The organism is Desulfobotulus alkaliphilus (assembly GCF_007830435.1).
Lineage (GTDB): Bacteria > Desulfobacterota > Desulfobacteria > Desulfobacterales > ASO4-4 > Desulfobotulus > Desulfobotulus alkaliphilus.
In genome coordinates, this window is record NZ_VLLC01000010.1 from 1 (window position 1) to 57,671 (window position 57,671).

Consider the following 57,671-nt stretch of genomic DNA (forward strand, 5'->3'; position numbering starts at 1 on the left):
CCATCTTGAAGAACAACCCCCACATCGCCAGTGCCAGGGAAAAGTACATCAAGTTCACCCAGGATGATCATATGCGTGAAGCCTATGAGTCCCACCTCAAATGGAAGAGGGATCATAAGACGGATCTGCTTTATGCCAGAAGTGAGGGACGCCATGAAGAGAAGTTTGAAACCATCATGCGTCTTTCCAAGCTCAATCTAAATCCCCATGATATTGCCGTAGGTGTTGGGCTTACCCCTGAAAAAGTCAGAGAAGTCCTTGCTGCAGGGGATAAGGGGGTGGATGTTCTTATTGGCAAAACTACCATCAAACAATAGTCCTGTCCGGGTCTGAGCAAAAAACGGGGCACAAAAAGGCCCACCCTTTTTTTCTTTATTGATTCTTAAAAGGAAAACCTTATGCACCAGAAACCTTATTTTATAAGGGCAGAATGGGATGATGAAGCAAGGGTCTGGGTTGCCAGCAGCGATGATATCCCCGGCCTTGCCACAGAAGAAGAAAATCTTGAGTCCCTCATCCATAAACTCAAAACAATAATCCCTGAGCTCCTTGAAGCCAACGGAATGATCCCGGAGACTGAAATTCCCTTTGAAATTTTTTCAAGACGCTTCGAACTCGCAGGCTCCCAGGCCGACGGATGAAAAACTATAGCAAATAGCTAAAAAAACATCTTGCCCAGGCGGGCTGTTTCTTTGAGCGACAAGGAAAAGGTGATCATGAAATCTGGTACAGCCCCCAAACCAACATCCGTTTTGTTGTGGATCATGATATCCGGTCAAGACACACAGCCAACGCAGTACTCAAACAGGCTGGCCTGAACAAAAAATTCTAAACACACAATAAGCACACTGAAAAATCAAATTCCTGGCCCGCTTATTGCTTTGTGTTTTTACAGACGTAAACGATTCTAAAGGGAGAGCAGCCATGTTCGATAAAAAATCCATCCTCATCACAGGCGGCACAGGATCCTTTGGCAGGCAGTTCACCAAAACCCTTCTCTCCCGCTACAACCCATCCCGCATTGCCATCTATTCCAGAGACGAACTCAAACAGTATGAAATGGCACAGGAGTACAATGCCCCCTGCATGCGCTATTTCATAGGAGATGTACGGGACAAGGAACGCCTCACCATGGCCATGCGGGGCGTGGAAATAGTAATTCACGCAGCAGCCCTCAAACAGGTGCCTGCTGCAGAATACAACCCCATGGAATGCATAAAAACCAACATCAACGGTGCCCAGAATGTCATCGATGCCGCCTTTGCCAACAATGTCAGCCAGGTTATGGCCCTGTCAACGGACAAAGCAGCTTCACCCATCAATCTGTACGGTGCCACCAAACTGGCTTCGGACAAGCTCTTTGTGGCCGCCAATAATATGGCGGGTGGTCATAAAACCGCCTTTTCCGTGGTTCGATACGGCAATGTGGTGGGCTCCAGAGGCTCTGTGGTACCCTATTTCAAAAAACTCATTGAAGAAAAAAGCGACCACCTGCCCATTACAGACCCCCGCATGACCCGCTTCTGGATTACCCTGCAGCAGGGAGTGGATTTTGTATGCAAAAACTTCGAACGCATGAAGGGCGGAGAAATTTTTGTGCCCAAAATCCCCTCCATACGTATCACAGACCTTGCAGAAGCCATGGCTCCGGATCTGGAGCAGCGCATTATAGGCATCCGGCCCGGAGAAAAACTTCATGAAACCATGTGTCCTGCGGACGACTCCCATCTTACCTTAGAATTTCATGATCATTATGTAATACGGCCCACCATTGTTTTTTCAAGCAGGTGCAATGCCTTTACCAAAAATATCTTAGGAGAAACTGGCACGCCCGTTGCAGACGGTTTTTCATATAACTCGGCCACCAATATTAAGTTTTTTTCCTTAAAAGAAATTAAAGATTGTAATGCACTGGCCGAAGTATAAAACAGCAGCAACTGAATATGTAGTACTGAATACAAATCATAAAATTAACTAAAAGTTTTTGTAACTGTTCAGAATGCATATTTGTATCTTTCTTTTTTTTAAAAAAATAGTGTCTGTCTAAAAACGATATGCAGAATCTTTTTAGTGCAAGGCAAGGCAGGACAGTCTGAATTTTGGTTTATAGGAGAGCTTCGGTGCCAAACAACATAAAAACTGATGAAACAAAAAAGGGCCGAGTGCTCTGGATTACCGGGCTTTCCGGTGCCGGTAAAACGACCCTTAGCCGCCTCCTTTTTCTGCGCTTACGCCAGTTGGAACTTGCCCCCATATTACTTGATGGCGATGAACTCCGTGCAGTATTCGGACAGCAGGCCTATAACATGCAAAGCCGTCTTGAACTTGGCTATTCATATATAAATCTCTGCAAGACACTGAGCAGCCAGGGGCATATTGTTATTATTGCAGTGATTGGCCTGATCAAAGATCTACATTTGTATAGAAAGCAACAACTGCCTGATTGTTTTGATATTTTCCTGGATGTTCCGATCAGTGAACTTCAGCTGCGTGATCCCAAGGGCTTGTATCTCAAATACAGACAAGGCTTAGTAAAAGATGTTTACGGTTTAGACTTAAAAGCCGATCCACCACCATCTCCACATCTTCATCTACGCTTTGATCCTTGTAAAAATGCAGAAGACTGGGCAGCTCAGGTAGAGGATGCCTTATCTACCTATCTTGTTAATGGCCAAGCCTGAATATAAAGGAATGTATTATGCCTGATTCAGAATCACAACGGGATAAAAAAAAAGTCTATCTTGGCATGAGCGCCGATCTGGTGCATCCTGGTCATCTAAATATTATTCGTACCGCAGCAGGTCTTGGTGAAGTTACGGTTGGTCTTCTCACAGATGAAGCCATTGCCAGCTATAAACGCATTCCATATATGTCCTTTGATCAGCGCAGGGAAGTGATTGAAAATATTAAGGGGGTGGATCGGGTTGTAGCCCAGACCACGCTGGATTATGTGCCGAACCTTGAAGCCCTGAAGCCAGACTATGTGGTACATGGTGATGACTGGCGTGATGGGATACAGAAAACAACCCGTCAGAGGGTGATAGACTGCCTTGCACAATGGGGTGGTGAGCTGGTGGAAGTTCCTTATACGCAGGGTATTTCATCCACACAGATCAACAGGGCTTTGCGTGATATTGGTACAACGCCGGATATACGTCTAAATTCCCTGAAAAGAATGTTAAAGGTCAAGCCCCTTCTGCGTTTTCTTGATATTCATAACGCCCTTTGTGGCCTTATCATAGAAAACACCGCCATGGTAAACGAAAAAGGCAGGTGTGAATTTGACGGCATGTGGGGCAGTAGCCTTACGGATTCCACGGCAAAGGGCAAGCCAGACATAGAAGCCGTTGATGTTTCTTCCCGCATCCATACCCTTAACGAGGTTCTGGAAGTCACAACAAAACCCATTATCTATGATGCGGACACAGGCGGACAGCCGGAGCATTTTGCATTTACCGTTAAAACCCTTGAAAGACTCGGGGTATCAGCTGCCATTATTGAAGATAAAACCGGTTTGAAGAAAAATTCGCTGTTTGGAACGGATGTGCCTCAAACCCAGGACAGTGTGGAAAACTTCTGCCATAAAATACAGGTAGGCAAAAAAAGTCAGGCCACGGACGGGTTTATGATTATAGCCAGAATAGAAAGTCTGATTCTGGGGAAAGGCGTAGAAGATGCACTGATGCGGGCCAGAGCCTACCTGCAGGCTGGTGCGGACGGCATTATGATTCACAGCAGAAACAAAACACCCGATGAGGTATTTGCCTTCTGCAGGGAATACAATAGATTTGAAAACCGTAAACCCCTTGTGGCCGTACCTTCAAGCTATAATCATGTCACTGAAGCCGAGCTGCAGGAACATGGTGTAAATATTGTCATATATGCCAATCATCTTCTTCGCAGTGCCTATCCTGCCATGGTAAAAACAGCGGAATGTATTCTACGGTATGGCCGTTCTTCAGAATGTGACGCACAGCTCATGCCCATAAAAGAAATTCTGGAGCTGATTCCGGGTACCCGTTAGCAGTATTGATCCATGATTCTTTTAAACAATATGAAAGATACCCGCTATGCTTTCTCCTGAAACATTTTTTGATACCTTACGCAGAAAGGGTATTGATTTATTTGCAGGTGTGCCGGATTCTCTTTTGTCTGGTATCTGCGCCTGCATAGAAGATCGCTGCCCCAAAAGCTCTCATGTGATTACTGCCAATGAAGGCAATGCCATAGCCCTTGCGGCGGGTTTTCATCTGAGTACGGGGAAGACTGCTGCTGTATATATGCAGAATTCAGGGCTTGGTAACTGCATCAATCCCCTCACTTCCCTTACAGATCCTGAAGTTTACCGTATCCCTGTACTGCTCATTATCGGCTGGAGAGGAGAACCTTCGGTAAAGGATGAGCCGCAGCATGTCAAGCAAGGCCGCATAACGGAAAAGCAGCTTAATCTTCTTGAAATCCCATACTGGATACTGGATGGAAACACAGATATGAAAAAAGTTGTCCAGCAGGCCGTGGACAGCCTGAATAAAAACGCTTCACCAGCAGCCATTCTTGTCCGTAAAAATACCTTTTCTCCATATAAAAGCTCTCAAAAAACAACGATGCCATCCACATTGAAGCGGGAAGATGCACTGGCCTGCATACTTCGCCTTGCAAAAGATGATCTCATCATATCCACTACAGGAAAAACATCCCGTGAAGTGTATGCCTTAAGAGAATCATTCAATCAGAAACAGCGAGATTTTCTCACCGTGGGTTCCATGGGGCATACATCATCCATTGCCCTGGGCGTTGCCCTTGGAAGACCTGAAAAACGGGTGATATGCCTTGATGGTGATGGTTCTCTGCTTATGCATATGGGTGCCATCCCTGTGATTGGAAGCATGAAGCCTGAAAATTTTATCCATGTTTTACTCAATAACGGTGCCCATGAATCCGTTGGCGGTCAGCCTACCGTGGCAAACAGGGTGGACTTTGCATCGCTTAGCCTTGCATGCGGATACAAAAAATATGAAAAAGTATGCGACATTGAAGGTATTCAGAGGGCATGGCAAAAGCTGGGCAGGGAGAAAGGGCCTTTAATGCTGGAAGTTGTTATAAAAACAGGATCAAGGGCTGATCTGGGAAGGCCTTCTACAACACCGGCGGAAAACAAGCAGGCATTTATGCAGGCTGCTATGGAGGGTGCTGTTCATGGATGACCCCTGTGCTGACATGGCCCGTGCCTCATACTGGAATCATTACAATCCAGTCAGAATCATAGCTGGTGCAGGCGCAATAAATCATATCGGGCTATGTATGGAGCAGTTCTTTCCTGCCCCTGATCCATCAGAAACAGGAAAACAAAAGCATACCGGCACAATCCTGCTACTGACAAGTAAAGGATTTACCCGCAGGGGAGCAGTAGATAGGCTTTGTGGTATTATTGTCTCTGCAAGGCCCTGGGTGCATATGGAGATCCATGATTCTGTTCAGCCAAATCCGGATATGCGGGATATGGAAAGCCTGACCCACAAATACAAAGGTCACACCATCAGCGGCATTATTGCAATGGGTGGCGGAAGTGTACTGGATACGGGTAAGGTTCTTTCTGTACTGCTACCCCATATTGTTGCAAACTCTGAGTATGCAGGGCTTGAAGATATTCTCTGTCAGGGGAAAAAGCCTCACTTTTTTAAAAAAATACCCTTGATCGCCATCCCCACCACAGCGGGAACCGGTGCTGAAGTGACGCCCTTTGCAACGATCTGGGATGCGCTAAGGCATAAAAAATATTCCCTCAGCGATAATCTTGTTTTTCCCTGTCATGCCTTATCTGATCCTGAACTCACCCTATCGCTCCCCGAAGAAGAAACAGTGAATACAGGGCTGGATGCCCTTTCCCATGCACTGGAATCCCTGTGGAATATAAACCGTACTCCCCTAAGCGAAGCTCTTGCATGGCAGGCGCTATATCTTGGGGTAAAGGCCCTGCCAGCTGTTCTTGAACAGCCAGAATCCATTGATAAAAGAGCACAAATGACGCATGCAGCCCTTCTTTCTGGTCTTGCAATCAGTCAGACCAAAACAGCACTGGCCCACAGTATTTCTTATCCCCTTACCAGCCGTTTTAATATCCCCCATGGTCTTGCATGCAGCTTTACACTGGCCGAAATGATACGGCTGTCTGTAAAGGAGAAAGTTTTTCCTGTACATTACTCTGCTCTGCTTAAGGAACTTATTTTTCTGCTGGAAAGCCTTGGTTTGAAGAATCGGATAGGCAAGTATGCTTCCTTTAAGGATATTTTGAATGAAAATGAGGCCATGCATACACCTGAACGAGCTGACAACTGCATTATCAAGCCGGATCTTATTCGATTGCTCAAACAGTCACTAAACATTTAAAGCTGGTACAAGCAAATTACAACAAGAAGAGGCCATAATGAGTGTTAAAAAAATAGCAATTTTTACTGTTGGATATTATGGAAGAGCAACCTACAGAGCCCTCATAAAGAAAAACGATATAATAGTAACGGGCTTTTACGATAATAATCCTAATTTATGGGGTACAACAAAGTTTGACTTACCCATATGGAATCCTAAAAAAATTTCAGAACATGATTTTGATACAATTGCAGTCCCAGGCCGAGTGCAAAAAGAGATTACCGAACAACTCCTTAGCATGGGCATAAAACATGAAAAAATATGGCATGTTGCCAAAAACGAGATAAGACCTGACAAAACAGCCCTTGACAGTAGAACGCAGCTACTTAAAGAATTATTCATCCCGCTTATCAATTTCTTGAATAAATCAAATATCCCATACTGGGCAATGTACTCATGCTTACTCGCTATTATCAGGGGCGATGAACCTGCCTCATTTGCCGATTTTGATATTTTTTATGATTCAAAATTTACAAAATTAATCAATGATTTTTTTGTCATACACTATATAAAAAAAGACCCAGAAAATTCTGTTATATATAAATATGATAACAATAACTCAAATATAGAAATAATTAATTTGATAAAAGGTAATCAAAAAAATAAAATACATGAACCAGCAATTATTTCTCTAATGCCAGTTGACCAATCTGAAAAACATCTTTATTCAAAGTATAATTTGGACAAAAAAATCCCACTGTTTTTTTTTACAACTAAAAACTATAAAAAATATTTTGGCCTTGACATTTCAATCCCTCATCAATCAGAAATACTTCTCGAATTTCTCTATGGAAAAGACTGGAAAACACCTCATAACTACTGGGATGGAAAACACAATATGACATTCTAAAACTTTTAAGACATAAAAAATATTTAACAATATCTAAAGAAGAAACATAACTGATATCTATTAAAACATGCTGGTCGGCACTGGTTCAGCTGAATGGGATTCTTTGAAAGAATTAATAAAAAGGACGGAATGTTTCATTGAACATACTTTTTTATCAACCCATTCAATTATGGAGACTACCCCATCATGGAACGTTTCATGATCGCTTGTCCATCTTGCCAGCCCCGAAAAAAAAAAAAAACACCGCCTATAAAACCACCAACGCCGACGGACGAACTATCTATTAGTGCACCAGCTGTGGTCGGTACTTTTCCCAGACTTGCAACACCTTCTCAATTGGAAAGCCCGCTTCAGCTGAAACCTTTTTGCAAAACACTCTTTTTCCCTTACTATTCCGCAACACTCTGCGGTCTTGACAACATTACCTTGCATTTCAAGCAAGTCATGAAAAACATTTCTGCCCCAAGAGGAAACCATGAATATCGCCATCATCCCAGCAAGGGGCGGTAGTAAACGTATTCCAGGAAAAAATATACGCTCTTTTGCCGGAAAGCCAATGATTGCCTATAGTATTGAGGCTGCCATACTTTCAGGCCTTTTCGATCGAATAATCGTTTCAACTGATTCTCCCGAAATTGCATCAACAGCACGAAAATATGGCGCTGAAGTACCCTTTCTCCGCCCTGAGAAACTCTCAGATGATCACACACCCACAACACCCGTTCTGCTTCACTGTCTTCAACATCTTGAAAAGAAAAACACACTACCTGAATATGCCTGTTGTATTTATGCCACAGCTCCTCTGATTCAGCCCTGTTTCATCAAAAAAGGCTATAAAACCATTAAAACTCGAAAAGTTTCTTCTGTGTTTTCCGTCACAAGCTTTACCTTTCCTATTTTCAGAGCCTTGCACATTACAGAAACAGGACACCTTGCCATGTTCTGGCCTGAACATGAGCTGACCCGATCCAACGATCTTCCCGAAGCCTTTCATGATGCAGGACAATTTTACTGGTTCGACTGCAGAAAATTCATGAAGCACCCGAAAATATATACCGACGATGCCCTGCCTGTAATTCTACCCCGCCACCTGGTTCAGGATATTGATACAGAAGAAGACTGGCAAAGGGCGGAGTACCTTTACAAAGCACTGCAACTCGAAATAAATCATACTCCAAGCAAAAGACAAACAACCCAATAAAACCCTTAGCAAACAGGAAAACTATGACAACAAAAAAATATCAAACCGAACAGGAAAATTTTTGGGCAGGATCATTTGGTAACGAATATATGGAAAGAAACAGAGATCCCCTGCTTGTTTCTTCAAATATCCACCTGTTTTCAGAAATCATTGCCTGCACAAAGGATGTACACAGCATTTTTGAAGTCGGCGCTAATATCGGTCTCAATATTGACGCACTGAACCAGCTTTGCCCCGAAAAAACCACTTCCTCTCTGGAACTCAACACTGAAGCCTTCAGCACCTTAAAAAACAAATGCACGGGCGAAGCATACCAGGGTTCAGTTCTGGATTTAAATCCTTCTGAACTACCAACCTTTGACTTTACCTTCACCAAGGGTGTTCTCATACACATCCATCCGGACAAACTACCTCTGGTTTATGAAAAACTATACCAGCTATCCTCAAAATATCTCTGCATCATTGAATACTACAATCCCACACCCGTTGAAGTAGAATATCGGGGGTTCAGAAACAAACTTTTCAAAAGGGATTTTGCAGGAGAAATACTCACGGCTTATCAGGATCTGAAACTTGTCAATTATGGGTTCAAATATCATAAAGACAATAACTTTCCCATAGGGGATGTTACATGGTTTTTGCTGAAAAAATAAAAAAACCTTGCGTCATTTTCCGTACAGATGCATCTCAAATAATTGGAACAGGTCATGTCATGAGATGTCTGACTTTAGCTTCTGAATTTAAAAAAAAAGGTATTCAATGCCATTTTGTCTGCAAAAATCATCCTGGCAATCTTACTTCAAAAATTCAGGAGCAGGGCTTTACTGTTCATCTGATACCCCTAAGCAAGAAAGTTCATCACACAAACAGCCAATACCAAGATTCCTATAACCCATGGCTGGGTAGTTCATCAAAGGAAGATGCCGCAGAAACACTTAAAATTCTAAAACTATTGAAACCTCTTTGGGTTGTTCTGGATCACTACTCAATCGGCAGTCAATGGGAACGACAAATACGTCCTTTCACCTCCAAAATTATGGTGCTGGATGACTTAGCTAATCGCACTCATGATTGTGACATACTCTTAGATCCAAATCGTAATCCTGATTCTGATGACTATAAACCACTCACGCCGTCCCACTGCACACTATTGCTTGGAAGTGCCTATGTGCTTTTGCGGGAAGAATTCATAAATATGCAGGCTCAAAGCCTGGAGCGTCGAAATTGCCCTGCTCTCAATAATATTCTTATTACCATGGGGGGAACAGATCCCAACAATAATACAGGCCGCATCCTGAAATACCTCCAAGAATCCCCCAGTATCAAGGATTTAAATATTTCTGTGGTACTTGGAAGCCAGGCCCCCCACCTGAAAACTATCCAACAACAGATTAAATTGCTTTCCTGCACTACCCAGCTTTACATAGATACCAAAAATATGGCAACAATTATGGCTGAAAATGATTTAGCCATTTCTGCATGTAGCAGCACATCCTGGGAATGTTGCTACATGGGGCTCCCTGCAATTCTTTTAGTTACGGCAGAGAACCAAAAATTTTTAGCTGACTCCTTAAAAAAAAACAGTTCCTTGTGGATTTTTAATAATTCAGATTATGGTATTTCTAAAATTCCTGAAATAATAACAGAACTGAAAAAAAACAACGATGCTTTTAAAAAGATAAATCCTCAAAATCAATCACTTATTGATGGCAGAGGAAAAGAAAGAATCATTGATCAAATAAAAGGACTTAATCAAAAACTAAAAAAATAAACTGGGTTACTATGAGATTATCTAAATTTAACTTTCATATTTACACCCCTCCCGATTTCTTACTTGATAATAGATTGATGGGGACAACAACAGCAAGGAATAGATGGAGCATAAATGATAAATGAAAGAATTTTTATTAGTGACGCAGCCGGAGTAATTGAAAGTAAAATGGTACCACGATTAATTGAGCTGGGAGCACAGGTTTTTGTTGGAGACCTTAAGCCAAAACCAAAATTCTTTCCTGCTGAAGGAATGATACGATTGGCAGAATCTTCCGAATTAAAAGGAGTGGTAAATTTGGGTGCCGGTAAAGTAAGACGGGTATCTGATATTATTGAGGTCATAAAATCAAATATTCCAAATACGAATATAGAAACAGAGGATTCTGTCACTGATATCGAATATGAAAAAAGAAAACTATCCGGAAAAAAACAATATAGTTGTCAAAATGTATTGATAACAAGTGCAGGACGAAAAATACCCCTTATAAATTCTGTGGTTGATGGTGTTAAGCGGTTAAATTCAAAAAATCGGGTATATGTAACTGATATTAATTCAAAAGTACATTCTCAGTATGTCAGTGATGGTTTTATACAACTTCCTGCAACCGACCCAATTAATATTGACGCAATTATAAAGATTTGTTGTGAGTTTAATATCAATATGATTATTCCAACCCGTGATGGAGAACTCTTGTTCTGGGCTAAAAATCAAGACAAGTTCAAGCAGGATGGAATTGATATCGTTATATCTGGGGCAGAAGCCGTCTCTACATGTATTGATAAATTAGCTTTTGCCATATTTGGCATTGACATGAAACTTCCTATAATACCTGCATGGGAATCACCACAAGGAAATGGGCCTTTTGTAGTAAAAGAAAGATTTGGCGCAGGCAGTCGCTCCATAGGTTTAAATCTTTCGCAGGAACAAGCTATTCAACATGGTAAAAATCTCGATCATCCTATATTTCAGCCTTACATTACTGGTCAAGAAATCAGTGTGGATGCATGGATCGACCGCAATCATAAAGTAAAGGGACTTATACTGCGCTTGCGTAATGAAATTATAAATGGTGAATCTGTAGTAACAACTACCTTCCGGAATCAAGACTTAGAAAAACAATGCATAAAAATATTGGAAGCATTGCCACTTAAAGGACCTGTCGTTATTCAGATTCTCATTGATAAATCTGGTTATCCACATATTATCGAATTAAACACTCGTTTTGGCGGCGCCTCTACCGCATCAATTGCGGCAGGTTTGGATATCTGGTATTGGACATTGCTGGAAGCAAATGGTGAGAATTTAAAAAATTATCCATTCCATAGATGTGTTCAGGATATTCGCCAGATAAGAGTACCAAAGGATTTAGTGATCTATGGTTCTGATTTTTGATCTTGATGATACCTTATATGAAGAGCGTACTTTTGTACTGAGCGGGCTTAAGGCTGTTTCTCGATTTGGTCATGATCGATTTGGCTGGAATCCAGAGACTTCCTTCAACTTTATGATAAACATTTTTAATAATTATGGTCGAGGCACTATTTTTGACCGCTGGCTTTCATATCATGGTACTTGGAGTAAATCCTTAGTCAATGAGTGTATAAAGTGCTACCGTTACCATACTCCGAATATTGAATTGAATTCTACCGCAAAAAAAATATTACCATTACTTAAAGAAACACCACTCTATCTGGTAACGGATGGGCATAAAGTAGTGCAAGCGAACAAAGTTGACGCCCTTGGTTTAGAAGCATTTTTTAAGCGTATTATGATTACACACAGGTTTGGACTAAAGCATGCCAAACCATCCATTTACTGCTTCGAAAAAATAAAAGCTTCTGAAAATTGTTCATGGTCCGACATGGTTTACATTGGAGACAATCCGGCAAAAGATTTCATCAATCTCAATCCATTGGGCGTTCATACAATTCGTGTACTGACAGGTGAATACAGTAAAGTAATTGGTAAATCAGGCTATGAAGCACAATATCAAATTCAGGCCCTTGACGAATTATTGGTTGCTTTAGACCATTTAAAAGACCAATGAATTCAAAGCTTGCCTAACCGCTACTGGCAACCGGAAAAAGGAGACCGGAAGAATGTCCGAACCCTATATATATATTAATAATCGCCGAATATCACCCCTTACCCCTCCCTATATCATTGCCGAACTTTCCGCCAACCACAATGGCAGCTTGGAAAGGGCCCTCGCCATTCTGGAAACGGCCAAAAAATCCGGCGCGGATGCCGTCAAGCTCCAGACCTATACGGCAGACACCCTCACCCTCAACTGCGATACCGAAGACTTTCAGATCAAAGGTGGCCTCTGGGACGGAAAAAGCCTGTATGAACTTTACCAGTGGGCCCACATGCCCTGGGACTGGCACGCTCCACTCTTTCAACGGGCAAGGGAACTTAACATAACAATCTTCAGTACGCCTTTTGATAAAACCGCTGTGGATCTTCTGGAAGATTTAAACGCTCCGGCCTATAAAATAGCCTCCTTTGAAGCCGTTGATCTCCCCCTGATCCGCTATGCCGCTTCCACAAAAAAGCCCATGATCATTTCCACGGGCATGGCGGACATAGAGGAAATCGCAGAAGCTGTTCAGGCCGCAGAAGACGGAGGCTGCACGGAGCTTGCACTCCTGCACTGTGTCAGCGGCTACCCGGCGCCTCCCGAAGATTACAACCTGAAAACCATCCCAGACATGATGACCCGCTTCGGCAAAGTCACAGGGCTTTCCGACCATACCTTAGACAACGCGACAGCCATTGCCAGCGTGGCCTTGGGTGCCGCCATCATCGAAAAGCATTTTACCCTCGACAGAAAGGGCGGAGGCCCGGATGACAGCTTTTCCTTAGAGCCTCCCCAGCTTGAAGCCCTCTGCCGGGATGCCAAGACCGTCTGGCAGGCCTTAGGCAAGGTGGATTACGGCAGAAAATCCAGTGAACAAGCCAATGCCCTCTTTCGTCGATCCCTCTATTATATAAAAGATATGAAGGCCGGAGAAATCCTTGATGAAGAAAGTGTGCGGAGCATACGCCCTGGATATGGCCTGGCACCTAAATATCTGAACAATGTTCTTGGAAAAAGGCTTACATCTGATACTCGAAAAGGTAGCCCGGTTAATTGGAAGGACATACTTTAAAAACTTCTCTATAATGAGTTATGCAGATAACAATATATACTATAAAAAATACATGGAGCCCCCTATGTCCCTTGACCACAGCTATTATGATCAGAACATAAATCTTCTGAAAGAAAATCACCCCGAGGCCTGGCGTGTGGTCATGGATTATGCAGAACCCCTTCCCGGAGAAATCCATACCGCAAAAGATGGCAATCCCCTTCTCGTCATCTCAGGTCCAGATGGAAAAGAAATCTGTTTCCATGATAAAAACGATACCCTTGCAGAACTTCAGAGCTATTACAATTTAGTTCCCATAAGCAGCACGGGGGTTGCCGCATTCATCGGCATGGGCCTTGGCTACACCCCCCCTGCCATGCTTGAAGACCATAAAAACCTCCGCCATCTGCTGATGTTAGAGCCCCATACGGGCATATTCTTACAAGCCCTCCATACAAGGGATCTGAGCGTACTACTCACAGATCCAAGGGTATTGCTGGGCATAGGCCCTGATGTCAATGTAAAAGAACTGATGTTTCCCATCAACAGGGCTTTGCAACTGGAAAGCTTCCATGTTCTAAAGCACAACCCCTGCTTTCATTTTGCACCAGACCTTTACAGGCGTATCCACGATGAAGTTTTTTCCTTTGGTAACAGCTTTAACATGGAAGGCAACACCCTTTCCGCATACGGAAAAAAATTCATAGAAAACCGGTTCAAGCATCTAAGAACCATCCATCACCATCAGCTTCTGGAAAATCTGAAGGACAGATTTAAAGACAAACCTGCCATCATTGTGGCAGGCGGCCCATCTCTGGATAAAAATATTCATCTGCTGACAAAGGCAAAGGATAAGGCCCTTATCATTGCCGCAGACACCGTACTTCCGGCCCTTAAGGCCCATGGACTTACACCTGATTTTGTCTCTGCCATAGACATGCAGGATATTGCCATTGAAAAAATCATCAGCCTTGCTGATCAGCCTCTGGACACGGCCCTTGTATGTACTTCATGGCTTAATGCAAGAATACCGAAAGTTTTTCCCGCAAGGCAGGTTTACTGGACCTTTACCGCAAAAAACATGGAAGCATGGCTAAACAGCCTTGCAGGTGGTAAAATCATGACCACAGGTGCGGGTACCGTTGCCCAGCTCAACTTCATCACAGCCATTATGCTAGGCTGCTCACCCATCATCTTTGTGGGTCAGGATCTGGCCTTTTCCAAAGATCAAAGACATGCCAGCCATACAAACTTGACCAGGGAGATCTCCCCATATGAAAGTAAAAATAAAAATATGATCTGGGTAGATGCCTATGGCGGCAATGGCCAGGTAGCAACCACCAGGTCTTTCCTCGGTTTTAAAACCCACTTTGAAGATGCCATAGCCGCAGAAAAAGATCGCTTGTTTATCAATGCCACAGAAGGCGGGGTACGCATAAAGGGAACGGAAGAACTCCCCCTTGAAACCGTTATCGAGCGCCATTGCAAAGACAATTTAAATATCAAAGAAACACTCCTCGATAATGAATGCAGCAATAAAATGCCTTCTTCCCTGCGTCTTATGGATTCCTTATCCAGAATACAAAAAGACATAAAAAACAGTTCTAAAAAAATCCAGCAACTGGAAAAACACATCCAGAGCATCAAAAAACAAAGCCTGAACTTACAGAAAAAAGGCATTTCACCTCCCAACAGTCAGGCCCTGCCCCATGCCATGCGCCGGGAAATGCAGGAGCTTGATGCCATCAGCCTGAAGCTGGACAATGAAAAAATATGGCCCCTCCTTGATGAAATAACCATGGAAGGGCTGAGGCAGAGTGAAAGACTGAACCATGAAATTCAACAGCTGGAAAACAGGCCGGAACAATTTTTAAACTGGCTTTTAAAATCTCTGGAAAGGCTTAAAATTATCAATGATTTTAGAAAAGAGGTTCTGAATTTCTTTTCTGACACGGTAAACCAAACCCATGCTTTTATGCAGAAAGAAGAAATTCTGCTAAAAAAATCACAAAAAAATAATGCTATAATAGCGGCCTCAGCCCTCCTGCAGCTTTACAGCGAGCATGAAGAGATTAATCTTCTTGAAAAAGTATTTGAACAATTAAAACCTCAAATCGATGAGTCGCTGGTATATTTATATCATGGAATTATAGCAGCCCATCGCTGCCTGTTCGATAGGATGGAAACTAACTTTACAAAGGCCATAAATCTGGAGCCTTCCTTTGAGGAAGTTACCCGGCAAATTCGAATAAGAATTGCCCGGTTCCACAATAACTACTATTCTTTTATACCTTTAGAATCACCTGTTTTCAGAGTTAAAACAAAACTTAAAGCATTTCGTTATAATTCAGGCCTGCCAGAAATCTCAGAAAAAATACTTTTTTTTTCAAGGCGGTTAATTGAGGAATCAGAAAAATTTATAAAGGAACCAACCCTTTCCTTTCCAAAAGAAACCCTCCAGCTCTGGCACAAAGAACAAATGGAAAACCCAAACCTGCTCCAGCTTGTGACCCCAGAAAAAGCCTCCGTCATTCACAGCTTCTATGCCAGATACCTCATCACTAAAGAAAATTTAAGCGAAGCAGCCAACGCCCTTCAAGCAGCCACAAAGCTTACCCCGGATAATCCGGAGCTGCATCTTCTGCTGGCGGATATCTTTTTTGCCACAAAAAACTTCCCCGAAGCCATCACAGCACTGGACAAGGCCGTGGCACTGGATCGAAGCCTTGGTGTGGAATGGGAGCATATCGGAGACAGCCTCATGGCATCCGGTCAGGCAGAAGATGCGGCAGCAGTTTATGAGAAAAGCTTTCTGGCCCTGCCGGAAAATCTTCATCTTCTGAAAAAAATAGGAGATGCCTACCTTGCCATCAACCAGCCCGAAGCAGCAAGGGAAGCCTACCGCCTCCTCAATGAAAAACTCAGTGCCGCCGGTATGCAGAATGAATCATAAAAAAATATCCCCCTGCCCCTAAAAAAAACTAAAGAAAACCCGCCTCCCTCCGAAAAGGTAAACAGGAAGCTTAATACGGGCGCATGGAAGCGCCCCTTTACCACACAGGGAGGTACCCCATGAGAATCAATACAAACGTGTCGGCACTCAATGCCCACAAAAATCTCACACAGGCAGATAACAGAATCGGCAGTTCTCTGGAGCGCCTGTCATCGGGCCTGCGCATCAACCGTGCAGCGGATGACGGCTCCGGCATGACCATTGCCGACTCACTGAGATCCCAGGGACTGGGCCTTGGTCAGGCCATCAGAAACGCAAATGACGGTATCAACATCGTTCAGACGGCGGATGCTGCCCTGGAAGAATCCATTAACATCATCAATACCATCAAGCAGAAATCCATTCAGGCGGCCCAGGACGGCCAGACCACGGAAACCAGAGCAGTTATTCAGGCAGACATTGATAAACTGCTTGAAAACCTTGATACCATTGCCAACACCACATCCTTCAACAACCAGAAGCTCCTTTCCGGTGCCTTCACCAACAAGCAGTTCCAGGTGGGAGCCTACACAGGAGAGACGGTCAACATCTCCATCTCTGCCTCACAGTCCAGCAGAATCGGCCATGTGACCACAAGTAACCTTACCCTGAAAGACAACCAGCCCGGTGTTGTGGATCTGGCCATTTACTCCAACACCCTGGATCAGACCTTTGATGTGGAAGCAGTGAATGTTCAGTATAACAACTCCCGCGAAAGCGGTATGGGCGCAGTGGCAGACGCCATCAACCGCCTCAGCGACACCTTAGGCATTTCAGCAACAGCCTTTGTCCGCTCAACCACAGACCTTGCCGTATCCGCTGGCACCACAGACAGTGACTTTGCCATCAACGGCGTAAACATTGGCCAGGTCAATGTACAGAACAACGATTCAGATGGCGCTCTGGTAAAATCCATCAACCAGAAAACCGCCCAGCACGGTGTTTTTGCATCCGTAGATACAAGAGGACACCTGACCCTTACATCAACGGATGGCCGGGCCATTCAGGTAAATACCGGCGGCCAGGCCACAGACGACATTCTCCGCAACACCCAGATGAGCACGGTGGGTCATGTTCAGCTCACCCAGATGAGTGCCTCGGAAATTGTTGTCAACAATGCAGGCGGCGGTGATGTGGTCAGCCTCACAAATAACCTGGATGTGCAGCGTTCCGACGCCTACACCATGGAAGCAGAAGCAACCAGGGGTTCCCGGCTGGCAGCCACCTCCACCTTAGGCGCAGGCTGGAAAACCAATCAGGACATTGTAACAAGCTCAGCTTTCACAGGCGACATCACCACCACCCAGACCAGCAGTCTTGAAGCTGGATCCGTACTGGCCGGTGGCTCCACCGCCGTATTCCAGGGAACAGTGCACGGGGATGTCACCCTTGCCGAAAACTCAAAGCTGACCACAGCTCCCAGCACCCTGGCCCTGTACTCAGACATTAAATCAGGCAGTACCCTTGCCGCAGGTACCACCTTTACCAATGGCGTGAGCAGTGGTGGTGGCGTAAAACTGGCCGGTGAATCCGTCATTGAAGCCACAGGCCAAACCTTTGACGACAACACCATTAAATCCGCCTCCACCCTTGCCGCAGGCACTGTACTGGCGGCCAATACAACCCTTTCCGGTGTCAGTGTCACCATTGAACAGACAGCAAAAACCGTTGGTGACAGCGATATTAAATCAGGCTCCAGCCTCACCGCAGGTTCCATCATTGGATCCAATTCAGATCTTACGGGTAACTCTGGCACCATAACCATAGAAGCCACCGGAAATACCATGGGTACCAGCACCATCGGTTCTGGCTCCACCCTGCAAACGGGTACGGTTCTGGGTAATGGTACCCTCATTGAAAATGTTCAATACACCAGCGGTACATCTTCAGTTTCTGGCGTTAAAATCATGGCTACAGGTCCAGTGACTCAGGAAAGCAACATTGCTTCCGGCTCTACACTGAAAGCCGGAACCCTTCTTACGGCTGGTACATTCCTGAGTTCAGGCACAACAATTACGGGTATGGACGGTACAAGTTATGGGGGAAGTGGCGTCACCCTTACTGAAGATGTTGTGCTGCAAGCTGATGCAATTGTAAGAAGCGGTGTAACCAGAGCCAATGTTGGCAGCACCCTTGCAAACAATACTGTCTTGGGAGATCAAAGTCAGGTTTATGCAGATCTTACCCTCGCTGCCGAAACTAAAACAGTATCCGGTACTCTTACCCTGGCAAACAATTCCAGTCTTGCCGGAGGGTCCATTCTGAAAGAATCTCAGGTGGCAACAGACCTGACCCTGAGAAATGGTACTACCCTAAACTCAGATGTAACCCTTAAAACAGGCTCCATGCTTGCGGATGGCAGCAATCTCAAAGAAGAGTCTGAGGTGGCTACTGACATCACCCTTAAAGCCAACGCTGATCTAACAGGAGACCTTTTGGCTGGCAAAGGGTCCAGTTTTGCCGCTGGCACAAGGCTTGAAGTAGATTCCATTATCCACGCTGATGTTACACTGCAAAAGGCTTCAACCCTTACAGAGGATATGAACAATATCCTTGCAGAAGTTACCCTTGGAACAGGCTCCATCCTTGCTGAAGACAGCACAATCAAGGGAGGCTCCATTTTCCACGGATCTGTGGAAGTTAAAGAGGATGTTTACCTTGCCAGAAAGACCGAGCTTGGTGCAGGCTCCACCATTATACAGGAAGGCTCCTTCATCAAGGCAGGCTCCACCATCGGCGGAAACGCCACGCTGGATCAGGCTCTCAATGTAACGGGAGACGGATTCACCCTTGGTGTGGGCACCAAACTGACCCAGGGCAGCCAGCTTGCCAATGGCTCCACCTTTGGCGGCAGCATCACCCTGGCAAATAATGAAACAGTAAAAGGCCAGATGCAGGTAGCCCAGGGTTCCACCCTGGCAGAGGGCACCAAAATTACCGCTGGCACCTACCTCAGCAATGACATCAGAACCGCTGACGGTATCATGGCCGCAGGCACCGTGCTGAAGGAAGACATTACCACCGTCGGCACCAACCGCATCACCAGAGACATGACCCTGCAGGACGGTTCCGTTATCAATGAAGGCAGCATACTGGCAGCCAATGTCACCCAGGATTCAGCCACTGCCCAGCTTGATGACCGCCAGCAGCTAAGGCTTTCCGAGCTGAGCGTTCTGACCCAGGAAGATGCCCAGAATGCCATTGCCATTGCGGACTCTGCCCTGAAGGATCTGGACAAAATCCGTACAGACCTTGGTTCCGTACAGAACCAGCTGACTTCCACCGTGGCCAACATCTCCACCACGCGGGTGAATGTTATGGCAGCAGAATCCACCATCCGTGATGTGGACTTTGCGGAAGAATCTTCCAACTTCACCAAGATGCAGGTTCTGATGCAGGCAGGCACCTTCGCCATGGCCCAGGCCAACGCCAGTGCCCAGAATGTAATGAGCCTGCTCCAGTAAGCCTTAAGCCTGATTAACCCTTAACCTTAAACCCCCTCTCCTGCCGGAGGGGGTTTTTTTTGCATTATTGAACCTGAGATATGGATGGGGGGAAAAACGCCTGCTTCTGTAAAATCATTATATGCCCGTTGGCTTCGAGAGCCTGTCCCCGTGAAAAGCAAAGCACTTCCTGATAACCGCCCCTGAAATCTGGCATTGATATTGCATGATTTTTCTACAGAAAATCAAAAAACAGGGAAAAATCCTGTCACAAAGCAATTTTTCCATAAGCCAGAAGGAGGCATACCATGAGTATACAGATTTCCAGCACATCCATCCACCAGCAACCCGGCATAAACAAAGCCGTTTTTCAGCCGGAAAAAAATGCCCCTGCCAGATCTGTAGCGGAAAACCCCGCTCCGAAAACAGACACAACAACCTTATCTGCCAGAGCACAGGCCTCCTCCCTGCCACCGCAGCCTGTCAAAAGCTCCGACTTAGCGGAGCATAAAATCACTTCCATGGCAGAAAGCCTTGCATCAGCCCACCAGCCCATCAGTTATGAAAGGGTTATGCAATTGCTTGAATAAAAAACATCAACAGACCTTATATGAAAGCCCCGAAAGCGGCCTTTGCCCTTTCGGGGCTTTTTATTTGACAAAACAAAACAGTAAAACCATTCATCGCCCCCTGCCACCCCCGGAAATTTTTTCCATATCCTTCTCCCCTTTTTTCCTGAATCGCCCGGCAGCGCCCTCCTTATCAGGCACAAAAACGAATCAAGCCACTGAAAATAAAAACAAAAAAAACATGGCATCCAATTTGCTTTTCTTTTAGCCAGAAAACAGAGTGGTCCAAAGGGCAATGGGGAAAGCTCTTTGGTAGATTGCATCAACCCACATCCGCCAAAGGGGGAACATCATGGGTCTTAGAATCAATACCAACATAGCAGCCATGAACTCGCACAAGAATCTAACCAAAAACGACAGCAGCCTTTCCACATCTCTGGAACGCCTTTCCTCAGGCCTGCGCATCAACAGAGCCGCAGATGACGGCTCAGGCATGACCATCTCCGACTCCCTGAAATCCCAGGGAATGGGCCTCGGCCAGGCCATCCGGAATGCCAGTGACGGTATCAACATCGTTCAGACGGCCGATGCCGCCCTTGAAGAATCCATCAATATAATTAATACCATCAAACAAAAAGCCATTCAGGCAGCCCAGGACGGCCAGACCACGGAAACCCGGGCAGTTATTCAGGCAGACATAGACAGACTTCTGGAAAATCTGGATAACATTGCCAACACCACTTCCTTTAACAATCAAAAACTGCTCTCCGGTGCCTTCACCAACAAGCAGTTCCAGGTGGGGGCCTACTCCGGTGAAACCGTTAATATTTCCATAGGCACATCCCAGTCTTCTAAAATCGGACACACCACAAGCAGTCGTCTCACCCTGAAAGACGAGCAGCCCGGCGTGGTGGATCTCTCCATTTATTCAAACACTCTGGATAAAAACTTCGACATTGAAGCCATAGAAGTCAAATACAACAATTCCCGGGAAAACGGCATGGGTGCCGTTGCCGAGGCCATAAACAGGCTTGGAGAAACGCTGGGGGTAACAGCCAAGGCCTTTGTAAGATCCACAACGGACATCAGTGTGGCAGCGGGCACAACCAACAGTGACTTCAGTATTAACGGTGTCAGCATCGGGCAGGTGGATGTGCAGACCAATGACGGCGACGGTTCTTTGATGAAAGCCATCAACCAGAAAACAGCCCAGCATGGTGTTTTTGCCTCCGTGGATCCCAGTGGACGGCTGACTCTTACTTCCACCGACGGCAGAGCCATTGATGTGCATACAGGCGGCGAAGAAACAGAGCGGGTACTGGCCTATACGGATATGTCCACCACAGGCTATGTGCAGCTTACCCAGATGAGTTCTGCTGAAATCTCCCTCAATAACGTGGGCGGCGGCAATGTGGTGGATCTCAATACCAATCTGGACATACAAAGATCCGATGCATTTACGGTAAAATCCGATGTCACCAGGGGCTCAAAGCTGGCTGAAACCACCATCCTTGGTGCCGGATGGACCACACATCAGGATATTGTAACAGGTGAAATCTTTACAGGTGATATAACCACAAAAGAGCAAAGTTCCCTTGAAGCAGGCAGTGTGCTTGCCAGCGGCAGCACCGCCGTATTCATGGGCACAGTACACGGAGATGTCGTTCTGGGGGATGATTCGGGGCTGACCACAGCACCCGGCACCCTGGCCCTCTACTCTAGCATTACCAGCGGAAGTATCCTTGCTGCAGGAACCACCTTCGGTGCAGATATGGGAGCCAGCGGTGTTACCCTGAGAGGTGAATCCGTTATAGAGGGAACAACTGCCTCAACAAAAAATAACAGGATAAATAGCGGCTCCACCCTTGCCGCAGGTACGGTACTGGCCGCAGGTACGGTACTTTCAGGAACAGATGTCACCATTAACCAGACCTCCCTGACCGTGGGAGACAGCACAATAATAAGTGGGTCCAGCCTTGCGGAAGGAACCGTTATTGCCGCAAATTCAGATCTTAAACCCAACAGCGGCCTGATCATCATAGAAACCACGGGAAGCACCATGGGAGAAAGCACCATTGGGTCCGGCTCTACCCTCATGGCAGGTACCGTTCTTGGCAATGGAACACTCATTGAAAATATTTACAGGATGAGTGGAACAGCCCCAACCAGCGACGGTATACGCATCATGCAGACGGATCAGGTGACAGGCTTTACCGTGGAAAGCACCATAGGCTCCGGATCCGTTCTGACAACGGGCTCCATTCTCACAGCAGGTACTTTTATTCCTTCAGGCTCAACAATTATAGGCATGGACGGAAATACCTATGGTGGCAGCGGTGTTACCCTCACAAGCAACATCACAGTCCAGAGCGGCAATGTCGCCGCTGGCCTGAAGGCCAATGTGGGCAGTTCCCTTGCAAACAACACGGTTCTGACCTCAGGAAGTCAGGTCTATACGGATCTCACACTGGCAGTAAAGGCAGGAACAGACAATGGCAACCTTACCCTTGCCAACAACTCAAGCCTTGGCGGCGGCAGCATACTCAAAGGCTCTCAGGTGGCAGCAGACATGACCCTTAGGCTTGGCACCACACTGCAATCCAATGTCACCCTTAAAACCGGGTCCATGCTGGCCGAAGGAACCAGCCTGAAAAGCAATTCAGACGTCGGAGCAGACATAACACTGCGGGCCAGTGCCGAGGTCAAAGGTGCCAATCTGACAGCAAAAACCGGTTCCAGCTTTGGGGCAGGCAGCCGCATGGCTACGGACTCCGTGATTGGCACCGAAGTGACACTGAGAAGTGCTTCCACCCTCTCAGGAAGCATCTCTAACATTCTTGACGAAGTAGTGCTTGGGACAGGCACCATGCTGGGCAGTGGCAGTGAAATCAAAAATGGCTCCATCTACCATGGTGCCCTTGAAACAGGCAATGACGTCTACCTGACCAAAAGAACGGATCTTGGCAGTGGAACCATTATTAAGCAGGATGGCTCCTACATAAAAGCAGGCTCTACCATAGGAGGGGACGCAACCCTTGATAAGGATCTCAATGTCACAGGGAATAAGTTTACTCTGGGTGTGGGCAGCAAACTTGCCACAAGGAGTACCCTTGCCAACGGCTCCACCATCGGTGGTAATATTACCCTCGCCCAGAACGAAACGGTCCGTTCCCAGATGCAGGTGGCCGCAGGCTCCACCCTTGCCGAGGGAACCCGCATTGCCGCAGGGACCTATCTTACCACCAACATACAGACAGCAGACGGAATCTACAAAGCCGACACCATACTTCTGGAAGACATTGTCACCACAGGAACCAACAGAGTCGGCAAAGACATGACACTGCAAAAAGGTTCCATACTGGCAGACGGTACCATTCTGGCAGCCAATGTAACCGAAGATGCGGCTACGGCTGAGCTTGGCAATACAGATACCCGCAGGCTTTCCAACTTAAGCGTACTGACCCAGGATGATGCCCAGTTTGCCATTGCCATTGCAGATTCCGCCCTGAAGGATCTGGGGAAAATCAGGACGGATCTGGGTTCTGTGCAGAACCAGCTGACATCTACCATTTCCAATATTTCCACCACAAGGGTAAATGTTCTGGCTGCAGAATCCACCATAAGGGATGTGGACTTTGCAGATGAATCCGCCAACTTTACCAAAATGCAGGTACTGATGCAGGCAGGCACCTTTGCCATGGCCCAGGCCAATGCCACATCCCAGAATGTCATGAGCCTCTTGCAGTAAGATAAAAAAAATCCCTGACACCCTCTCCCTGCGGGAGAGGGTCGGGGAAAAAGGATTCGTCCGGGTTCATTTCAGTTGAGGTAACATCCTTGACAGAGTCAAACCTTGCAGGACCCCGAGGGCGTTCCCCCGCCCAGGCCTCGGGCGGTCTCTCCCACCCCAGGGAAGACCGCCCATTTTTTTTACGGGCCGAATGGAAGTTTTTTTAAAAATACCTTAAGGTTTAAACATCAAATGGCCGATACCAGATTCATGAAGGGAAGCTGCCTGGTAAAATCCTTTCTCATACCAGGAAATTCCGGGGAGGTGTAAAATGTCACTGGGAACCATAAGCAGCATAGGGATGGGATCTAACCTGAATCTTGGCAACATGCTGGACGATCTGAAAGAAATAGACAAAAAGCCCATTAAGAGGCAGGAGGAGAACCGAACAAAACTGCAGGCACAGGCCAGAACCATTGACAGCCTGAATGCACAGCTTATGGGGGTTCGTTCTGCGGCTTTTTCCCTTTCTCTTGGCTCAAGTTACCTGGGGCGAAGTGTCAGTTCAGGCACGCCGGATGTTGTCACAGCCAGAGCGCAGACAAGCTCAGGTATTGCAACGGGCAACCATAATATCGAAGTAAACCGCCTTGCACGCAGAAGTGCCTGGCAGAGCCAGGGTTTTGAAAGTGCTTCTTCAACGGCCTATCCGGCGCTGTCAACAGGCTTCAGCTCTCCTTCAGACACCGCCCTTCAGGAATCCGTCTCCTTCACCATAGGGTTTGGAGAAGATACGCCCATAAATATCAGCCTGAATGCTGGTGCATCCTTAAAAGATGTTGCAGATGCCATCAACAGTGCGGAAGACAATAAGAATGCCAATGGGAAGCCACTTATAAGGGCCTCCATTGCCCAGGAAGAACACGGTACCTACATACGCCTTCATGCAGCAGAACCCGATGAAACCCAAAATCAGCAGATCCTGCTAACTGAAGGCACCCCTGACGCCATTAAATCCTTTGTACAGCCGGATCTCACATTCCGTTATAAGGTTGGCCTTGAAAATGACCCCGTTTATGTGTCCCTTCAGCCCGGCAGCACCTACCAGCAGATGGTGGATACAATCAACAGCAAGGGGGAAGCCTATGGGATGCAGGCTGCCATTATCTATGAAGGCAATACAGAAAACCCATACCGTATGACCCTGACATCAACGGATACCGGTGAAGCAAACCGCATTCAGATTGAAGGACTCATGAATGCAAACGGCGAGCATCTTCTGGAAGAAATGCAGGGAAAAGATGGCGAGTCACTGAATGCCAGCCTTACGGTTAATGGTATATCCTACCAGAGAAACAGAAATGAAGACATCAGTGATGTAATACCGGGCTTAAGCCTTGACCTTACAGGCGAAGGAAGGAGTGCTGTTTCCATCCGCCCTGACCATGAAGACCTGAAAGATGATATTCTTAATTTCATCAATGGTATCATTGAATTTTCAGACACTGTACGCAGACACACCACAAGGGAGCCGGAGGAGGAGGACCAGGGACTCCTGAACGATGTGGGAAGCGTCCGAAACATCAATCAGCAGCTTATCAGTATGCTCTCACAGACCTCCGATGACTCTGGCGATACAATAAGTTCCCTTTTTGACATGGGCCTTTCCATTGATCGGACCGGAAAAATTTCCTTTGATGAAGCAAAGCTTGATAAGGTTCTGTCCGAAGACCCCGATGGGGTAAAAAAATTTTTTCTGGGTAATACTGAAGATGAAGATGCAAAAGGCTTTGCCGCAAAAACATCCGAACGACTGACCCAGATGACATCAGATACAGGTGTCTTTACGCTGGAAAAAAACAGCATGGAAGACCGGATAAAAAGACTGGACACATCCATTGAAAACAGCAAAGCCCGCCTTGACCGTAAATATGAAATCATGGCTTTACAGTTCATTGAGCTTGACAGGGCCATTAACGCCCTGAACAATCAGGCTGACTTTATGACAAGCATGTTTGATTCCTTTAACAATGCCGCATCAAACAAGAAAAAGTAAAAATCCCAAAAAGCCTTTAACCCTGACCACTGGAGGAAAACATATGAGCGCAGCCACAGCATACAAAACCTATCAGAGCAATCATTTTGAAGGCATGGATCCAAGGCGGCTCATTCTCATGCTCTATGATGGTGCTCTGCGATTTCTTAAAGGTGCACGGGAAGGTGCTCTGGAAAACAACCCTCAGAAACGGGGAGAAAACCTGGGCCGGGCCATTGCCATTATCAGTGAACTTCAGGCATCCTTGAATCCTGACATGAATGATGAGGCCACAGAATTCCTGAGGGGATTATATGGCAGCATTCTGGCAGAACTGCCCACGGCATCCATCTCCAACAATATAAAACCCATCGAACAGACGGAACGCTACATCACCCAGCTCCGCAAAATCTGGGCAGAAGAAGTCATGGCCCTCCCGGCCACAGGTACCGATGCTGTCAGGACCACCCTGAACCAGCAGACAGAAGCAAAACCCGTGGCATCTCCGCAGGAGCAGGCCGCAAAACCACCCACAACCCCCCAGCAGGCCCCAGCGGGATATCCGCCGCAGCAGAGACCCGCTGCCCCGCCTGTACCCGGATACGGTGGAAAAGGGCAGGCTGTAAGAAATTACGGTCGTGGTTTCACCGCCTAAGGAGGTTTTTTATGGATTTTTTACCGGAAACTCTGATAAACAGTTTTGATACATATATCAGGATGCAGCAGAATCATCTTCTGAGTCTTGAAAAAGCTGAGCCTGACATGGAAAGTATGAACTTTGAAAGGTCCAGAAATTATGCGGAACTGGAGCAGGAGCTGCGCTACCTTTTGCGTCAGATACAGACACCTGCTTTCAACGATGAAACCAGAGAGGAAATGGTAACTGCCTGCAACCACAGAATCCGTGCAATTATGGATACGGATGCCATCATTACCGAAAAAATCAGGCAGCACAAAGAAACCCTTTCCAAAAAAATGCAGGAAATGAAAAAGGGAAAAACCGCCATAAGCGGATATGGTGCAGGACTTAAGGGAAAAACACTGGTGAGGCTTTCAGGATAAGACCGTAGAATAAGGGAGGGAATCATGGATATCACATCAAATCACGGGATCAAACAAACCGGAGATACCAGCAGAGTCAAAAATATTTCTGAAATCCAGGGCCTCCAGGAAAACAAACCCCGAACCCTTCAGGAAAACAAAATGCCGTCCGGTGAAGAAGCTCTTAAGCTCCGGGCTGAAAAAAGCCTTGAAAAAGCTCGGCAGGCCAAGGAAAAAGCAAAAGATACACCGATGGAAGAACTGGAAAAGGCAACCGATGATCTCAACAAATACATGGATGAGCTCAAAACAAGCTTAGGCTTTACCATTCATGATGAAACCAATGAACTGCTGGTGAACATCATCAATCGGGATACCAAGGAAATCATCAAACAGATTCCACCGGAGGAGCTTGTGGCCATACGGGAAAAAATGGCAGAGCTGGCGGGTATTCTTCTGGATGAAAGGGTCTGAAAAACATTCAGACCCTGCCCTTTCATACCACAGGATGCTCATAGGAATAATGGGTATCGTACATAACTATCTGTACGGCCTGCCTTTTTTCTGCGTTAACCAGAAGGGGACTCACCAGATTGGCCACAAGGCGAAGGGCAGCCTCCTTTTCAGGATTATCCCCTTCTTCGGAATACATGCGCACCACCACATAAAGCAGGAGATCATCCTCTGGCTCCTCTGTCCACCCCATCTCTTCCCGGACGGGTGCCAGATCCACGGAATAGTCGGGTTTGAAAAGGCAAGGGTCCATGAGCATAAGGGCAATGGCCGGTACATCCACACACTGAAGCCAGCAGAAGGGTCTTGTATCCTCCTTATCCAGAATCACAAAACGTTCTTCACCGGGAAATCCTGCCAGACCATAGGGCAGGTGAAGAATCTTGTCCTCTTCCACCTCTATCACACCAAATTTTGCTGTTTCAATCTGCATCGCTTCCTCCGGATTCAAGGTGATTGTTTTCAGCTTTTTTCATACGCTCTTTCCAGAGCCTTAAGGCTGCATCCATGGGCCTTATCCTTACATCTTCCATGGCGGCAAGGTTACACTGCCTTACCCGTTCAAAAACTTCTTCCCTGTGAATGGCAATATTTTTTGGTGCCCTTATACCCAGCTTGACCCCACCCTTTCCCAGATCCAGTACCTGAATTGTTATATCATCTCCTATGCGGATCTGTTCCCCGGCTTTTCTTGTCAGAATCAGCATGATCATTCTCCCGGAAGGTGTGGAACTGTTCAACCTACATGTAATCCATCAGACTCATTTTCATTACCTTTGATGTGGAATTCATGGCTGCCTGATAGGCAAGCTCCCGAGACTGCAGTTTCATAATGGCCTCTATCATATCCGCATCTTCCAGGTGAGATCTGCGCTCTTCGAGGCTGAACTTCATATCCATCTGAATCTTTTCCTGAATTTCAAGGCGGTTAAATTTTATCCCCGTATCCGCATGCAAAGAGTTCAGCTGCTTGAAAGAGGTTTCCAGACGCTGCATACCCTGCTGCATACCCTGAACATCATTGGCTGCAAGGTCTGCCATGAGATCATTAAGGGTTCTGAAAAGGCTCCATTCCACATCCCGGTTGCTTTCCATGGGGCCAGAGGAAACATCTTTTTCAGGGAAACCAAGAACACCGGCAATACTTTGCCCGCTCCCCCCCCTTTCAGGGGCTCCGTGATTACCTGTTTCAAAAAGAAGATCCAGGGAGTACAGACGCTCATCCTTTTCTTTTATTGAAAACTTTCCCGTATCTTCATCATAATTTACAGAATAGCGGATACCAAAGCCCCTGTCACGGGATTCCTTCTCAAGGGCTGTTTCCACAGCAAGGGCAAGATCATCCATGCTTTCATAGACACCCGGAGGAATCAGGGCTGTCAGCTCACAGAACTCCGTATGATCACCCTTTTTCATAACTTCCCTGAAATCAAGGCGGTTATTTGTATCATTAACATCTATCCGCACAATGGGCCTGTCACCAGCAGCAAAAATGGTGATATCATCTTCATAGGGAAGAAAACCTAAAGTGGAAGCCATGGAGCTTCCTGCATTGGGGCCCGTATGCCACAACAGCCTGGTTTCACTTACCCCCTCTTTGCCACCTCGTATGGAAAACCCCCTGTCTGGATCATAATCTACAACATATCTTATACCGCTATGGGAAGCCGTGCGCATTTCCGTCTGTATATGGGCTGCCAGCTCATGGGGATTTGCATAATCCCTTTCAGGTAAGCGGATGGTGTGTACGGCACCGGGCCTGCCGTTTTCATCCACTTCCTGAAAATCCAGTGTGTTATTGTTTTCTGTAATGGCAAAAAGAGTTGCCTGACCATTGGCTGTATAAGGAAAATCAGCTGTCTCAATAAGAACATCCCTGTCATCCGTATAACCGAGAACTTTTGCCATACTCCTGTGCCTGCCACTTCCACTTTCCCATAAAAAATTTACGCTGTCCGTTGCACCGCCATCGTCAATGGAAAATTTCCGGGTCACGGCATCATAGGTCGCTGTATAAACAACACCATTGGCGGATGCCGCTGTGAGGGCACCTGAAACTGCCGTTTCTAAATCCGTAATACTTCGGTAGTCTCCGGGTGGAATTTCTGCAGTAAGCTGACCGGATTCTGTGCCGCCGACGGTTTCTTCAAAATTAATGATATTATTTCCAAGGCCTATATCAAAAAGAACGGGAAGCTCTCTGCTCATGGGATAGGTCAAAACATGCTCAGGCTCCGTAAAACCGAGGATTGCTCCTGCACTGTTTTCTCCTGCATCAGGACCTGTCAGCCAGAGCATCTCCAGCTTTGTCAGGGTACCGCCATCCTCCCGGATAAAAAAACGGCTTTTTTCTTCATCATAGGTGACGGCATAGCTGATACCCGCTCCGGGATTTGCCGCCTCTGAAGCTGTTTCCATCGTGTTTTTAATCACTCCGGCCAGCTCATTCATGTCGCTGTAATCCGCCACAGGAATATCCACCGAAAAAACCTGACGCACATTGCCCCTTGTTTCTGCAAATTCAATGCGCTGGTTTGTCGCATCAATAACAAGGGGAGCCGTAATAAAATTAACTGGTTCAGTGCTCACAGGCTTTTCCAGAACTGTATCCGTGCCATAGAAACCCATCTCCCTGCCAATGGAGGTATTGCCCGTAAAACTCACCATGGAAAAAGTTATGCTGTCACCCTTCTTGATCCCATCCATATCAACCTTAATCTCTATATCGGAAAAACCATTATCCGAAAGATCCAGGCGAACAACCCCGTTTTCAGGAGTAATTTTCCCGGGCAGTCTGTAACCGGGATCATTATCTACGATGAAACTGCCCTCTCCGTCCCAGAACAGACCAAAGGGCTTATCCTTTTCCGTAGCCTTTGTAATGGACGCGGGATGGTGAACAAAAATTTCCAGCTTTTCAGGTGGAATACTCCCCTTAACCGTCGCATTCTCAATCCGTGGCTCTCCACCGCTTGACCATAAAATTTCAGTGCGTATATACTCTTTTCCAGGGCCACCCCTTTCACGGATAAAAAAGCTTTTTTCCACGGGATTATAATCCACGGCATAACTCAGACCATAGCCCTCTTTTTCAGAAAGGGCATTCATGCGCTTTTCCACCTCAAACGCCAGCTCTTTTTCAGTATATACCCCTGTGGGAATTTCCACCTCCATGGTTTTAAGAAAAGCAACGCCCTGCCCGTTATCCTCCTGAAAAACAAGGGTGTTATTTGTTTTATTCACCTCCACATGGTTCATATAAAAAATCTTTGAACCATCCCTGCCCACCTCCATGCTCTTACCGTCTCCGGTACGTATACGGAAAGCCTCATGATCCCCCTCATAACTCACACGGGGCGGATTTTCTGAATCATGATAGATGAATGGGGGTTTATCCGTTCGGGAACCTCCAAAAATATAGTTTCCGTTCACCTGTGTATTGCCCAGATCCACAATCTGACGAAGCATGCCATCTATGCGTTCAACCGCATCTTTGCGCTCCTGAGGTCCTGCAGAGGCCGTAATCAGCTTACTGATCTCAAGATTCACCTCTGTCACCAGATCCTTCATGCTGTCCAGTGCCGCATCCGTGGCATTCAGCCATGTTTTTCCTGCGCTGATATTTTTTTCAAGCTGCTGCAGGCTGCTAACGGAAGATTTGAGGTGCATCACCTGACTTAAGCCTACCGGGTCGTCGTCAATATGATTGATTCTTTTCCCGGTACTCATCACCTCATTGGCTTTATAGAGATCTTTGTTCAAACGCCCCAGACGATAGGTTGAGGTATCAAACATGATTTTATTGGGTACGCGCATGGGATCACCTCATATTGACAAGGGTACTGAGCATTTCGTCGGAAACGGTAATCAGTTTGGCCGCTGCCGTATAGGCCTGCTGATATTTAATAAGATTCACCATTTCCTCATCCAGAGACACGGCAGAAAGGGTATCCCGCTGTTGCCCAAGATTGGAGAGCATCACCCCGTGAAAATTCAGGGCACGGGTTTCAGACTGATACCTCAAACCCATGGAGCTGACCATCATATGGTAATACCCCTCCAGGGAAGCATCAGCTCCGGCTGAAACAGCCTTACCATTCCTTGAAAACTGCCATTCTTCAAAACGTATACTCTTGTTCTGAAGATCGGCAAGAGCCAGAGCAGTACTGTTATCCCCTCCCCGAATTTCTCCGGTTTGAAAATCTATCATGCCTGCTGCAATATTCTGAAGTTCAGCAAGGCTTTCATTCATACGTATACTTTTGGCGTCCGTACCCGTAAAAAAAGTATTTACGCCAAGGGCTGCGGCAAGACCGCTGTTGTGGGCTTCTTCACCGGAAAAAGCAAAACCGTAATGTTCAGGATTGCGTTTTACAATATCAAACTCCACAAAACCCGAACCCGTAACTGGCTCATCAAAGGCAAGCTGTATGTCCGCAAGGCCGTTACCATTCATATCTATGCCAAAACCTGAATCAAAATTTTTTCCTGCGGCTTTTGGATCATCAGGGTCCGGCACAATCACAGCAAGCCCCCTTGGATCTTCAAGGCGCCATGTACCGTCTGCTTCACGATAAATACGAAAATCTTCTATCTTTTCTTCAAGGGCCGTGGCATCCAGCACACGCATACGGGTATTCACATCACAAAATCCATTAACCCCAGAGCAGCCCATATCACTGATTTCAAAGGTTGCTGGCCTGCTGGTAAAAGAAAGGCTGCCATCCTGCCCGACCCTTGCACTTATGCCCTCACTCTGCCTGTTGAACTGGGCTGCAAAACTGTCGGTGGTCCAGCGCCAGTCCGCAGCCTGCATCAGACTGCCTTTACCACCGGCATCTGTCTGGATAACAAAAATATCATCTTTAAAAAGGGTGCCGGACTCAAAACCAAGGCGCATGCCATCCACTTCAACATAGATGGGCGGCCGGGTTCGTTCATCCACCTTCACCTCCACTTCACCATGGCCATAACGGCTTTCCCAGATAAGGGTAACGGTCTCCTCACCCAGGGCTCCGCCCGGTGGCTTAACGCTGAAAATATAGCTGTCGTTTATACTGCCTGCCCTTCCGCTGATACTGATCTCCAGAGGAGCAGGGCTGCCTGTCTCGCTGGTATTCATGGAAAAGGTATTCCCGGCCACAAGGGTGCCGGGAGAAAGATGAAAAGAAAGATCCGTACCATCCAGTGCATGGGGTCCGGATTCTTCTATGGCAATAAGCCCTGAAAGACCGGTGTAGTCCCCATTGACATCATACTCCCGCCAGGCAATGGCAGCCCCTGCACCAAAAACATCCGATTCCACAACTGGAGACGCATTGCTGAGTATCCGGGAAGCAGGCCCTTCAAGGCCGAATCCGCTTCCCGTAACCACACGAAGGCTGGCATTGCCTGTGGTGGTATCATCAAATTCTTCTATCCTTATGGCTTCGCCATCATTGCGGACAATGGAAACGGAGCTGCCCGTATGGACTGTTCTGTAAAGCCCGGGATCAAGGCCTGAAGTCTGCAGGGCCTGGTAGAGACCTTCTGCAAAAGCCTCAGCGCTTAAAGGGGCAGGATCCGGAACCGTATAAATCACATCCATACCATCCACAGTGAATGTTATGGTATCATTGGCATTGAAATTTTCAAAACCACCGTAACCGCCAAGGGTAAGGACAGATCGGCCCGAAGGCACAGGATGCTCTGCCCTGCTGTTGAAAAGACTCCCCTGTCCAGGCTGCGCATCACTGCTGATTTCCATGCCGGGCCCCGTAAAAACCGTAAATGTGGAAGTTTTTACGGCAGACCTGTCTCCCCCCGCACCAAGAACGGCTGCATCCACAGCAAGGGTTCCCGTAGCCTGCTCATCGGGAGCGATGGTTACTTCAGAAAGGCCTGCACCTCCTGAACCCGTTAAAGGCTGGCTCCCCCCCGCAGCACCATCCACAAGGGTTCCTGCAGCTCCATTTACGGTAAAGCCTCCGTCATCATTCCCCCCATGGGTCTGAAGATCACGGATATCAAGGGAACTGCCTCCGGAACCCCTTATATTCACTCCGGTTCCTGCGAGTTCCCATGAAATACCCTGCTCCTTTAAGGCCGCACTTTCCCTGTTGAGTGCTGCCACAAGATTACGGGCAGATTCTGCCGGATCCGCTACCAGCTGAAAGGCGATATCCACACCCGCAAGACTGAATGAGGCAGCACTCCCGTCCGGTCCAGTATCCGGTAAAAAACCGTCTATTGTTATGGAAGCATTATCCACAACCTTAAAATCAGCGATACCAAGATTGACACCTTTTTCACTGCGAATAATGGCTCCGCTGCCGCCATAAACCACAGAAAGATCCGAATTCTTATCAAGCACGGCATCCAGAGCTGTCTGAAAATTCAACATGGTTGCAGCATCATCTGCCCCAACCCGGAAACGGATCTCTTCCACTGTATTTCCGGATGCAAAACTGAACATGATCTCGTCATCTTCCTGCATATCTCCTGCTCCTGGAAACAGTTCCGTTATATCCAGAGAAATTTCATGGGGCCAGGCATGGGCATTAAGCCCATTTATACCGTTCAAGGCTTCTGCAATGGCATCTGCGGAAGGATAAACCATTCCCTCGCCCCTACCCACTTCAAGGGTATGTATATTGCCCTGCCCATCTTTAACTTTCAGGGTCTGCCTTCCTATGGCCTGATTCAGGGCAGCATCCAGCGTGGAGGCTGACTGAACCGTACCAAGATGCTGACCATCTGCAATCCAGAGGGACTCCCCTGTACTTCCGCTTCGCAGTACCTCAAACTCATAGGTGCTCTCAGGTCTGCCCGTACCTGACCAGTTCTGAACCTCTGCCGTGGAAATCCCCATATCCACCACTGTCTGCGTATAAGAGGAGGGAATGGTTCCCTTGTTTTCCACCCACATGCCAAAATCCTTTGAATAATCAATGCGATCCCCATAGGGCAGGGTAGCAAGCCAGTTTCCCGCCTCTGGCCTGTAGCTGCCCTGCAGGGGCTCGGTCATGTAGGCAGACCCGGCACCCATGCTGTGAATCCGGTTGACGTTCCATATGGTTTCCCTTGCAAGGGCATCCATTTCCTGACGGTAACGTGGCAGTTCCACATCCCGCATTTCCAGCCAGCCCCCAAGGGAACCTCCCTGGATGCGATCCGTGATGTCCACATAACCCGTAGAAGACTCCCACTTGACTTTACCGGATTCAAAAATAAGCCCGTAAGAACTGTCACGGGAAACAAGGGGAAAGCCCCCAGCCGTATTAACGGTTATGGCTCCATGGCTGTCTTCAAAACTCTTGATATCGATATAATTGGCCAGTTCCTTCACCATCTGATTGCGCATATCCCGGTTGTCATTGGAGGTTCTGTTATTCACCTCCTGCCCCATGATGGCCTGATTCAGTTTTGAGATCTCACGGGTAAGCCGGTTCACTTCCGCAATCCCCGCCTGGATATCCTTGTTCAGATCCTGCTCTATGCGAAAAAAATCCGCATCCATGGTATTGAAGCGATCCACAAGCTTTGCACCGTTTTCATAGACATTCATCCGCTCTGCGGCACCTGCAGGATTGTTGGCAAGGGTGTTCCAGGAGTCCCAGAAATCAGGCATCAGATGGCTCATGCTGGTTTCTGAGTTTTCATTAAACATATTGGCAAGTACCTTCATATAGTTCATGAAGGCCTCGGATGCGGAAAAAGCGGACTTCTGGCTTGTGATACGGTCTTCCAGCAACTGGTCCGCTGTCTGGCGGATCTGCTGACTCATGACCCCGTTGCCAATGAGATGCCCGGACTGGGCAAGGGGGGCATTGGCAGCCTGAGGCACGGACTGGCGTGAAAAATCCGGGTTGTTCACATTGGCAATATTGTGGCCCGTTACATTGAGGCCAAGCTGCTGAGCCGCAAGCCCCTGCCTTGCAATATTCATGGTACTGTTGATTCCGGCCATGATCAGACCCTCCGGTTGACATACCCGTTTCCGGTTCCGGCCATGTGGCGGCTGCGGTCATAGCCCGCCTGCTTCTGGGGCCGCATGAACACGGACATCATTTCCCCCACCACATCCAGGCAAAGACTGACATAGGTAATATTGGCATCGGCTGCACTGCGCACCTGCTGGCCCAGATCCTCTGTTTTAAGAAAAAAAGGCTCCAGATCCGCCTGTTCTCCGTGGGAAAGCCGGTCTTTAAGCATCTGCGGCTGAAAGTGAATGGCTTCCACATCCAGCGGCCTGCCTGCCCTGACCATGACCTGCTTGATGCGCTCCCTTACTTCCATGATGGCTCCGGCGGCCTTCTGCTTCTCCTCAGCCAGTGGCCAGAGGGGGGCCACATCTCCTGATTTAAGAATATCTGCTTCTTTATCCAGCACGGAAAGAAGGTTCTCAAAGCAGGCAATTTTTTCATTGTAAAGGCCCTGGAGTTCCTTTGTCAGTGTCATGTGTCTATCCTCCATGCTGAATAAAGCGATGATGTATATCCCGGATGCCCTGCCGTTTTTTTGAAAAAAACATGAGCCGAATCAAAAGGGCATAAAAAAACTTATGCAGAAGATCGGCATATCCGAGCCTCTGCATAAATTTTTTGCATAATATGTGCCAGAACCTTAAGGTTCACGGCTTCGTATGAATCAACCTGAAATCAGTCGTCCCCGCCAGACCTTGAAAGCTGCCGGTAAAGGAAATCCCGAAGCCCCGGACTGTTGCCCCCCTTTGAAATGCGCTCGGCCAGCTCCTGATCCAGACGGGACTGCCAGATCTCCTCGGCCTGTCCCTGACCAAAAATACCATCCCCCGGCAAAGTTTGCCGCATGCCCTTCAGCATGGTCTGCAGCATAATGGCTTCAAAACCGGCGCATGCCTCCTTCAATCTGGCGTCTTCGGCAGCTCTGGCCGCAGCCTTTGCATCCCCGGCCAGCCGGGACTCCGAAACCATAGGCATCTGTACATCGCTATTCAGGCGCATACCACCCTCCCTGCTGTTTGAACTTCCATTAAGGTTCCTAAGGTCTTTAAGATCTTTTGGGTCCTTAGAGTCTTTAGGGTCTTTAATGTATATGACCAGATTTTACGCATGTTAGCTTAGCACCCGTAAAGGGTGCACCTACACAAAACAGGGTCGTAAAAACCAAGCGTTAAGGGCAGGCCCCTGTGCCTGCCCGTCTTTAAGGTCTTTAGGATCCTTAAACCAAAACCCTAAATAATCTCAAGGTCCGCCTGCAGGGCTCCGGCAGCTTTAATGGTCTGAAAAATACTGATCATATCCCTGGGCGTCACCCCGATGGCATTCAGGGCCCGCACCAGCTCACCAATGGTGGCCCCGCCCCCCATGAGCATGACCTTGGCCATTTCCTCATCCACATCAATCTCGGTTTCCGGCACAACAACGGTTTCCCCCTCACCAAAAGCCTCAGGCTGACTCACCCTTGCCATCTCCCGGACGGAAATGCTGAGATTGCCATGGGCCACGGCAACGGTGGATATCCTTACATTCTCACCGATGACCACCGTACCTGTTTTTTCATTCACCACAATGCGGGCCGGCATATCAGGATTCACCTCCAGCGCCTCAATACCCGCAATGAACATGGGAATAGTATTCCGAAGATGCTCTGGAACCTGGATCTGCACCGCTCCGGAATCCAGTGCCATGGCAAGGGGCTTCCCAAGGGCATTGTTAATGGCTTCTGCCATCCGGATTACCGTTGTAAAATCCGGCTGATAAAGGGAGAGGGTCAGGCTGGATCTGCCGTTCAGCTCAAAGGGGAGTTGCCTCTCCACTGTAGCACCTCCGGCAATGCGACCCACAAGCAGATGGTTTTTCACCTGAGCCGCACCAGCACCTTCCGCACCATGCCCGCCCAAAGCAAGGGCACCCTGGGCAAGGCCGTAGACATTGCCATCCACCCCCTTAAGGGGTGTCAGCAGAAGAGTGCCGCCTGCAAGACTTTTGGCATCCCCAAGGGAAGAGATCGTCACATCTATCTTATTGCCCACACGGGCAAAGGGAGGCAGGCTGGCCGTTACCATAACCGCCGCCACATTCCTGACATTAATCTGATTTCTGTCAATGCTGATCCCCATGCGATCCATCATACTGGCCAGGGCCTGGGTGGTAAGGGGGCTGCTCCTGTCACCTGTCCCGTCAAGGCCCACCACAATGCCGTAGCCCAGAAGCTGGTTGGAACGCACCCCCTGAAAGGCGGCCATATCCTTGATTCTCGCCCCGTGCGCAGGAACAACCAGCACCCATACCAAAAGGGTCAGCAGAAAAAAGATGCTCTTTTTTGTATAATCATGCGCCATGGCATCCTCCGGGTTCTTTCGGCATTCACTAAAACGGCCAGTATCTGTCAACTAACCTTGTCATCCAACCGGGTCTCTGCTTTTCATCAATCACGCCCCTGCCGGAATATTCAATGCGGGCATCGGCCAGCACCGTGGACTGCACCCGGTTGTCCGAACCGATATCCTTGGGCCGGATCACGCCGGAAACGGTAATGTACTGGGTTTCATGGTTGACTTTAAGCTCCCGGCTGCCATAGACCATGACATTTCCGTTGGGCATGACCTTTATAACCCTGGCCCCGATGGATGCCGTGATACGGCCGGATCTGTCACTCTGACCGGAGCCCTTCAGCTCGGTCCGGGTGTTGGCTTCAAAAAGGCTGGCTGCATCAATATTACCTCCAAGATTCGAAGTGAGCCCCAGAGCATTGGGGATTCCTGCCCTGGTGGTTGTCTCCCGTTTCAGGTTGGTGTTTGCCGCCACCTGTGAAGTGGCATTTTCAACGATATCCACAATAACCGTGTCCCCCACCCGCCTTGCCCGCTGATCCGTAAACAGCATATCTCCCGAATCACTCCAGAGAGATCCTTCCGCTGGCGGCACAGCCCCGAAAAATGCCGGAGGTGCCTCCATACCCATGGGCTGAGGCACAAGCGCTGCCTGGGGTACGGACTGGGCCGCACAGCCTGCCATCAGGAAAAGAAAAAAAACCGTCAGTACAGAATACAGCCCCCTTGTTTTTTGCATATCACGCCTCCTTCGGGTAATTTCCGGCAGCTCCTGCGCCCTTGTTCCCACTTCCCACTTTCTGCTAAAAAGCCAGACGCACCTGGCCTGCCGCCATCACCTCTCCATGAACAACCTTGCCCGTATGAAGATTTTCCACGGGTATTCGCTCCCCCATGCCCCCATCCCTGAGAGCCTGACCTGCGGTATGCACCTTAAGGGTCTCACTCTGCACGACCATGCGGACCCGGTCTCCCCGCCGAATCAAAGGCGGTGTCATCAGGCGGTCCGCACGCAGGGCATCACCGGCACCGACCCTTAAACGGACAGCCATGCCATACACGGCTTCCGGATTCAGAATGACATCATCCCGCAGTTCTGAAAGATTTCTCCGCTCCATGCGCAGATCCCCAGGACCAATCACCGTGTCCCTTTCCATGGTCCGGACGGCAACGGCAACAGGAGCCATGCGCTCCACCTGTGCGGCAAAGCGCAGGTTGCCCATGGACTGCCCGTCAACAAATACAGGGAACTGTCCACGGATACGGCTTCCCGTACCGGAATAATTCAGAGCCCCAAGGGTCAGCCTGCCCAGAGCAAAGGTGTCCTGCCCCTGAAACCGAAGATCCCGGATTTCTATGGAAGCTTCCGGATATTTTTTCTGCATGGCCCTTTGGAGCAGAACCTTCACCCTTTCCCCGGATATGGACTGTCCGGGTCGCTCCACCCGAAGCACACCGGGAATCTCATGTTCCGCATCGGGAAATTCCCTGAGAATCAGGATGCGGACACGGCTTCCCGGCAGGGAAAGGGAATAGCCGGGTCTCGGGCTGCGGCCCAGAACCAGATCATCCAGTTTTGACGTGCCTTCTATGCTGGCAATATCTCCCAGAAGAATGTCATCCCCTGTCACACGGACGGATTCCGGAATCACCACCCGAACCGATGCAGAAGCAGCCACGGCACTTCCCATAATCAGCCAGAACAGTATCCACCGGATCATCCTTGCGCCCATTGCCATGGCATCACCCCTAGCGTTTCAGACCATTTGCCAGCCCCAGCATGGCATCGGCCGTCTGCACACTCTTGGAGTTGGCTTCATAGGCACGCTGACCCACAATCATGCCCACCATCTCCTCCACCACACTGACATTGGACATTTCCAGATAATTGTTGGCAAGGGTGCCCAGCCCGTCTTCTCCGGGAATGCCTTCAATGGCTGGACCGGAACCCTCCGTGGGGCGAAAAAGATTCTGACCCATGGCAAAAAGCCCTGAGGGATTGATGAAATTATGAATGGTGATCTGCTCCTGAACCAGAATTTCATCACCCTGCCCATGGGCCGTAAGCAGCCCATTGGACTGGAGCGTCACCAGAATGGTTTCGGCAGGAATGGCAATTTCCGGCTGCAGCCGGTCTCCGGCCGGGGTGGTGATAAAGCCCTCGGCATCCCTTGTGAAATTACCGGCACGGGTGTACACAGGCTCACCATTATGCATCACCTGAAAAAACCCCCTGCCCTCAATGGCAAAATCCAGATCATTGCCCGTCTGGGTATAATCCCCTTCCGTGAATACCTTCTGAACACTTGCGGGCCGCACCCCCATACCCACCTGAATACCCGAAGGGATCTGACCGCCACCCGGCGTGATGGCACCGGCCACCAGCATGGTCTGATACATCACGTCCTGAAAGTTGGCCCTGCTTTTTTTAAATCCCGTGGTATTGGTGTTGGCAAGGTTGTTGGCAATGACATCCGTCTGCATCTGCTGAGCCACCATGCCTGAGGCAGCCGTCCATAAACCTCGTATCATGGGGTCCTCCCTTCATTAAAAACATATAAAACGACCATCAGGCAGGCGAACGTCCCAGCTCCGTAATGGCCTTGGTGTCTATCTCATCGATGGTCATCATCATCTTCTGCTGAATTTCATACATGCGGTGTATGGAAATCATGTGGCTCATTTCCTCCACAACCTCCACATTGGCCATTTCCAGAGCCCCCTGCTTCACCCGTATGTTGGGCGGCGGCAGGGCATCGTCATCATCCCCCTTGTAACGAAAAAGGGTCCGGCCTTCCTTTTCAAGACCTTCAAGGTTTTGAAAGGTCACAACATCAAGAGCCCCCACCAGCGCCTCATCCACAAAAATATTGCCCTGGGCATCGGCAAAAACCCGGCCATCGGCCACACCAAGGGGGGCTCCCCCGGACAGAACAGCTTCACCCTGCTGTGTCACCAGAAAACCATCGGCATTCACCGTGAAATTACCGTTCCGCGTATACCTTGGTCCCCTGCTGGTTTCGATGACAAAAAAACCTTCATCTTCCAGGGCAAAATCCAGATCATTGCCCGTCATGCGCACCGGCCCCTGGGTGAGATCCGTATGGAGCTGTGCCCTGAAAGCCTTATCAAAGGATACAATGTCTTTTTTAAAACCCGGCGTATCCGCATTGGCCAGGTGATTGGATGTGTTTTCAAAATGTCTTTCCTGCCGCAGGCCACCCTGCACAGGCCGTGTCATCTGAAGAATCATGGCGTCCTCCCTTTCGCTCTGACCTGATTCAAAGCAAAAAAAATGCCATGAAACTCAAAAGGCCCACAAAAGGCCCTTTGAAGAATTCCATGACACCTTACACAAAAATTTGCGCCACTTCATTGACGCAGGCTGCCCGGCAATTTTGACAGGACAGGGAAAAAACTACCGGGATGCATCAGGGCTTTCGTTTTTTCCCGGTTCTGTAAACAAAGGCCAGAAGCTCCGCCACCACCTGATACAACTCCGGCGGCACTTCCTTTCCCACATCCAGCGCTTCCAGAAGATTCACAAGATCCCGGTCTTCCTTCACGGGGATACCATGTTCTTCCGCCAGCTCCATGATTCTTCTGGCAATACTTCCCCGGCCCCTGGCCATGACCTTGGGAGCCGCATCCTCCAGCACCTTGTAACGGAGGGCCACGGCCTTGCGCGGTCCTTTACCAGCCTTTCCCTTTTCTTCTGCCATCGGGCTTCCCCCGTCCCATAAAAATCACACAACCACCCCCCAGCCGTCACCCGGCACAGCAGCCGCAGCTTCTTCCCAGACCCCATTGTTCTCCAGAAGCTGATACCTCACGGGAAGCACCCGGAAGCCAAGGGTCTTAAGCCGCTGGACCAGATCAGGCATTTCTTCTTCAAAAAGGGATAAAACCGCTCTATCCTCCGCCCGAAACCCCAGTTGCAGCTCTTTGCCGAAAAGAAGGGCATCGGCCCGGATGCGTCCCAGACTTTCCAGATCCAGATCCAGACCGGCACGGAGAACCTTAGGGTCCGGGTCTCCCCCGCTGCCTTCTCCCAAATCCATAAAAAAACGGCCCATAAAAAAAATCCCGTCCATGCTCAAGGGAAGCGGCAGGGAAATACGGCCCTGATCCACCAGATTTCTGGCAATCATTTCCCGGAAATCCTGCACCAGCTCAAGGCCTTCCTTTCCTCCTTCTTTTTCCGCAAGGCTAGCAAGGGAAAAAAGCATGTCCTCTTTGGCCCCGGAAATCAAAGACTCCCGCATGGCCGAAGGCTCATGGAAAAAAGATCGCACCAGTGAGGTCAAAGCCTGCTGACTTGCCTTCACATCGGAAGCCATGGATAAAAAAGGCAGGGAAAGGCCCGGTTTTGAAGCACCTGAATCCTGCATACTCCGGCCCTGCACAAGGGAGGAAAGGAGCTGCAGCACACGCCCCATGGATCGTGGGCCATGGCTGAACCGGCCTGCTCCTGCCTGCGTGGACATAGAGGGTGTTTTTTCATTAAGGAAATCATGGGAAGAAAGGGAGGCTGATTTTTCACCCTGAACGGGCTGGGGGAGAATTTCCAGAACCGGCCCTTTGGGAGTGGCATGGATACGCAGCTCCACAAAAGTGCCGGGGGCAAGGGGTTTTTCCGGACGCAGCAGAAGGCTCTGGCCTGCAAAACTCAGACGAATCCTGCCATCGGCAAGGCCCGCTGCCACCTTTGCGCTGTAACGGGCTCCGGGCCGGAGAAGGGCTTCCAGACGGCTCTGTTCACGGATTCCCGGAAGGGATGAAAGGGACAGGGAAAATGACATCAGCGGGAAAGGGCATCCAGTTTGCGTTTCAATTCCAATATCAGGCTCACTTCACCGGGACTGACGGCCAGATCCCTTGCAATGCGTTCGGCATCCCTGCCCTGATCCGCCAGATCCAGCACGGCACCCTGCAGATCCATGGACTCACTTGTATGCCGTTGACTTTCTGCGGCTTTCAGGGTGGCTTCCGTACGGTTTACCATCAGGCTCAGGGCCGTAATTCTGCGGTCCAGATTCTCATTGAGGCTTTGAATCAGACGCTGCTTCTCCCGAAGCTGTTCATCAAATGACTGGGAAAGATCCCGTGCCTGATCCACCAGCGGAGCAAGGCTGGCAAGTACACGGTCCACGGCCTTGTGCACGGCCTCGTCCTCCAGACGGCGCATCAGACGACGCAGGCTGAGAATCACAAAAAATATCAAAAAGATATTGGCAACCATGGGGATGGCAACCCAGTAAAGAAGCGTATCCACAGAATCCTCTTCCAAAAGATGTCAGGCACGGGTGTTCACAAGACTTCCCACACCTTCTGAGTGCCGGGTTTCCAGGGCTTTCTCCTGCTTCTCCTGTCCTTCCCTTTTTTCCGAGTCCCGGCCTTCATGTCCGCCTTCCTTACCATCCCTGCCCGCCTTGAAGGCTTCCTCACTGAGCTGCACTTCTTCCCGCCGCCGGGCTTCCCGCTCCGGCTGCACTGCATTGGCGGCCTGGGAGGAATCGTAGGGCTGGGCCTTCAGGTTATGGGCTTCCCGCACAGCCCCCCCCTGTTGTATCACCATATTGAGATTGGGTATGGTCGTCATCATGGCCTCCCCTTAAAGAAGGTTTCCTGCAAAAAAAGAAAAGCCTCTTGAGGCTGTTCCATAAAAGTAAGGAGCCCTTTCGAAAAGATCAACCAATGGAAATGCGGGTAAACACCACCCGAAGTACCGGAGCGTCCTGAAAAGACTCATTTAGAGCATCAATTAGACTGTTTTGCAAGTTTTCTTCCGTAATTTCCGTATTTTCAGATGCATCCACAGCCCTTTTCAGGGACTGAAAAATCACATCCCGGAAACGGGCGGGCTCTTTCTCATAAAACATGGCCGCCTGCGGGGAAAGATCTATGGAAAGGTCTGTCATCAGGTAGGCCGTGTGGGCAACCCCCGGTGAAGAGGGCACAATGAATCCAGGAAGATCCAGAGAAACAATGGCAGGCTGAACCGGCAAAGGGCTTTCCTCCGCAGGTAGGGTTTCGGGAAGTGCTGATTCTGCCATGGAAATATCCTCTACTGGAGACCGGAAGAACCACCAGCCACCAGCCCCTGCCATCATCAGAAAGGCAATGCCCGCAGCCAGTGCCATGGGCCACTTTTTTCGCTTCTTTTTTTCAGACGCTTTTTTTTCATCCGCAGGCACAAGGACCACACGCTCCTCTTCCTGTGGAAGCTTTTCTTCCGGAACTGACTTTTCTGCAGAGGATTCTTCAACCGGAGATTCTTCGGAAGCGGGCTCCGTGAGAATTGTATCAAAATCCACAACCGTCTCTGCCCCATCCTCCATGTTGTTCAGAAGGGCGTCCAGATCCTCCTGACTGATAACATCTTTACCTTCCTGAAAAGACAGCTCTTCCTGAGCAAGTGCTTCTTCCTGGACAGCTTCCTTTTCTGGGGTGGGGTCCTCCACCACCACATCTTTCATCAACTCTTCAAGGTCCTGCTGGGAAATCAACAGTTCCGCATCCGACTCTCCTTCACCGCCATTATCTTCACCCGGTGGCGTGTTGCCCAGCAGCTTTTCAATGTCATCCTGGGAAATCAGAAGATCCTCTTCCACATCCCCCTTACTTTTTTCTTCTCCCATGCCGGATAAAAGACGGTCAATGTCATCCTGCCCGATGAAATCATCTTCTGCCTTTTCTTCCCCTGCCAGCGGCACCGGTTCCTGGGATTCCGGAGCTGCTTTTTCCCCGGCCTGCTCTGCCTGATGGGCCTTAAGGAGGGCATCAAGATAATCCTGACTCAGAAGATTGGAGCCTTCTTCTGTTTCATGGGAAGGTAAGGGATCGGGCTCTTTGGCTACGGAAGCTTCCGGCGCAGCAAGCCCCAGAAGCCTGTCAAGCTCATCCTGAGAAATTGCCGGGCTGTCCTTATCCCATTCTGAATCCTCCTCCTGTGACGGTGGTGTTTCTGCGTTTGCATTGCCACCGGATAAAAGGGCCTCGATGTCATCCTGACTCAGGGTCTCATTACCCGTATCCCCTTCAGCAGGCGCTGGCGTTTCCGATGGAGGGGCGCTTTTGCCGCCATCCCCCGATAAAAGGCTTTCTATATCGTCCTGACTCAGGGTCTCATTGCCCATATCATCTTCAGAAACCGCTGGCGTTCCCGCAGGAGCATCGCTTTTACCGCCATCCCCCGATAAAAGGGCTTCGATGTCGTCCTGACTCAGGGTCTCATTGCCCATATCCTCTTCAGAAACCGCTGGCGTTTCCGAAGGAGGGGTATCGCTTTTGCCGCTGTCTCCCGATAAGAGGGCCTCGATGTCGTCCTGACTCAGGGTCTCATTGCCCATATCCTCTTCAGAAACCGCTGGCGTTTCCGAAGGAGTATCGCTTTTACCGCCATCCCCCGATAAAAGGGCTTCGATGTCGTCCTGACTCAGGGTATCATTGCCCATATCATCTTCAGAAACCGCTGGCGTTCCCGCAGGAGCATCGCTTTTACCGCCATCCCCCGATAAGAGGGCCTCGATGTCATCCTGACTCAGGGTCTCATTGCCCGTATCCCCTTCAACAGGCGCAGGCTCTTCCGCAAGAGCAGTATCGCTTTTGCCGCCCCCCCCCGATAAGAGGGCCTCGATGTCATCCTGACTCAGGGTATCATTGCTAAAATCATCTTCTGTGGAAGGAGACGGGGCAGGGGCAGTTGTTTCCGGCCTGGCATCGCCACCGGAAAAAAGGGCTTCAATGTCATCCTGACTCAGGGTATCACTGCTAAAATCATCTTCAACGGGGGCAGATGTGGCAGGGGCAGTTGTTTCCGGCTTGGCATCGCCACCGGAAAAAAGGGCTTCGATGTCGTCCTGACCCAGGGTGTCACTGCTAAAATCATCTTCTGCAGGGGACTGATTCTCCTGTACAGGGGGTGCTTTGAAATCACTTTCCGCAAACAGGGCATCAATATCCGCCTGCCCCACCATTCCCGATGCAAAGGGGTCCGCCTCCTCCCCGGGATGTGCAGCATCTGTTTCCGGGGTTCTGGTTTCAGGGGAAGGAACGGAAAAATCCCCCCGCAGAAAGGCATCAATTTCATCCTGGGTGACCGTATCAAAATCAGATCCGGCGGAAGAGACTTCTGCGGCTGCCTCCGCAACTCCGTCTTTTTTTTCATCATGCCCGCCCGCAGCATCCAGCCCTCTGGCCTCCGTTTCCAGACCACGCAGCAGATCATCAATGTCATCCTGACCGATCTCAAGATCAATTCCGGATTTTCCATTTTTTTCCGCCATGCCCAGCCCCTTTTATTCTTCAGACATCCATTTCAGCTCCCCGCAGTCTTGTGCGCATTTTTACAAGGGCTGCGGAATGAATCTGGCAAACACGGGATTCGGTACGGTCCAGCACCTCACCGATTTCCTTTAATGTCAGATCTTCAAAGTAATAAAGAGAAAGCACAAGCTGTTCCTTTTCCGAGAGACCTGCTATCACCTTTGCCATGCGGGCCTTCATCTCTTCTTCTGCAAACCGGTCTTCCGGATTATCCTGACCCGTCAGCTGATCCTGAAAGGATTTTCCCGAATCCCTGTCCTTATCTGCTCCCCGGATACTGGCATCCAGATTCAGGAGGGCTGCACTGTGAATTTCTGCAAGAACATCCTGATAGGCTTCCAGAGAAAGGCCCATGGCCTCTGCCACTTCGCTTTCCTCCGCAGGCCTTCCCAACTCCCTTTCCACCCCGGCGAGGGCCCTTTCCACATCCTGGGCCTTTTTACGCAGGGATCTGGAAAACCAGTCCAGACTGCGCAGCTCGTCGAGAATGGCTCCCTTGATGCGGAACTGGGCATAGGTTCTGAACTTCACGTCCTTTTCAGGATCAAACTTATCCACAGCATCCATGAGGCCAAGGCTGCCCGCACTCATCAGTTCATCCAGGGAAACGGACTGGGGAATGCGCATGGAAATACGCAGGGCCACACTGCGGACCAGATCCGCATGGGCCACGATCATGGCCTCCCTTTCCTCGGCTGAGAGAATCCCTTTCAAAACAATCACGCCCTTTCATTCTGATAAAACCCTGCCCGCAGAGGCTGCCCCTCAGGCAGGCGGCAATGCCGTAAAACGCTTGAAAAAAAGCCTGATGGAACCTTCTGTATCATGGCGGCGGGGCGCACTGACAAGCACTTTGGCAAGCTTTGCGATCTGCTGACTGCATTCCGCACGGGGATAGGCCGTAAAGACCGTTTTCCTTTCCTGAACGGATCTCCGCAACATGGGGTCCATGGAAATATGTCCCATATATTCCAGAACCGCCCCCGTCAGAAAACGCTCCGCAGCCTGATTCAGGGTGAGGAAAACCTGTTTGGCCTCTTTCACACTGCTTACCATGTTTACCACAAGTTTAAAATGCCTGGCCCCGTGTTCGGCCGTCATCACCTTCATCATGGCATAGGCATCGGTGATGGAAGTGGGTTCAGGCGTTGCCACCAGAAGACATTCATCCGCCGCCAGATTGAAATAAAGCACATTTTTGGAGATGCCCGCCCCCGTATCAATCAGCACCACATCTGCTTTAAGATTCGCATCTTCAAACTCTCCCAACAGGGTCAGCTTCTGGCCCTCGGTGAGATGGGTCAGCCCGCTGGTGCCGGAACCTGCGGGAATGATGCGGATTCTGTCCGCCGGAGAAACCATCACTTCGTTCAGCGTCTTTTCTCCGTTCAGGACATGGCCGATATGGAAGGCCGGGCGGATGCCAAAAAGAATATCAATATTGGCAAGGCCCAGATCCGCATCCAGAATCAGCACCTCCTTTCCCATGCCTGCAAAGGCGCGGGCGAGATTGCCCACAAGGTTGGTCTTCCCAACCCCGCCCTTGCCGCTGCTCACGGCGATCACCCTTGGCTGATCTGAAGACAGGGCTGCCACAGCCTGCCTGCGCTGCGCGCCCTGACGGCTGATCATTTTTCTCAAACTCGTTGCCTGATCCACCCTTTTCTCCCTTCTTCCTGAACCTTACGGGGTTCCTGAAGTTTCAAAAATACGCTGTAAAAGGCCCTTGCGGGTCACAGGATGAATATCTTCGGGAACCCGCTGCCCGTCGGTCACATAGGAGACCGGCAGCGGATAATCCGCCAACTGATCCAGAATGCCTCCCCTTTTGCGGGTTTCATCCAGCTTGGTGAATACATAGGATCTCGGGGAAAGCTGGGAAAAATTCTCCGCAGCCTCCCGCATGTTTTCCCGGCCCGTGGCCGCACTGAGAACCAGATGGGTGGCAATGGCCTGCCGCCCTCCCAGAAGTCCGGCCAGCTCTTCCATGCGTGCATGATCCAGATGGGACAGTCCTGCGGTATCAATGAGAATGACTTCCCGGTTCTGCATCTGCCGCAAAGCCGTCTGAAGATCTTCCCGGTTAAAGGCAGGAAGACAGGGAATTCCCATGATACCGGCATAGGTTTTCAACTGCTCCAGAGCACCGATACGGTAGGAGTCTACGGAAATCAGTCCCACCCGTTTTTTTTGTTTCAGGCTTAAATCTGCGGCCAGCTTGGCAATGGTGGTGGTTTTCCCCACACCCGTGGGACCGGCAAAGGCCACCACACAGCGCTGCCCCGTAAGGGATTCAAAGGGCTGCATCCCCTCAATGAGTGCCATCATCTCCACAAACACCCTGCGGGAAAGGGCTTCTTTACCTGCTCCTGCAGCCTGGGCCGATGTTTCCATGAGCTGCCTTGCCCGTTTTTCCGTAAGGCCCGTACGCACCAGCCGGGTATAAAGGCTGAGGCTTTCCGGGTGTCTTGTAATAAAATCAGGAATATGTTCTCCCTGCTGCAGCAGAAAAAGCATGTCCCGGATACTCACAAGCTCATGCTGTACCTGCTGCCAGCCCACTCCCGTGGCAGAAGCCCCAGAGGAAAAATCCTCAGGTACCCGGTCCAGAACGGCAGCCACATCTTCTTCTGCATCCTCACCCTTTACGCTGAATTTTCTTTCTGGAATCTTCCCGGAGGCCTTCAGGGGAGAAACTCCCGTACGCAGGCGAAGGTTCCGCACGGGGGCTTCTTTTCTGACCAGAGGTTTTTTCTGTTCCTCTGCCGCAGCCGTCACCTCAAAGCCGCCGGATCCATAGGGATTTCTGGGATCAATGGGCGATTTACGCGTAGAAAGAATCACGGCATTCACACCCAGCTCCGATTTGACCTGTGCCAGGGCCTCCTGAATGGAAGGGGCCCGAAAGGTTTTTACGCTCATCTTACAGGGTCACCTTTCCAATGGCTTGAATGTTGACATTCTGCACAATTTCCGCATGGGAAGTCACGGCAAGGGTGGGAATATTCTGCTCCAGAAGCCGCCTTAAGTGACGCCGCAGGCTGGGATTGCAGAGAAGAACCGGCTGAATATTCTGGTTCAGGGCCTTTTCCATTTCTCCCCTGACACCCGCCATCAGCTGTTCCGCCAGCCGGGGATCCACGGCAAGGTAGGCACCATGTTCCGTATTCTGAATGCTCTTGGTCAGGGTTTCTTCCAGCTTCCTGTCCAGGGTCAGCACGGGCAGGTTGCCATCGGGTCCCATGTAGGGCGCAAGGATGGAGCGTGACAGTTTCTGACGCACATACTCCGTTAAAAGATCCGGATCCTTGCTCATGGTTCCGTAATCCGCCAGGGTTTCCACAATGGTGAGCAGATCCCGGACCGAAACCCTTTCCGCAAGGAGATTCTGAAGCACTTTCTGTACCATACCAAGACTCATGATCGAAGGCACCAGTTCTTCCACGGCCTTGGGGCTGTTTTTGGCGAGGTTGTCCAGAAGATGCTGCACTTCCTGCCTGCCCAGAAGTTCCGCCACATTGCTGCGGATGATTTCCGTCAGGTGGGTGGCCACAACGGTGGAATTGTCCACCACCGTATATCCGGAGAACTTGGCTTCTTCTTCCAGATCCGCTGAAATCCAGATGGCCTGAAGCCCGAATGCCGGTTCCGTGGTGGGGAAACCGTCCATACGGCGGCTCACATCTCCGGGATCCATGGCCAGCACATGGTTGACCATCAGCTCGTACCGGGCCATTTCCACGCCCTTGATCAGCATGCGGTATTCCGCAGGCCTCAGGTTCAGGTTATCCCGGATATGAATGGGCGGAATGACAATCCCCATCTCCGTTGCAAACTGCCTGCGCATGGACCGTATGCGGCTTAAGAGAGTACCATCCTGGGAGCTGTCCACCAGAGGAATCAGCCCATACCCCACCTCCAGCTCCATGGCGTCCATATTCAGAAGATGCTCCACCTCTTCCGGCCCGGAAACCGGCGCTGCGGCATCCTCTTCGCCGGCCGCCTCTTTTTCTGCGGCCTCTTCCTGGCTGCGGCCCTTTGACATAAGGTAAAGGGTTCCCCCCAGTGCCAACCCCAGACTCATGAAGGGAATACCGGGAAGACCCGGCACAAGCCCCAGAGCAAAAACCAGACAGGATGCCACATAAATGGGCGTGGTTTTGGAAAAAATCAGCTTGGAAAAGGCCTGCCCGAGGCGATCATCCTCCCCGCCCCTGGAAACGAGAATACCCGCAGCCGTAGAAATGATGAGGGCAGGAATCTGGGTTACCAGACCATCCCCCACCGTAAGCAGGGTATAATTGGCTGCGGCCTGTCCCACGGGCATCCCCGCCAGCACCCCAATGATCAGCCCGCCCACAAGGTTGATGCCCGTGATGATAATCCCTGCAATGGCATCCCCCTTGACAAACTTGGAGGCACCGTCCATGGAACCGTGGAACTCCGATTCCCGGGCAATGGTCATGCGCCGCTCCTTGGCCTCCCTTTCATCAATGATACCGGCGTTGAGGTCCGCATCAATGGCCATCTGCTTGCCGGGCATGGCATCCAGGGTAAAACGGGCCGCCACTTCCGCAATGCGGCCTGCACCCTTGGTAATAACCATAAAGTTGATCAGTACCAGAATCACAAAGATAATCAGGCCCACCACATAATCCCCGCCCACAACAAAATTGCCGAAGGACTGAATGACAGTTCCCGCCGCCTGGGGCCCTTCATTGCCCCGCAGCAGAATCAGCCGCGTGGAGGCCACGTTCAGGGCCAGCCGGAAAAGGGTAAGCACCAGAAGCATGGTTGGAAAAATGGAAAATTCCAGCGACCTTTTGGTGTACATGGTGGTGATCAGTACAATGATGGCAAGGGTGATGTTCAGGGCCAGAAAAAAGTCCAGAAGAAAGGCAGGCACAGGCAAAAGCATGGCCAGAAGAATACCCACCACCGCAAGAACCATTACGATGTCGGCATATTCCTTACGAACACCCTGAAAAAGACCGCCCGCTTCTGCCATTGAAAACCCCTGTCAGAGAAAAGTATCTTTTAAAAAATCAGACCAGCCAAAGCCATCATCCGTCATGATCCTGACGCACAACACCCTGAACCGTCATTTTTTTGGCCTTATTTCCGGCCCCTGCCCTTGAGTTTATACACATAGGCCAGAACCTCGGCCACGGCCTGATAAAGATCCGCAGGGATGGCCTGCCCCACTTCCACCCATTGAAACAAATTCCGTGCCAGCGGCTTGTTCTCCACAATGGGCACCCCCGCCTCCTTTGCCACGGCCCTGATGCGTTCAGCCATGCTTCCAGCACCCTTGGCCAGCACCTCAGGCGACTGCATGTTAATGGCATCGTACTTAAGGGCTACGGCAATATGGGTGGGGTTGGTCACCACCACATCGGCCTTGGGCACATCCTGCATCATCCTTTTTTTGGATGCCTCAAACTGCAACTGGCGGATGCGGCTTTTAATCAGAGGGTCCCCCTCGGTCTGCTTGCCCTCATCCTTCACCTCCTGCTTGGTCATCTTGATCTGCTGATCAAAATTCCAGCGCTGAAAAATCAGATCCAGCAAGGCCACAAACACCATGGCCAGCAGCACCCAGAGGAAAATCTTGAAGGAAATTTTCACGATGAACAAAAGAATGGTGGCCACATTGTGGTCATAAAGGCGCATCATATGGGGCATCTCACCCTTAACCGCCCGCCATGACACATAAAAAATAATGGTAATTTTAAGAATACTTTTAAAAAGCTCCATCAGACTTTTTTTGGAAAAAATCCGGCCAAATCCCTTGATGGGGCTAATTTTACTGGCTTTGGGCTCTATGGCTTTCCAGGCCAGCACAAAACCCACCTGAAAGGCATTGGCAAAAAAAGAAGCCAGAAAAACCGCCAGAAGAAGGGGGGCAATGACCCAGAAAGCCTGCATCCCATAGGTCGTCATCCACAAAAGAGCCTGTTGTATATGTACTTCAGGAACGCTGGAAAAGGTAAGGGACTGCCGCATTACATTGGTCAGACGCTCATAATACATACTGGCCATGGCATAAAGGGTGGCCACACCGATGAGAAGGACCACAACGGAAGGCACTTCCGTACTTTTTGCCACCTGCCCCTCCTCACGGCTCTGCTGGCGTTTTTTTGGGGTGGCATCCTCGGTTTTTTCCTGTCCGCTTTCTTCGGGCATCCCCTCCTCCTATCCACCGCCAAACATACGCAGTACATAATGCAGCATGCCTGGAAAATCCTGAATATAGGCCCTGGAAAAACGAACGATCACCTCAAAAACCGCAGCAAAGAAAATCAGACCCACAGCAATTTTTAAAGGAAAGGAGATGATCAGCACATTCATCTGGGGGGCAAATTTGGCGGTGATACCAAAGGCCACGGACACAAAGAGAAGGGCCACGATGGCGGGGGCCCCGATCTTGATACCCGTAATGAACATGGAGGCGGTCATTCCCATGATCTGATTAAAAAATACCTCGGGCAGGGCAAAACCACCCGGCGGCACCATATGGAAACTTTCCACCAGCGCCCTGAGCAGTATGTAGTGACCATCCAGCAGAATAAAAACCGTAATGACAGTCCAGTATCCCAGCTGCTCTATCACCGACACCTGGCTTCCTGTCTGGGGATCCACAACATTGACCATGGAAAACCCCATCTGAAAGCCGATGAGAAGCCCTGCAAGCTGGACGGCTGCAAAAAAAAGCCGCACCACAAGGGCAATGACCATCCCCACAAAAAGCTCCGATACGAGGAGAATGGGCGCCATGAGTACCTTGTCGGGAAAATGATCCGGGTCTGTGGAGACGGTGGAAAAAAGGACGAGGGTGATGGAAAGGGCCAGCCCCGCCTTGACCAGAGCCGGAAAGGATTCACTGCCGAAAAAGGGAAAAAGAAACAGAATCACCGAAACCCTTGTCAGCACAAGGAGAAAGTGACGCATTTCATCCGGGGTAAAAATATTAAGAATTTCCATGGATAGTCACCGGATGTACATGGGAATATTTTCCATGATCCTTGCCGTATAGCTGGTCATCTTTTCCAGCATCCAGGGAGCAAAAAAAATCAGGGAAAAAAACACTGCAAGAATCTTCGGTACAAAGGAAAGGGTCATTTCCTGTATGGAGGTCACGGCCTGAAAAATACTCACCATCAGTCCTACCCCCAGACCGATGAGCAGAAGGGGAGCTGCGATGAGAAGTGTCAGCCAGACGGCTTCCTGTCCGAAACTCACAACAAATTCTGGCGTCATACGGCACCTCCTCTTATGGTATGGCAAAACTGCGTATCAATGAGCCTGCAATGAGATGCCAGCCATCCACCAGCACAAAAAGCATGAGCTTGAAGGGCAGGGATATCATTACCGGCGGCAGCATCATCATGCCCATGGCCAGCAGCACACTGGCCACCACCATATCAATGATCAAAAAAGGCACATAAATCACAAAGCCAATGATAAAGGCCGTTTTCAGCTCGGATATGACAAAGGCGGGAATCAGGTGCAGCAAACTGACACTGTCACGGTTCTCGGGCTTATCCGCCCCGGCTACCTTGATAAAAAGGGCAAGATCCTTTTCACGGGTGTTGACCAGCATAAATTCACGGATGGGTTTTTCCGCATTGGCAAAGGCTTCCTGATAGGTAATCTGATCCTCCAGATAGGGATCCAGGGCATTCTCATAAACTTCAGTCCAGACCGGTTTCATTATGAAAAAGGTCATGAAAAGGGCAAGGCCAATCACCACCTGATTGGGCGGGCTGCTCTGGATACCGATGGCCTGCCGCAGAAAGTGAAATACCACCACAATGCGGGTAAAGGAGGTCATGAGTACCAGTATGGCCGGTGCCAGAGTCAGAATGGTGAGAAGGGCCAACACCTCCAGGGCAATGGCCACATCCCTTGGACCCGTGGCCTCTTCCACACCGATACGGATGGAAGGCAGGGGAAAGGTCACGGCCTGGGCCATGAAGGGAAAAAAGAATCCTGCACCGGCAATCAGCAGAAAATAAAAGGTCGCCTTCTTTTTCCCTGCCCCTTTCTTCGGGCCGTCATTTCTGCCCATGGCATCTGCATCAACGCGCATCCACTACCTCCGGAACCTCTTCCGCTTCCGTTTTCTTTTTCTGTGCACCGGACAAAAAATCCGCAAAGCCCGGCCGGGATAAAGAAGCCCCTTCTTTTTCTTCCTCAGAAAATTCCGCAAGGGTACGGATGGAAGAGGCTGTCACGCCCAAAAGCAGCTCCCTTTTTCCAAGGGCCACAAGCACCACCCGCTCCTTCGGCCCCACCTGAAGGGCTTCCACGACCCGCAAACGCCCGGAAATTCCCCTGAAACTACTTAAGCGCCGGAGCAGGTACAGGGTCAGCAGCAAAAGGGCCAAAACCAGTATCAGGGTAGCGCCACCCTTCAGGACCAGCAGGCCAAAATCCGGGACCGCAGCCCCTACCCCTTCTTCCATAAGTCACTCTCCGGCTCAGATCTTTTACTCACAAGGGTCGGTCATCAGGCCCATGTATCGTCAGCACGGCAATTTTAACAAATCTGCCCTCAAGCCAGGGTCCGCACCCGCTCCATGGGACTGATGATATCCGTCAGACGCACGCCAAACTTTTCATTAACCACAACCACCTCACCCCGGGCTACCAGCTTGCGGTTAATGTAAATTTCCAAAGGTTCCCCGGCCAGTTTGTTCAACTCCACAATGGAACCCTGCCCCAGTTGCAGCAGATCATTGACAAGCATGCGGCTGCGGCCCAGTTCCACGGACAGTTCCAGGGGAATATCCAGAATAAAATCCAGATCCCTTTCGGCAATATCGCCGCTTTCTGCAGGCTCCTGATGCCTTGCTGCGGCTTCCTGACCTTCCAGCTCCTCATCTGTCATGGATCCTCCTCATTTTAAGGCCTTTAAGGTCTTTAAAAAAATGTAACTATTCAGAACAGTTATTCCGAATTGCCAATACTGTAATTACAACAGTTTTGTATTGTTGCAAGGCTCCGTGGCTATTTGCAAGTGACATTGCAATCGTTTCGGATCAGAGCTTTGCAGGCCTGTGCGAAAGAAGCGGCAAACTGTCTGAGCCGCCACAAAGGCAGCGTGCCAAGGCCTGCTATGGTAATCAAAAAGCTTATCCTGCCTGTGGCGGGGGGGTTTTGCCGCTTCCGCACAGGGCAAGAAGCTCCCGAATAAGATTGCGTCACGGGCAAATAGCCTGGGGCCTGTGCATCTGTCTTGCAGGTATGGTCTTTGGAAAAAGGTGCTGAACAGCAACCCACGCCGTGTTACGGCGCTTTGTCATAAAGTAACTTTTGAAGTTACTCAGAAGTTACAAAAAAATAAACAGCCTCTGCCTCCAGCAGCCCCTTATTTATAAAACATTATTTATAAAGCATTTTCATCTTGTCCGTAATACGGAAAGCCTGAAAGCCCCGCTGCACACCGGCAAATCCCTTGAGTTTGCCAACACCTTCCACATAAGCCGTAAGGGGCTGTTCTGCGTCCTGCTCCAGGGGAATCACATCACCGGGCTGCATGGTAATGAGCTGCTCTCCTGTAATTTCCGTACGTCCCAACTCCACGGAAAGTATCACGTCAGACTCCACAATAATTTCCTTGAGCCGCTTCTGCCAGGTATAGTCCACATCCTCCACCTCGGCCTGGAAACCCGATGACAGCTTATGCCGCAGGGGCTCAATCATGGAGTAGGGCTGACAGAGAACCAGCTTTCCCGCAGACTGCTCCAGCTCCACCTCAAAGCGGGTCACAATAACAAGGTCTGTGGGCAGAACAATGGTGGCAAACTGGGGGTTCACCTCGCTGCGTACAAGGGTGGTCTGTATGGGTTCCACGGGGGCCCAGGAATTTTTCAGGTCCTCCAGACAGGAGAGAACCACCTTGCGTATCATGACCTCTTCGATGGTGGTGAATTCCCGGCCCTCCACCTTGGCCTTACCCGTTCCCTTACCACCAAAAAAGGTGTCAATGAGGTTGAAAACCAGCTGGCTTTCCAGTACCAGCAGGGCGTGACCACGAAGAGGATCCATGCGGAAAACGTGAAGGCTTGTGGGAACGGGAAGGGATCTGCCAAATTCGGAGAACTTCAGGGTATCTAAAGATTCGGAACTGATATCCACGTTGGTGTGCAGCAGCATGGACAGGCTGGACCGTACCTCACGGGCAAAACGTTCATTGATCACCTCAAAGGTGGGCATACGCCCACGAATAACCTTGTCCTGACTGGAAAAATCATAATGCCCGATGCCTTCGGCATCCATGGGCATATCCTGTTCCGTCTCCACCTTGCCGGTACTTAAACCGTCCAGCAGGCTGTCAACTTCTTCCTGGGTCAGAATTTCACTCATGCATCACCCTTTATCCCCATACCCGATAAGCACCCAATTCACCCCACCAGCACGTAAAACCCCTGTCATTTCTTAACTGCAGATCACACCCTGCCATGGCATCTTGCCATAGAGTAACTTATGAAGTTGCTCAGAAGAAAGGATCGGGCCTTCAAAACCGCCCTAGGTGGGCCAGTGGATCATATAATCTGTAATATAAAGCCCCCTGACCCGCACACCACCGGAAACCTCTTCCACCAGATCCGTCAGTTCATACTTCAGTTTCAATTTGCCTGCCACACTTTCCCAGTCTTCGGCCCTGCCCTTTTCCACATGCTCCCGGATCGCAGAGATAATCCTTTCCCGGTGCCGAAGCAGACGGGGCAGGCCATCGGGCCCCTCCTCCGCCACAATGGCAATTCCCAGACGCAGGGGAAGGCGGATACCCTCTTCAACGGTCACAGGAATCTTCATTACAGGAAGCCGCCAGAGTCCAGGAATAAGGGCCGCCGTTTCCACTGGCGCAAACTCATACATTTCTTCCTTTTCCTTGGGCTCCGGTGGCGTACTGAACAGAAAAAATGCAAGCATCATGCCCGCGCATACCACAATCACAAAAAAAACAAGCATCCAGACCCAAAGGGCAAAAGGCCCCTTCTTTTCCCGCAGATTCATACCCTTAAGATTTTTTTTCTTATCGGACATCCCCATCCTCCAGAATCAAAAAAGTCACCCTCCGGTTCCAGGCTCGCTGTCGGCTGTCCTCACCAGCATAAAGGGCAGGATATTTCCTGTCCAGGGCAATACCCATGGTATCCGCAGCCAGTCCCGCCTGTTCCACAAGATAGCGCCGGACTTCCACGGCCCTTTCCATGGCAAGGGCTGCGGCAGGCTCCCCCTCCATTCCGGTGTCGGGATATCCCTGCACCAGAACCATGGCGCCAAGGGGCCTGAAAATATCCGATACGGCCTGCAGAAACAAAGGCGCTTCAGG

The 57,671-nt window shown here is 49.5% G+C and carries 53 protein-coding genes and 1 pseudogene (1 of these 54 running past the window's edge); 25 read left to right on the forward strand and 29 right to left on the reverse strand.

Going from position 1 to position 57,671, the window contains the following annotated elements; all coding sequences use genetic code 11:
* The 25 genes and pseudogenes from LZ24_RS07375 to LZ24_RS07490 all read left to right on the forward strand — a co-directional run.
* The coding region (locus tag LZ24_RS07375; protein ID WP_222427572.1) for a hypothetical protein at nt 1-317 on the forward strand (317 nt) is incomplete at its 5' end.
* A gap of 81 nt (nt 318-398) precedes the next feature.
* The gene (locus LZ24_RS07380; RefSeq protein WP_144684116.1) at nt 399-641 is read left to right on the forward strand and encodes a DUF1902 domain-containing protein; all 243 of its coding nucleotides are present in this window, start codon (nt 399-401) and stop codon (nt 639-641) included.
* A 32-nt stretch (nt 642-673) separates the two neighbouring features.
* Nucleotides 674-832: pseudogene (locus LZ24_RS18000) on the forward strand (type II toxin-antitoxin system HicA family toxin); the annotation flags it as partial.
* Nucleotides 833-924: 92 nt separating this feature from the next.
* Entirely contained in the window at nt 925-1,926 is a 1,002-nt protein-coding gene (gene pseB, locus LZ24_RS07390) for a UDP-N-acetylglucosamine 4,6-dehydratase (inverting) (RefSeq protein ID WP_144684118.1), read from the forward strand.
* 194 nt (nt 1,927-2,120) lie between these two features.
* Nucleotides 2,121-2,681 carry an adenylyl-sulfate kinase gene (locus tag LZ24_RS07395; protein WP_186442988.1) on the forward strand — a complete coding sequence of 187 codons (561 nt, stop codon included), beginning with the start codon at nt 2,121-2,123 and terminating at the stop codon, nt 2,679-2,681.
* Nucleotides 2,682-2,698: 17 nt separating this feature from the next.
* Nucleotides 2,699-4,024 carry a phosphoenolpyruvate mutase gene (gene aepX / locus LZ24_RS07400; RefSeq protein ID WP_144684122.1) on the forward strand — a complete coding sequence of 442 codons (1,326 nt, stop codon included), beginning with the start codon at nt 2,699-2,701 and terminating at the stop codon, nt 4,022-4,024.
* Between the two features lie 46 nt (nt 4,025-4,070).
* Entirely contained in the window at nt 4,071-5,204 is a 1,134-nt protein-coding gene (gene aepY, locus LZ24_RS07405; protein ID WP_144684124.1) for a phosphonopyruvate decarboxylase, read from the forward strand.
* A gap of 97 nt (nt 5,205-5,301) precedes the next feature.
* Complete coding sequence (locus LZ24_RS07410; protein ID WP_246118553.1) at nt 5,302-6,387, forward strand: phosphonoacetaldehyde reductase; 1,086 nt, start codon at nt 5,302-5,304, stop codon at nt 6,385-6,387.
* A 37-nt stretch (nt 6,388-6,424) separates the two neighbouring features.
* A complete protein-coding gene (locus tag LZ24_RS07415; protein WP_144684126.1) occupies nt 6,425-7,276 on the forward strand; it encodes a hypothetical protein in 852 nt (283 codons plus the stop codon).
* Nucleotides 7,277-7,462: 186 nt separating this feature from the next.
* Entirely contained in the window at nt 7,463-7,786 is a 324-nt protein-coding gene (locus LZ24_RS07420; RefSeq protein ID WP_144684128.1) for a hypothetical protein, read from the forward strand.
* The gene (pseF, locus tag LZ24_RS07425) at nt 7,752-8,477 is read left to right on the forward strand and encodes a pseudaminic acid cytidylyltransferase (RefSeq protein WP_144684130.1); all 726 of its coding nucleotides are present in this window, start codon (nt 7,752-7,754) and stop codon (nt 8,475-8,477) included. Before LZ24_RS07420 ends, pseF begins: the two co-directional genes overlap by 35 nt.
* 89 nt (nt 8,478-8,566) lie before the next feature.
* Nucleotides 8,567-9,130: a pseudaminic acid biosynthesis-associated methylase gene (locus tag LZ24_RS07430; protein WP_246118549.1), complete on the forward strand. Its 564-nt coding sequence runs from the start codon at nt 8,567-8,569 to the stop codon at nt 9,128-9,130.
* Nucleotides 9,109-10,248 carry a UDP-2,4-diacetamido-2,4,6-trideoxy-beta-L-altropyranose hydrolase gene (gene pseG, locus LZ24_RS07435; protein ID WP_144684134.1) on the forward strand — a complete coding sequence of 380 codons (1,140 nt, stop codon included), beginning with the start codon at nt 9,109-9,111 and terminating at the stop codon, nt 10,246-10,248. Before LZ24_RS07430 ends, pseG begins: the two co-directional genes overlap by 22 nt.
* A 114-nt stretch (nt 10,249-10,362) precedes the next feature.
* Complete coding sequence (locus LZ24_RS07440; protein ID WP_222427574.1) at nt 10,363-11,643, forward strand: ATP-grasp domain-containing protein; 1,281 nt, start codon at nt 10,363-10,365, stop codon at nt 11,641-11,643.
* Nucleotides 11,627-12,298 (forward strand): HAD family hydrolase, encoded by a 672-nt coding sequence (locus tag LZ24_RS07445; RefSeq protein WP_144684136.1) that lies wholly within the window; start codon nt 11,627-11,629, stop codon nt 12,296-12,298. Before LZ24_RS07440 ends, LZ24_RS07445 begins: the two co-directional genes overlap by 17 nt.
* Before the next feature lie 52 nt (nt 12,299-12,350).
* Nucleotides 12,351-13,403 (forward strand): pseudaminic acid synthase, encoded by a 1,053-nt coding sequence (gene pseI, locus LZ24_RS07450; protein ID WP_144684138.1) that lies wholly within the window; start codon nt 12,351-12,353, stop codon nt 13,401-13,403.
* Between the two features lie 64 nt (nt 13,404-13,467).
* Nucleotides 13,468-16,335, forward strand: coding sequence for a 6-hydroxymethylpterin diphosphokinase MptE-like protein (locus LZ24_RS07455; protein ID WP_186442989.1), 2,868 nt, complete (start codon nt 13,468-13,470; stop codon nt 16,333-16,335).
* Between the two features lie 119 nt (nt 16,336-16,454).
* A complete protein-coding gene (locus LZ24_RS07460; protein ID WP_186442990.1) occupies nt 16,455-19,838 on the forward strand; it encodes a flagellin N-terminal helical domain-containing protein in 3,384 nt (1,127 codons plus the stop codon).
* 287 nt (nt 19,839-20,125) lie between these two features.
* Nucleotides 20,126-20,407 (forward strand): hypothetical protein, encoded by a 282-nt coding sequence (locus LZ24_RS07465; protein WP_144684144.1) that lies wholly within the window; start codon nt 20,126-20,128, stop codon nt 20,405-20,407.
* Complete coding sequence (locus LZ24_RS17575) at nt 20,400-20,654, forward strand: hypothetical protein (protein ID WP_222427575.1); 255 nt, start codon at nt 20,400-20,402, stop codon at nt 20,652-20,654. Before LZ24_RS07465 ends, LZ24_RS17575 begins: the two co-directional genes overlap by 8 nt.
* A gap of 84 nt (nt 20,655-20,738) precedes the next feature.
* On the forward strand, nt 20,739-24,134 hold the full coding sequence (locus LZ24_RS07470; RefSeq protein WP_144684146.1) for a flagellin N-terminal helical domain-containing protein: 3,396 nt from the start codon (nt 20,739-20,741) through the stop codon (nt 24,132-24,134).
* 343 nt (nt 24,135-24,477) lie between these two features.
* Entirely contained in the window at nt 24,478-26,172 is a 1,695-nt protein-coding gene (fliD, locus tag LZ24_RS07475) for a flagellar filament capping protein FliD (RefSeq protein ID WP_222427576.1), read from the forward strand.
* Between the two features lie 43 nt (nt 26,173-26,215).
* A complete protein-coding gene (fliS, locus tag LZ24_RS07480) occupies nt 26,216-26,806 on the forward strand; it encodes a flagellar export chaperone FliS (RefSeq protein WP_186442991.1) in 591 nt (196 codons plus the stop codon).
* An 11-nt stretch (nt 26,807-26,817) separates the two neighbouring features.
* Nucleotides 26,818-27,213 carry a hypothetical protein gene (locus tag LZ24_RS07485; protein ID WP_144684152.1) on the forward strand — a complete coding sequence of 132 codons (396 nt, stop codon included), beginning with the start codon at nt 26,818-26,820 and terminating at the stop codon, nt 27,211-27,213.
* A 24-nt stretch (nt 27,214-27,237) separates the two neighbouring features.
* Nucleotides 27,238-27,666 (forward strand): flagellar protein FlaG, encoded by a 429-nt coding sequence (locus tag LZ24_RS07490; RefSeq protein ID WP_144684154.1) that lies wholly within the window; start codon nt 27,238-27,240, stop codon nt 27,664-27,666.
* A 22-nt stretch (nt 27,667-27,688) separates the two neighbouring features.
* Here the strand turns inward: LZ24_RS07490 and fliW are convergent, their stop codons facing one another.
* From fliW to LZ24_RS07635, 29 genes are all read right to left on the reverse strand, one after another.
* Nucleotides 27,689-28,138 carry a flagellar assembly protein FliW gene (fliW, locus tag LZ24_RS07495; protein ID WP_144684156.1) on the reverse strand — a complete coding sequence of 150 codons (450 nt, stop codon included), beginning with the start codon at nt 28,136-28,138 and terminating at the stop codon, nt 27,689-27,691.
* Complete coding sequence (gene csrA / locus LZ24_RS07500; protein ID WP_144684158.1) at nt 28,128-28,412, reverse strand: carbon storage regulator CsrA; 285 nt, start codon at nt 28,410-28,412, stop codon at nt 28,128-28,130. Before csrA ends, fliW begins: the two co-directional genes overlap by 11 nt.
* Nucleotides 28,413-28,446: 34 nt before the next feature.
* Nucleotides 28,447-31,521 carry a flagellar hook-associated protein FlgL gene (gene flgL / locus LZ24_RS07505; protein WP_144684160.1) on the reverse strand — a complete coding sequence of 1,025 codons (3,075 nt, stop codon included), beginning with the start codon at nt 31,519-31,521 and terminating at the stop codon, nt 28,447-28,449.
* A gap of 4 nt (nt 31,522-31,525) precedes the next feature.
* A complete protein-coding gene (gene flgK, locus LZ24_RS07510) occupies nt 31,526-35,653 on the reverse strand; it encodes a flagellar hook-associated protein FlgK (RefSeq protein WP_144684162.1) in 4,128 nt (1,375 codons plus the stop codon).
* Nucleotides 35,654-35,655: 2 nt separating this feature from the next.
* On the reverse strand, nt 35,656-36,144 hold the full coding sequence (gene flgN / locus LZ24_RS07515) for a flagellar export chaperone FlgN (RefSeq protein WP_186442992.1): 489 nt from the start codon (nt 36,142-36,144) through the stop codon (nt 35,656-35,658).
* 200 nt (nt 36,145-36,344) lie between these two features.
* On the reverse strand, nt 36,345-36,668 hold the full coding sequence (locus tag LZ24_RS07520; protein ID WP_222427577.1) for a rod-binding protein: 324 nt from the start codon (nt 36,666-36,668) through the stop codon (nt 36,345-36,347).
* Between the two features lie 230 nt (nt 36,669-36,898).
* The gene (locus tag LZ24_RS07525) at nt 36,899-38,008 is read right to left on the reverse strand and encodes a flagellar basal body P-ring protein FlgI (RefSeq protein WP_144684166.1); all 1,110 of its coding nucleotides are present in this window, start codon (nt 38,006-38,008) and stop codon (nt 36,899-36,901) included.
* 28 nt (nt 38,009-38,036) lie between these two features.
* Nucleotides 38,037-38,738 carry a flagellar basal body L-ring protein FlgH gene (locus tag LZ24_RS07530; RefSeq protein ID WP_144684168.1) on the reverse strand — a complete coding sequence of 234 codons (702 nt, stop codon included), beginning with the start codon at nt 38,736-38,738 and terminating at the stop codon, nt 38,037-38,039.
* Nucleotides 38,739-38,802: 64 nt separating this feature from the next.
* Nucleotides 38,803-39,738 (reverse strand): flagellar basal body P-ring formation chaperone FlgA, encoded by a 936-nt coding sequence (flgA, locus tag LZ24_RS07535; RefSeq protein WP_144684170.1) that lies wholly within the window; start codon nt 39,736-39,738, stop codon nt 38,803-38,805.
* A 10-nt stretch (nt 39,739-39,748) separates the two neighbouring features.
* Nucleotides 39,749-40,531, reverse strand: coding sequence for a flagellar basal-body rod protein FlgG (gene flgG / locus LZ24_RS07540; protein ID WP_144684171.1), 783 nt, complete (start codon nt 40,529-40,531; stop codon nt 39,749-39,751).
* Nucleotides 40,532-40,568: 37 nt separating this feature from the next.
* Nucleotides 40,569-41,252 (reverse strand): flagellar hook-basal body protein, encoded by a 684-nt coding sequence (locus LZ24_RS07545; protein WP_144684173.1) that lies wholly within the window; start codon nt 41,250-41,252, stop codon nt 40,569-40,571.
* Nucleotides 41,253-41,430: 178 nt separating this feature from the next.
* The gene (locus LZ24_RS07550; protein ID WP_144684175.1) at nt 41,431-41,721 is read right to left on the reverse strand and encodes an EscU/YscU/HrcU family type III secretion system export apparatus switch protein; all 291 of its coding nucleotides are present in this window, start codon (nt 41,719-41,721) and stop codon (nt 41,431-41,433) included.
* Nucleotides 41,722-41,745: 24 nt separating this feature from the next.
* A complete protein-coding gene (gene fliK, locus LZ24_RS07555; RefSeq protein WP_144684177.1) occupies nt 41,746-42,801 on the reverse strand; it encodes a flagellar hook-length control protein FliK in 1,056 nt (351 codons plus the stop codon).
* Complete coding sequence (locus LZ24_RS07560; protein WP_144684179.1) at nt 42,801-43,274, reverse strand: DUF6115 domain-containing protein; 474 nt, start codon at nt 43,272-43,274, stop codon at nt 42,801-42,803. The genes fliK and LZ24_RS07560 overlap by 1 nt, the downstream gene beginning before the upstream one ends.
* Nucleotides 43,275-43,295: 21 nt before the next feature.
* Nucleotides 43,296-43,604, reverse strand: a complete 309-nt coding sequence (locus tag LZ24_RS07565) for a hypothetical protein (RefSeq protein WP_144684181.1) — start codon at nt 43,602-43,604, stop codon at nt 43,296-43,298.
* Nucleotides 43,605-43,689: 85 nt separating this feature from the next.
* Nucleotides 43,690-46,287 (reverse strand): hypothetical protein, encoded by a 2,598-nt coding sequence (locus LZ24_RS07570; protein WP_144684183.1) that lies wholly within the window; start codon nt 46,285-46,287, stop codon nt 43,690-43,692.
* Nucleotides 46,288-46,306: 19 nt separating this feature from the next.
* The gene (locus LZ24_RS07575; RefSeq protein ID WP_246118550.1) at nt 46,307-47,050 is read right to left on the reverse strand and encodes a FliA/WhiG family RNA polymerase sigma factor; all 744 of its coding nucleotides are present in this window, start codon (nt 47,048-47,050) and stop codon (nt 46,307-46,309) included.
* Nucleotides 47,051-47,092: 42 nt separating this feature from the next.
* A complete protein-coding gene (locus tag LZ24_RS07580; protein ID WP_246118551.1) occupies nt 47,093-47,986 on the reverse strand; it encodes a MinD/ParA family protein in 894 nt (297 codons plus the stop codon).
* A 24-nt stretch (nt 47,987-48,010) separates the two neighbouring features.
* Nucleotides 48,011-49,249 carry a flagellar biosynthesis protein FlhF gene (gene flhF, locus LZ24_RS07585; RefSeq protein ID WP_144684185.1) on the reverse strand — a complete coding sequence of 413 codons (1,239 nt, stop codon included), beginning with the start codon at nt 49,247-49,249 and terminating at the stop codon, nt 48,011-48,013.
* A gap of 1 nt (nt 49,250) precedes the next feature.
* Nucleotides 49,251-51,335 (reverse strand): flagellar biosynthesis protein FlhA, encoded by a 2,085-nt coding sequence (gene flhA, locus LZ24_RS07590; protein ID WP_144684187.1) that lies wholly within the window; start codon nt 51,333-51,335, stop codon nt 49,251-49,253.
* A gap of 107 nt (nt 51,336-51,442) precedes the next feature.
* Nucleotides 51,443-52,513: a flagellar biosynthesis protein FlhB gene (gene flhB / locus LZ24_RS07595; RefSeq protein WP_144684189.1), complete on the reverse strand. Its 1,071-nt coding sequence runs from the start codon at nt 52,511-52,513 to the stop codon at nt 51,443-51,445.
* A gap of 9 nt (nt 52,514-52,522) precedes the next feature.
* Nucleotides 52,523-53,311 carry a flagellar biosynthetic protein FliR gene (gene fliR / locus LZ24_RS07600; protein ID WP_144684191.1) on the reverse strand — a complete coding sequence of 263 codons (789 nt, stop codon included), beginning with the start codon at nt 53,309-53,311 and terminating at the stop codon, nt 52,523-52,525.
* A 6-nt stretch (nt 53,312-53,317) separates the two neighbouring features.
* Nucleotides 53,318-53,587: a flagellar biosynthesis protein FliQ gene (fliQ, locus tag LZ24_RS07605; protein WP_144684193.1), complete on the reverse strand. Its 270-nt coding sequence runs from the start codon at nt 53,585-53,587 to the stop codon at nt 53,318-53,320.
* Between the two features lie 13 nt (nt 53,588-53,600).
* Nucleotides 53,601-54,419: a flagellar type III secretion system pore protein FliP gene (fliP, locus tag LZ24_RS07610; protein WP_281282280.1), complete on the reverse strand. Its 819-nt coding sequence runs from the start codon at nt 54,417-54,419 to the stop codon at nt 53,601-53,603.
* Entirely contained in the window at nt 54,409-54,795 is a 387-nt protein-coding gene (gene fliO / locus LZ24_RS07615) for a flagellar biosynthetic protein FliO (RefSeq protein WP_144684195.1), read from the reverse strand. The genes fliP and fliO overlap by 11 nt, the downstream gene beginning before the upstream one ends.
* 89 nt (nt 54,796-54,884) lie before the next feature.
* Nucleotides 54,885-55,220: a flagellar motor switch protein FliN gene (gene fliN, locus LZ24_RS07620; RefSeq protein WP_144684197.1), complete on the reverse strand. Its 336-nt coding sequence runs from the start codon at nt 55,218-55,220 to the stop codon at nt 54,885-54,887.
* A gap of 494 nt (nt 55,221-55,714) precedes the next feature.
* A complete protein-coding gene (fliM, locus tag LZ24_RS07625; protein WP_144684199.1) occupies nt 55,715-56,698 on the reverse strand; it encodes a flagellar motor switch protein FliM in 984 nt (327 codons plus the stop codon).
* Between the two features lie 162 nt (nt 56,699-56,860).
* Complete coding sequence (locus LZ24_RS07630) at nt 56,861-57,382, reverse strand: flagellar basal body-associated FliL family protein (RefSeq protein WP_144684201.1); 522 nt, start codon at nt 57,380-57,382, stop codon at nt 56,861-56,863.
* Nucleotides 57,372-57,671, reverse strand: partial view of a flagellar motor protein MotB gene (locus LZ24_RS07635; protein WP_144684203.1) — the 3' end only. The gene runs 348 nt beyond the window's last position; the window shows 300 of its 648 coding nt (coding positions 349-648); the start codon falls outside the window, past its right edge; its stop codon occupies nt 57,372-57,374. The genes LZ24_RS07630 and LZ24_RS07635 overlap by 11 nt, the downstream gene beginning before the upstream one ends.

Coding starts and splice junctions, on each gene's coding strand:
- LZ24_RS07380 (WP_144684116.1), top strand. CDS start 399: ATGCACCAGAAACCTTATTTTATAAGGGCAGAATGGGATGATGAAGCA.
- pseB (WP_144684118.1), top strand. CDS start 925: ATGTTCGATAAAAAATCCATCCTCATCACAGGCGGCACAGGATCCTTT.
- aepX (WP_144684122.1), top strand. CDS start 2,699: ATGCCTGATTCAGAATCACAACGGGATAAAAAAAAAGTCTATCTTGGC.
- aepY (WP_144684124.1), top strand. CDS start 4,071: ATGCTTTCTCCTGAAACATTTTTTGATACCTTACGCAGAAAGGGTATT.
- LZ24_RS07410 (WP_246118553.1), top strand. CDS start 5,302: ATGGAGCAGTTCTTTCCTGCCCCTGATCCATCAGAAACAGGAAAACAA.
- LZ24_RS07415 (WP_144684126.1), top strand. CDS start 6,425: ATGAGTGTTAAAAAAATAGCAATTTTTACTGTTGGATATTATGGAAGA.
- LZ24_RS07420 (WP_144684128.1), top strand. CDS start 7,463: ATGGAACGTTTCATGATCGCTTGTCCATCTTGCCAGCCCCGAAAAAAA.
- pseF (WP_144684130.1), top strand. CDS start 7,752: ATGAATATCGCCATCATCCCAGCAAGGGGCGGTAGTAAACGTATTCCA.
- LZ24_RS07430 (WP_246118549.1), top strand. CDS start 8,567: ATGGAAAGAAACAGAGATCCCCTGCTTGTTTCTTCAAATATCCACCTG.
- pseG (WP_144684134.1), top strand. CDS start 9,109: ATGGTTTTTGCTGAAAAAATAAAAAAACCTTGCGTCATTTTCCGTACA.
- LZ24_RS07440 (WP_222427574.1), top strand. CDS start 10,363: ATGATAAATGAAAGAATTTTTATTAGTGACGCAGCCGGAGTAATTGAA.
- LZ24_RS07445 (WP_144684136.1), top strand. CDS start 11,627: ATGGTTCTGATTTTTGATCTTGATGATACCTTATATGAAGAGCGTACT.
- pseI (WP_144684138.1), top strand. CDS start 12,351: ATGTCCGAACCCTATATATATATTAATAATCGCCGAATATCACCCCTT.
- LZ24_RS07455 (WP_186442989.1), top strand. CDS start 13,468: ATGTCCCTTGACCACAGCTATTATGATCAGAACATAAATCTTCTGAAA.
- LZ24_RS07460 (WP_186442990.1), top strand. CDS start 16,455: ATGAGAATCAATACAAACGTGTCGGCACTCAATGCCCACAAAAATCTC.
- LZ24_RS07465 (WP_144684144.1), top strand. CDS start 20,126: ATGAGTATACAGATTTCCAGCACATCCATCCACCAGCAACCCGGCATA.
- LZ24_RS07470 (WP_144684146.1), top strand. CDS start 20,739: ATGGGTCTTAGAATCAATACCAACATAGCAGCCATGAACTCGCACAAG.
- fliD (WP_222427576.1), top strand. CDS start 24,478: ATGGGATCTAACCTGAATCTTGGCAACATGCTGGACGATCTGAAAGAA.
- fliS (WP_186442991.1), top strand. CDS start 26,216: ATGAGCGCAGCCACAGCATACAAAACCTATCAGAGCAATCATTTTGAA.
- LZ24_RS07485 (WP_144684152.1), top strand. CDS start 26,818: ATGGATTTTTTACCGGAAACTCTGATAAACAGTTTTGATACATATATC.
- LZ24_RS07490 (WP_144684154.1), top strand. CDS start 27,238: ATGGATATCACATCAAATCACGGGATCAAACAAACCGGAGATACCAGC.
- fliW (WP_144684156.1), bottom strand. CDS start 28,138: ATGCAGATTGAAACAGCAAAATTTGGTGTGATAGAGGTGGAAGAGGAC.
- csrA (WP_144684158.1), bottom strand. CDS start 28,412: ATGCTGATTCTGACAAGAAAAGCCGGGGAACAGATCCGCATAGGAGAT.
- flgL (WP_144684160.1), bottom strand. CDS start 31,521: ATGCGCGTACCCAATAAAATCATGTTTGATACCTCAACCTATCGTCTG.
- flgK (WP_144684162.1), bottom strand. CDS start 35,653: ATGGCCGGAATCAACAGTACCATGAATATTGCAAGGCAGGGGCTTGCG.
- flgN (WP_186442992.1), bottom strand. CDS start 36,144: ATGACACTGACAAAGGAACTCCAGGGCCTTTACAATGAAAAAATTGCC.
- LZ24_RS07520 (WP_222427577.1), bottom strand. CDS start 36,668: ATGCGCCTGAATAGCGATGTACAGATGCCTATGGTTTCGGAGTCCCGG.
- LZ24_RS07525 (WP_144684166.1), bottom strand. CDS start 38,008: ATGGCGCATGATTATACAAAAAAGAGCATCTTTTTTCTGCTGACCCTT.
- LZ24_RS07530 (WP_144684168.1), bottom strand. CDS start 38,738: ATGCAAAAAACAAGGGGGCTGTATTCTGTACTGACGGTTTTTTTTCTT.
- flgA (WP_144684170.1), bottom strand. CDS start 39,738: ATGGCAATGGGCGCAAGGATGATCCGGTGGATACTGTTCTGGCTGATT.
- flgG (WP_144684171.1), bottom strand. CDS start 40,531: ATGATACGAGGTTTATGGACGGCTGCCTCAGGCATGGTGGCTCAGCAG.
- LZ24_RS07545 (WP_144684173.1), bottom strand. CDS start 41,252: ATGATTCTTCAGATGACACGGCCTGTGCAGGGTGGCCTGCGGCAGGAA.
- LZ24_RS07550 (WP_144684175.1), bottom strand. CDS start 41,721: ATGGCAGAAGAAAAGGGAAAGGCTGGTAAAGGACCGCGCAAGGCCGTG.
- fliK (WP_144684177.1), bottom strand. CDS start 42,801: ATGTCATTTTCCCTGTCCCTTTCATCCCTTCCGGGAATCCGTGAACAG.
- LZ24_RS07565 (WP_144684181.1), bottom strand. CDS start 43,604: ATGATGACGACCATACCCAATCTCAATATGGTGATACAACAGGGGGGG.
- LZ24_RS07570 (WP_144684183.1), bottom strand. CDS start 46,287: ATGGCGGAAAAAAATGGAAAATCCGGAATTGATCTTGAGATCGGTCAG.
- flhF (WP_144684185.1), bottom strand. CDS start 49,249: ATGAGCGTAAAAACCTTTCGGGCCCCTTCCATTCAGGAGGCCCTGGCA.
- flhA (WP_144684187.1), bottom strand. CDS start 51,335: ATGGCAGAAGCGGGCGGTCTTTTTCAGGGTGTTCGTAAGGAATATGCC.
- flhB (WP_144684189.1), bottom strand. CDS start 52,513: ATGCCCGAAGAAAGCGGACAGGAAAAAACCGAGGATGCCACCCCAAAA.
- fliR (WP_144684191.1), bottom strand. CDS start 53,311: ATGGAAATTCTTAATATTTTTACCCCGGATGAAATGCGTCACTTTCTC.
- fliQ (WP_144684193.1), bottom strand. CDS start 53,587: ATGACGCCAGAATTTGTTGTGAGTTTCGGACAGGAAGCCGTCTGGCTG.
- fliP (WP_281282280.1), bottom strand. CDS start 54,419: ATGCGCGTTGATGCAGATGCCATGGGCAGAAATGACGGCCCGAAGAAA.
- fliO (WP_144684195.1), bottom strand. CDS start 54,795: ATGGAAGAAGGGGTAGGGGCTGCGGTCCCGGATTTTGGCCTGCTGGTC.
- fliN (WP_144684197.1), bottom strand. CDS start 55,220: ATGACAGATGAGGAGCTGGAAGGTCAGGAAGCCGCAGCAAGGCATCAG.
- fliM (WP_144684199.1), bottom strand. CDS start 56,698: ATGAGTGAAATTCTGACCCAGGAAGAAGTTGACAGCCTGCTGGACGGT.
- LZ24_RS07630 (WP_144684201.1), bottom strand. CDS start 57,382: ATGTCCGATAAGAAAAAAAATCTTAAGGGTATGAATCTGCGGGAAAAG.